General features: G+C 55.0%; 52 protein-coding genes, 1 other RNA gene and 1 pseudogene (1 of these 54 only partly in view). 8 read left to right on the forward strand and 46 right to left on the reverse strand.

From position 1 onward, the window contains the following. The 11 genes from ACO4XG_RS00090 to ruvA form a co-directional block, all read right to left on the reverse strand. Window positions 1-2,018, reverse strand: partial view of an InlB B-repeat-containing protein gene (locus tag ACO4XG_RS00090; RefSeq protein WP_485129624.1) — the beginning only. The gene continues 4,183 nt to the left of window position 1, outside the view; 2,018 of the gene's 6,201 nt are visible here — the first part of the coding sequence; the start codon lies at window positions 2,016-2,018; the stop codon falls past the left edge of the window. 343 nt (window positions 2,019-2,361) lie between these two features. Further along, the gene (gene pckA, locus ACO4XG_RS00095) at window positions 2,362-3,972 is read right to left on the reverse strand and encodes a phosphoenolpyruvate carboxykinase (ATP) (protein ID WP_308507868.1); all 1,611 of its coding nucleotides are present in this window, start codon (window positions 3,970-3,972) and stop codon (window positions 2,362-2,364) included. Between the two features lie 96 nt (window positions 3,973-4,068). Next, window positions 4,069-5,460, reverse strand: a complete 1,392-nt coding sequence (gltA, locus tag ACO4XG_RS00100; RefSeq protein ID WP_308507867.1) for an NADPH-dependent glutamate synthase — start codon at window positions 5,458-5,460, stop codon at window positions 4,069-4,071. Continuing rightward, a complete protein-coding gene (locus ACO4XG_RS00105; RefSeq protein ID WP_308507866.1) occupies window positions 5,460-6,353 on the reverse strand; it encodes a sulfide/dihydroorotate dehydrogenase-like FAD/NAD-binding protein in 894 nt (297 codons plus the stop codon). Before ACO4XG_RS00105 ends, gltA begins: the two co-directional genes overlap by 1 nt. Before the next feature lie 57 nt (window positions 6,354-6,410). Beyond that, window positions 6,411-6,920, reverse strand: coding sequence for a dihydrofolate reductase (locus ACO4XG_RS00110; RefSeq protein WP_308507865.1), 510 nt, complete (start codon window positions 6,918-6,920; stop codon window positions 6,411-6,413). Then, complete coding sequence (locus ACO4XG_RS00115) at window positions 6,917-7,540, reverse strand: hypothetical protein (RefSeq protein WP_308507864.1); 624 nt, start codon at window positions 7,538-7,540, stop codon at window positions 6,917-6,919. The genes ACO4XG_RS00110 and ACO4XG_RS00115 overlap by 4 nt, the downstream gene beginning before the upstream one ends. Window positions 7,541-7,579: 39 nt before the next feature. After that, entirely contained in the window at window positions 7,580-8,023 is a 444-nt protein-coding gene (locus ACO4XG_RS00120) for an NUDIX hydrolase (protein WP_308507863.1), read from the reverse strand. A gap of 95 nt (window positions 8,024-8,118) precedes the next feature. After that, window positions 8,119-10,356, reverse strand: a complete 2,238-nt coding sequence (locus tag ACO4XG_RS00125; protein ID WP_308507862.1) for a U32 family peptidase — start codon at window positions 10,354-10,356, stop codon at window positions 8,119-8,121. 19 nt (window positions 10,357-10,375) lie between these two features. Continuing rightward, complete coding sequence (locus ACO4XG_RS00130; protein ID WP_308507861.1) at window positions 10,376-10,918, reverse strand: cell division protein ZapA; 543 nt, start codon at window positions 10,916-10,918, stop codon at window positions 10,376-10,378. Continuing rightward, window positions 10,911-11,927, reverse strand: coding sequence for a Holliday junction branch migration DNA helicase RuvB (ruvB, locus tag ACO4XG_RS00135; RefSeq protein ID WP_308507860.1), 1,017 nt, complete (start codon window positions 11,925-11,927; stop codon window positions 10,911-10,913). Before ruvB ends, ACO4XG_RS00130 begins: the two co-directional genes overlap by 8 nt. 15 nt (window positions 11,928-11,942) lie before the next feature. Next, on the reverse strand, window positions 11,943-12,530 hold the full coding sequence (gene ruvA, locus ACO4XG_RS00140) for a Holliday junction branch migration protein RuvA (protein ID WP_308507859.1): 588 nt from the start codon (window positions 12,528-12,530) through the stop codon (window positions 11,943-11,945). Between the two features lie 110 nt (window positions 12,531-12,640). Here ruvA and ACO4XG_RS00145 point away from each other — a divergent pair, with 110 nt between their 5' ends. After that, the gene (locus tag ACO4XG_RS00145; RefSeq protein ID WP_308507858.1) at window positions 12,641-13,732 is read left to right on the forward strand and encodes a ribonuclease H-like domain-containing protein; all 1,092 of its coding nucleotides are present in this window, start codon (window positions 12,641-12,643) and stop codon (window positions 13,730-13,732) included. Between the two features lie 81 nt (window positions 13,733-13,813). On the opposite strand, the gene ACO4XG_RS00150 is transcribed toward ACO4XG_RS00145, so the two are convergent. Further along, the gene (locus tag ACO4XG_RS00150; RefSeq protein ID WP_009532037.1) at window positions 13,814-14,017 is read right to left on the reverse strand and encodes a cold-shock protein; all 204 of its coding nucleotides are present in this window, start codon (window positions 14,015-14,017) and stop codon (window positions 13,814-13,816) included. 117 nt (window positions 14,018-14,134) lie between these two features. Here ACO4XG_RS00150 and ACO4XG_RS00155 point away from each other — a divergent pair, with 117 nt between their 5' ends. Beyond that, complete coding sequence (locus ACO4XG_RS00155) at window positions 14,135-14,716, forward strand: DUF5662 family protein (RefSeq protein WP_308507857.1); 582 nt, start codon at window positions 14,135-14,137, stop codon at window positions 14,714-14,716. Here ACO4XG_RS00155 and hslO read toward each other — a convergent pair. From hslO to ACO4XG_RS00200, 9 genes are all read right to left on the reverse strand, one after another. Further along, a complete protein-coding gene (gene hslO, locus ACO4XG_RS00160) occupies window positions 14,710-15,588 on the reverse strand; it encodes an Hsp33 family molecular chaperone HslO (protein WP_308507856.1) in 879 nt (292 codons plus the stop codon). The genes ACO4XG_RS00155 and hslO overlap by 7 nt on opposite strands. Further along, a complete protein-coding gene (locus tag ACO4XG_RS00165) occupies window positions 15,581-16,348 on the reverse strand; it encodes a class I SAM-dependent DNA methyltransferase (RefSeq protein WP_308507855.1) in 768 nt (255 codons plus the stop codon). Before ACO4XG_RS00165 ends, hslO begins: the two co-directional genes overlap by 8 nt. 72 nt (window positions 16,349-16,420) lie before the next feature. Continuing rightward, the gene (locus ACO4XG_RS00170) at window positions 16,421-16,927 is read right to left on the reverse strand and encodes an SEC-C metal-binding domain-containing protein (protein WP_009532033.1); all 507 of its coding nucleotides are present in this window, start codon (window positions 16,925-16,927) and stop codon (window positions 16,421-16,423) included. Window positions 16,928-16,994: 67 nt separating this feature from the next. Continuing rightward, entirely contained in the window at window positions 16,995-18,347 is a 1,353-nt protein-coding gene (locus ACO4XG_RS00175) for an AI-2E family transporter (protein ID WP_308507854.1), read from the reverse strand. Between the two features lie 56 nt (window positions 18,348-18,403). Then, window positions 18,404-18,591: non-coding RNA, 6S RNA (ssrS, locus tag ACO4XG_RS00180), on the reverse strand. Between the two features lie 49 nt (window positions 18,592-18,640). Continuing rightward, on the reverse strand, window positions 18,641-19,411 hold the full coding sequence (locus ACO4XG_RS00185) for a GNAT family N-acetyltransferase (protein WP_308507853.1): 771 nt from the start codon (window positions 19,409-19,411) through the stop codon (window positions 18,641-18,643). A gap of 32 nt (window positions 19,412-19,443) precedes the next feature. After that, complete coding sequence (locus ACO4XG_RS00190) at window positions 19,444-20,097, reverse strand: HAD hydrolase-like protein (RefSeq protein ID WP_308507852.1); 654 nt, start codon at window positions 20,095-20,097, stop codon at window positions 19,444-19,446. Further along, window positions 20,097-21,761: a helicase HerA-like domain-containing protein gene (locus ACO4XG_RS00195; RefSeq protein ID WP_308507851.1), complete on the reverse strand. Its 1,665-nt coding sequence runs from the start codon at window positions 21,759-21,761 to the stop codon at window positions 20,097-20,099. The genes ACO4XG_RS00190 and ACO4XG_RS00195 overlap by 1 nt, the downstream gene beginning before the upstream one ends. A gap of 119 nt (window positions 21,762-21,880) precedes the next feature. Next, entirely contained in the window at window positions 21,881-22,345 is a 465-nt protein-coding gene (locus ACO4XG_RS00200; protein WP_308507850.1) for a DUF6465 family protein, read from the reverse strand. A gap of 193 nt (window positions 22,346-22,538) precedes the next feature. On the opposite strand from ACO4XG_RS00200, the gene ACO4XG_RS00205 reads away from it, so the two are divergent. Beyond that, window positions 22,539-23,123 carry a xanthine phosphoribosyltransferase gene (locus ACO4XG_RS00205; protein WP_308507849.1) on the forward strand — a complete coding sequence of 195 codons (585 nt, stop codon included), beginning with the start codon at window positions 22,539-22,541 and terminating at the stop codon, window positions 23,121-23,123. Here the strand turns inward: ACO4XG_RS00205 and ACO4XG_RS00210 are convergent. The 3 genes from ACO4XG_RS00210 to ACO4XG_RS00220 all read right to left on the reverse strand — a co-directional run bounded on the left by ACO4XG_RS00210 (window position 23,120) and on the right by ACO4XG_RS00220 (window position 25,210). Further along, on the reverse strand, window positions 23,120-23,443 hold the full coding sequence (locus ACO4XG_RS00210) for a DUF4298 domain-containing protein (RefSeq protein WP_308507848.1): 324 nt from the start codon (window positions 23,441-23,443) through the stop codon (window positions 23,120-23,122). The two genes, ACO4XG_RS00205 and ACO4XG_RS00210, sit on opposite strands and share 4 nt — an antisense overlap. Before the next feature lie 27 nt (window positions 23,444-23,470). Beyond that, complete coding sequence (gene rlmD, locus ACO4XG_RS00215) at window positions 23,471-24,844, reverse strand: 23S rRNA (uracil(1939)-C(5))-methyltransferase RlmD (RefSeq protein ID WP_308507847.1); 1,374 nt, start codon at window positions 24,842-24,844, stop codon at window positions 23,471-23,473. An 81-nt stretch (window positions 24,845-24,925) separates the two neighbouring features. Further along, window positions 24,926-25,210 (reverse strand): hypothetical protein, encoded by a 285-nt coding sequence (locus tag ACO4XG_RS00220; RefSeq protein WP_308507846.1) that lies wholly within the window; start codon window positions 25,208-25,210, stop codon window positions 24,926-24,928. A gap of 152 nt (window positions 25,211-25,362) precedes the next feature. On the opposite strand from ACO4XG_RS00220, the gene ACO4XG_RS00225 reads away from it, so the two are divergent. After that, window positions 25,363-26,733, forward strand: coding sequence for a sodium-dependent transporter (locus ACO4XG_RS00225; protein ID WP_308507845.1), 1,371 nt, complete (start codon window positions 25,363-25,365; stop codon window positions 26,731-26,733). Here the strand turns inward: ACO4XG_RS00225 and ACO4XG_RS00230 are convergent. Further along, the gene (locus tag ACO4XG_RS00230) at window positions 26,723-28,960 is read right to left on the reverse strand and encodes a UvrD-helicase domain-containing protein (RefSeq protein ID WP_308507844.1); all 2,238 of its coding nucleotides are present in this window, start codon (window positions 28,958-28,960) and stop codon (window positions 26,723-26,725) included. The genes ACO4XG_RS00225 and ACO4XG_RS00230 overlap by 11 nt on opposite strands. Then, a complete protein-coding gene (locus ACO4XG_RS00235) occupies window positions 28,935-29,264 on the reverse strand; it encodes a YerC/YecD family TrpR-related protein (protein ID WP_009532021.1) in 330 nt (109 codons plus the stop codon). Before ACO4XG_RS00235 ends, ACO4XG_RS00230 begins: the two co-directional genes overlap by 26 nt. A gap of 150 nt (window positions 29,265-29,414) precedes the next feature. On the opposite strand from ACO4XG_RS00235, the gene ACO4XG_RS00240 reads away from it, so the two are divergent. After that, window positions 29,415-30,809, forward strand: a complete 1,395-nt coding sequence (locus ACO4XG_RS00240) for a polysaccharide deacetylase family protein (RefSeq protein ID WP_308507843.1) — start codon at window positions 29,415-29,417, stop codon at window positions 30,807-30,809. A gap of 105 nt (window positions 30,810-30,914) precedes the next feature. Here the strand turns inward: ACO4XG_RS00240 and ACO4XG_RS00245 are convergent, their stop codons facing one another. The 9 genes from ACO4XG_RS00245 to ACO4XG_RS00285 all read right to left on the reverse strand — a co-directional run bounded on the left by ACO4XG_RS00245 (window position 30,915) and on the right by ACO4XG_RS00285 (window position 37,595). After that, window positions 30,915-31,646: an HAD family hydrolase gene (locus ACO4XG_RS00245; RefSeq protein ID WP_308507842.1), complete on the reverse strand. Its 732-nt coding sequence runs from the start codon at window positions 31,644-31,646 to the stop codon at window positions 30,915-30,917. Window positions 31,647-31,661: 15 nt separating this feature from the next. Further along, entirely contained in the window at window positions 31,662-32,624 is a 963-nt protein-coding gene (locus ACO4XG_RS00250; protein ID WP_308507841.1) for a TIGR03943 family putative permease subunit, read from the reverse strand. Window positions 32,625-32,627: 3 nt separating this feature from the next. After that, on the reverse strand, window positions 32,628-33,764 hold the full coding sequence (locus ACO4XG_RS00255; protein ID WP_308507840.1) for a CobW family GTP-binding protein: 1,137 nt from the start codon (window positions 33,762-33,764) through the stop codon (window positions 32,628-32,630). A 70-nt stretch (window positions 33,765-33,834) separates the two neighbouring features. Then, a complete protein-coding gene (locus ACO4XG_RS00260) occupies window positions 33,835-34,353 on the reverse strand; it encodes a Gx transporter family protein (RefSeq protein ID WP_308507839.1) in 519 nt (172 codons plus the stop codon). 19 nt (window positions 34,354-34,372) lie between these two features. After that, window positions 34,373-34,726, reverse strand: a complete 354-nt coding sequence (locus tag ACO4XG_RS00265) for an Asp23/Gls24 family envelope stress response protein (RefSeq protein ID WP_009532015.1) — start codon at window positions 34,724-34,726, stop codon at window positions 34,373-34,375. A gap of 75 nt (window positions 34,727-34,801) precedes the next feature. Then, window positions 34,802-35,281, reverse strand: a complete 480-nt coding sequence (rlmH, locus tag ACO4XG_RS00270) for a 23S rRNA (pseudouridine(1915)-N(3))-methyltransferase RlmH (protein WP_308507838.1) — start codon at window positions 35,279-35,281, stop codon at window positions 34,802-34,804. Continuing rightward, entirely contained in the window at window positions 35,278-35,976 is a 699-nt protein-coding gene (locus ACO4XG_RS00275) for a response regulator transcription factor (RefSeq protein ID WP_308507837.1), read from the reverse strand. Before ACO4XG_RS00275 ends, rlmH begins: the two co-directional genes overlap by 4 nt. A gap of 11 nt (window positions 35,977-35,987) precedes the next feature. Further along, window positions 35,988-36,671, reverse strand: a complete 684-nt coding sequence (locus ACO4XG_RS00280; RefSeq protein ID WP_308507836.1) for a ComEA family DNA-binding protein — start codon at window positions 36,669-36,671, stop codon at window positions 35,988-35,990. An 81-nt stretch (window positions 36,672-36,752) separates the two neighbouring features. Beyond that, window positions 36,753-37,595, reverse strand: a complete 843-nt coding sequence (locus ACO4XG_RS00285; protein ID WP_308507835.1) for a bifunctional 5,10-methylenetetrahydrofolate dehydrogenase/5,10-methenyltetrahydrofolate cyclohydrolase — start codon at window positions 37,593-37,595, stop codon at window positions 36,753-36,755. A 309-nt stretch (window positions 37,596-37,904) separates the two neighbouring features. Between ACO4XG_RS00285 and ACO4XG_RS00290 the strand changes: the two are divergent. Further along, window positions 37,905-39,113, forward strand: a pseudogene (locus tag ACO4XG_RS00290) (argininosuccinate synthase); the annotation flags it as partial. A gap of 399 nt (window positions 39,114-39,512) precedes the next feature. Here ACO4XG_RS00290 and ACO4XG_RS00295 read toward each other — a convergent pair. Beyond that, window positions 39,513-39,926 carry an EamA family transporter gene (locus ACO4XG_RS00295; RefSeq protein ID WP_308507834.1) on the reverse strand — a complete coding sequence of 138 codons (414 nt, stop codon included), beginning with the start codon at window positions 39,924-39,926 and terminating at the stop codon, window positions 39,513-39,515. A gap of 122 nt (window positions 39,927-40,048) precedes the next feature. On the opposite strand from ACO4XG_RS00295, the gene fumC reads away from it, so the two are divergent. Then, window positions 40,049-41,425: a class II fumarate hydratase gene (fumC, locus tag ACO4XG_RS00300; RefSeq protein ID WP_308507833.1), complete on the forward strand. Its 1,377-nt coding sequence runs from the start codon at window positions 40,049-40,051 to the stop codon at window positions 41,423-41,425. Window positions 41,426-41,478: 53 nt separating this feature from the next. On the opposite strand, the gene ACO4XG_RS00305 is transcribed toward fumC, so the two are convergent. The 9 genes from ACO4XG_RS00305 to ACO4XG_RS00345 all read right to left on the reverse strand — a co-directional run bounded on the left by ACO4XG_RS00305 (window position 41,479) and on the right by ACO4XG_RS00345 (window position 49,685). Then, window positions 41,479-41,733: a transposase gene (locus ACO4XG_RS00305; protein WP_308507832.1), complete on the reverse strand. Its 255-nt coding sequence runs from the start codon at window positions 41,731-41,733 to the stop codon at window positions 41,479-41,481. Window positions 41,734-41,789: 56 nt separating this feature from the next. Further along, window positions 41,790-42,023 carry a transposase gene (locus ACO4XG_RS00310; RefSeq protein ID WP_308507831.1) on the reverse strand — a complete coding sequence of 78 codons (234 nt, stop codon included), beginning with the start codon at window positions 42,021-42,023 and terminating at the stop codon, window positions 41,790-41,792. Between the two features lie 121 nt (window positions 42,024-42,144). Then, window positions 42,145-42,492: a 2-dehydro-3-deoxyphosphogluconate aldolase gene (locus tag ACO4XG_RS00315; RefSeq protein ID WP_308507830.1), complete on the reverse strand. Its 348-nt coding sequence runs from the start codon at window positions 42,490-42,492 to the stop codon at window positions 42,145-42,147. Between the two features lie 8 nt (window positions 42,493-42,500). Then, entirely contained in the window at window positions 42,501-43,778 is a 1,278-nt protein-coding gene (locus ACO4XG_RS00320; RefSeq protein ID WP_308507829.1) for an SLC13 family permease, read from the reverse strand. Between the two features lie 219 nt (window positions 43,779-43,997). After that, the gene (gene pdxA, locus ACO4XG_RS00325) at window positions 43,998-45,086 is read right to left on the reverse strand and encodes a 4-hydroxythreonine-4-phosphate dehydrogenase PdxA (RefSeq protein WP_308507828.1); all 1,089 of its coding nucleotides are present in this window, start codon (window positions 45,084-45,086) and stop codon (window positions 43,998-44,000) included. A gap of 9 nt (window positions 45,087-45,095) precedes the next feature. Next, entirely contained in the window at window positions 45,096-46,010 is a 915-nt protein-coding gene (gene dapA / locus ACO4XG_RS00330; protein ID WP_308507827.1) for a 4-hydroxy-tetrahydrodipicolinate synthase, read from the reverse strand. A gap of 32 nt (window positions 46,011-46,042) precedes the next feature. Then, window positions 46,043-47,209: an iron-containing alcohol dehydrogenase gene (locus tag ACO4XG_RS00335; RefSeq protein ID WP_308507826.1), complete on the reverse strand. Its 1,167-nt coding sequence runs from the start codon at window positions 47,207-47,209 to the stop codon at window positions 46,043-46,045. 41 nt (window positions 47,210-47,250) lie between these two features. After that, window positions 47,251-48,414, reverse strand: coding sequence for a sialidase family protein (locus ACO4XG_RS00340; RefSeq protein ID WP_308507825.1), 1,164 nt, complete (start codon window positions 48,412-48,414; stop codon window positions 47,251-47,253). After that, window positions 48,411-49,685 (reverse strand): four-carbon acid sugar kinase family protein, encoded by a 1,275-nt coding sequence (locus tag ACO4XG_RS00345; RefSeq protein ID WP_308507824.1) that lies wholly within the window; start codon window positions 49,683-49,685, stop codon window positions 48,411-48,413. The genes ACO4XG_RS00340 and ACO4XG_RS00345 overlap by 4 nt, the downstream gene beginning before the upstream one ends. A gap of 213 nt (window positions 49,686-49,898) precedes the next feature. Here ACO4XG_RS00345 and ACO4XG_RS00350 point away from each other — a divergent pair, with 213 nt between their 5' ends. Beyond that, window positions 49,899-51,707 carry a sigma-54-dependent transcriptional regulator gene (locus ACO4XG_RS00350; RefSeq protein ID WP_308507823.1) on the forward strand — a complete coding sequence of 603 codons (1,809 nt, stop codon included), beginning with the start codon at window positions 49,899-49,901 and terminating at the stop codon, window positions 51,705-51,707. A gap of 126 nt (window positions 51,708-51,833) precedes the next feature. Here ACO4XG_RS00350 and ACO4XG_RS00355 read toward each other — a convergent pair whose 3' ends face one another. Beyond that, entirely contained in the window at window positions 51,834-52,409 is a 576-nt protein-coding gene (locus ACO4XG_RS00355) for a hypothetical protein (RefSeq protein ID WP_308507822.1), read from the reverse strand. Window positions 52,410-52,667: the final 258 nt, after the last annotated feature.

A 52,667-nucleotide genomic window follows, 5' to 3' on the forward strand; every position in this document is an offset into this window, starting at 1 on the left:
AGGTCAATGCTCACGCCTGCCGGCACATTGGTCGTAAGCGTCGTATTGCCGGTCAGCGTAATCGGCGCATTGTTGTTCTGCTGCGACCATGCGACCGCATCGTCTGCATTGTTAAAGTAGTACGTCTGTCCGTTCAGGGTTGCGGTTGCGGTATATGTCGTATTCAGCGAAACCGGATCATCACCGGTATCGCCGGTCTTATTGTAACCACTAAACTCAATGTAGAAGCCCTTGACATCGAGACCGCCGCCGGTGTAGTCACTCCGGTTATGCAGGTCGTTCCAGAAGCCCGCATTATGTACCTGCATCGCCGCCTCAAAACCGCTGACTGCCTGACCGTGTCCTACCGCGGAGTTCGGCTCACCGGTCGGACGGAAATTCGAATAGGCAGCCGCACCATTCGAATACGCTGTGACCAGTCCGTGACCGTTACCGCCCGGTCTTGCACCGCCGCCCTCTTGTTCATAGTACTCAATATTCGCCTCGGGGCCGTTCTCCCAGCGGAAACGTCTCGCCGCTGTCGGCGTAGTGGTCAGGCAGGCATTGACGTTCTGGTTTGCAAAAACTGTTCCCGTTCGCCCTGCCACCGAGTTATCCGACCATGCCGGCACGGAGCTCGCATCGTTGATTCCTTCATAACGCGCACCGCCGGACCACGCGCCTGTCGAAGGCGTTGTAATCTGGTCGAGAATCTTATCCTCCTGCTGGGAGGTGACGGTGACGAGATAACCCTGCATACCGTCGAGATAGCTCTGCTTTGCCGTATTATAGCTGTCCGCCCAGCTGACCAGTCCTGCCGGCTGCGGCTCGACATACATATAGTAGTGCTCGGCGCTGTCACCCGGCATCGGGTTCGGAATCGTCATCTTGGAAATCTTGATTGTCGCATTGGTCGGGAAATTGTTCTGACCGTTGCCAAGCGTAATCTTTAACTGCTGGTTTGCACCTGCGCTCGGCAGATAGAACTTCATCTGCTGTTCGATGAAATCCTTTGCTTCCGTCACGGTCAGTGCCGTCGGGAAGATAAACTGGTAAAAGCGATGACTCCCTGCCGGGTTGACATCCGTAAAGCTCTGATAGGACTTGCTTGCGGTCACACTGCCGTTGTCCGGCATGTCGTTGATGTGTCCCACATCGACCTGGAAGTTCATCGAAGTGATGCCGTTCCCCGTAGCGTCGAGAACCGTCACATCCTTCAGCTTATAGCTCTGGCGACTTGTATCTCCGTCGTAGTCGAGAAGCTTGAACGACGCGCCGAGCTGGGTATTGCCGGTCTGATAGTTGACGACAGCAAACGGGGAGAAGTGCTCCGCCGCCGCCTGTAAGACCGGCAGGTTCTCGTCGAGACCCTCGCGGAGCGTGTCAACCTTCTCGCCTGCCTCATCAATATGAAGCACGGAAACGCCCGCCTTCTCAGTCTGCTTCTCTTCTTCCGGCGCTGTCTCCGAACTCTCTGCGGAGACAATACTTATATTATGGAAGGAAACCGCCAGCGTACCCTTCGCGGTATCCGGCTGAATCGGTTCTCCCGCTGCGTTTAACACCGTCAGATCGCAGAGGAACTGCGTGGTTGCCGTCTTGCCGCTCGCCGCTGCGTGCTCATTGATTTTCGCGAGCACCTCCTGCTCTTCTGCTTCAGTCAGCTTCCGCGCGCGGAGTGTCGAGCCTTCCGGCAACACACCGGCCGGTGCACTGACTTCAATCTCAACGCCGTCGAGCTGGGTGTGTAACACGCGCGCCGCATTGGACGGTGTCCCCCAGCGCGCTGTGCCCGCGAGGATATCCTCTGCTGCCTTGTTCTGCTCGGTAGCGTCAGAAGGGCTCGCTCCCTTTGTCTGCAACTGCTGCTGCAAAGACTTCGGGAGAGCCAAGTCATTGATCAGCTCTGCGTCTTCCCGATATTCCTCTGCGGATGGCGCTGCATAAGCGGGTACTGCCGTCGAGATGTTCAGCACTGTCATGGCAGCACTCAGCATCATCGCAAGCAAGCGCTTTGACCTGTTCCCTCGTTTGCTCATTCCTTGTCCTCCGTTTGTATAGCTCAATTCTAAACTCTTAAACTTCTCTTAAAATATACAGATGCACACGCGCTTTGCAATGTTTCGTATCTATGTTTTCTCTTTTTTATTTTTTGTTAAAAAACGTGTGCCTTCGGCATCCGCTTGTATCTGAATTCGGACAATGCTAAATTGTCTCGTTTTGTTTACATAATTAATTTATGTCAATAAACCAAGGCCACGATTTAAAATCGCTGCCTTACTCCGATTGGGAAAATCCCAACATTTATCTCACGGATTCTGCCACATATCCGCAAAAAAAAGGAAATCGTGCCGATACACGATTTCCTTTTCGTCTATATAGTTATGCCTCAGTCTTCGGACCTGCCGCAACCAATGCCTTACCGGCTGCATTGCCCTCATACTTCGCAAAGTTCTTGATAAAGCGCTCTGCAAGATCCTTTGCCTTCTTGTTCCACTCCTCGCTGTCCGCATAGGTGTCTCGCGGATCAAGAATGGCCGGATTCACGCCCGGAAGCTCGGTCGGAACTTCGAAGTCAAAAAACGGAATCTTCTTGGTCGGTGCCTTCAGCACATCGCCGTTCAGAATGGCATCGATAATACCTCTCGTGTCCTTAATCGAAATTCTCTTGCCGCTGCCGTTCCAGCCGGTATTCACGAGGTATGCCTTTGCACCGCTCTGCTCCATGCGCTTCACGAGCTCTTCCGCATACTTGGTCGGATGCAGCTCGAGGAAAGCCTGGCCGAAGCAAGCCGAGAAGGTCGGGGTCGGCTCGGTGATGCCGCGCTCGGTTCCCGCGAGCTTTGCCGTAAAGCCGGACAGGAAATAATACTTGGTCTGCCCCGGCGTCAGAATGGAGACCGGCGGCAATACGCCGAACGCATCCGCCGAGAGGAAAATCACATTTTCCGCTGCCGGACCATGGGAAATCGGCTTCACAATCTTCTCGATATGGTCAATCGGATAGGAAACTCGGGTGTTCTCCGTGACACTCTTGTCCGTAAAATCAATCTTTCCGTCGGCATCGACCGTGACATTCTCGAGGAGTGCGTCGCGGCGGATTGCATTGTAAATGTCCGGCTCGGACTCTTTGTCGAGATTGATGACCTTGGCATAGCAACCGCCCTCAAAGTTGTAGACGCCGGAATCATCCCAGCCGTGCTCGTCATCGCCAATCAGAAGACGCTTCGGATCAGTCGAGAGCGTAGTCTTACCGGTACCCGAAAGGCCGAAGAACACCGCCGTGTTCTTGCCGTCCATATCGGTATTTGCCGAGCAGTGCATCGATGCAATGCCGCAGAGCGGCAGGTAATAGTTCATCATCGAGAACATGCCCTTCTTCATCTCGCCGCCGTACCAGGTATTCAGAATGACCTGCTCCTTGGTCGTGATGTTGAAGACAACCGCAGTCTCGGAGTTGAGGCCGAGCTCCTTGTAGTTCTCAACCTTTGCCTTCGACGCATTGTAGACAATGAAGTCCGGCTCAAAGTTCTCGAGTTCTTCCGCCGTCGGGCGAATGAACATATTGGTCACGAAATGTGCCTGCCATGCAACTTCGACGATGAAGCGCACTGCTATGCGGGTATCCGGGTTCGCACCGCAGAATGCGTCGACCACAAACAGACGCTTGCCGGAGAGCTCCTTTTTTGCGAGCTCTTTGACCGCGTGCCAAGCCTCTTCGGTAGCCGGGTGGTTATCATTCTTGTATTCATCGGAGGTCCACCAGACCGTATCCTTGGAGTTCTCGTCCATGACGATAAACTTGTCTTTCGGAGAACGACCTGTGTAAATGCCGGTCATCACGTTGACTGCGCCGAGCTCGGTCACCTGCCCCTTTTCGAAGCCTTCCAGACCCGCCTTGGTCTCCTCTTCAAAGAGCAACTCATACGACGGATTGTGTACGATTTCTGTTGTCCCGGTAATGCCATACTTGCTTAAATCAAGCTTACTCATGTACCTTTCCTCCTCTGTCCTCCGCTCGTGCAAATGCACTGATTTCTCGGGGTTAAGTTCCGGGATTATTATACACTATATCCGAACAGAAAACAATCACGCCCGTTTTGCTTTGAGATATTCATCAATGCCGCGCGCCGCCTGCTTTCCCGCTCCCATCGCAAGAATTACGGTCGCCGCACCGATTACGGCATCGCCGCCTGCAAAGACGCCCTCGCGCGTGGTCTGACCGTTCTTCTCATCGGCAATCAGACAACCTTTGCGATTTGTCTCAAGTCCCTCCGTCGTCGAAGAAAGCAAGGGATTCGGCGAGGTGCCGAGTGCCATGATAACTGTATCCGCCGGGATTTCCTCCTCGGAACCCGGAATCTCGACCGGTCTTCTTCTGCCCGACTGGTCCGGCTCTCCAAGCTCCATGTGAATCACACGGACACCGCGAACCCAGCCGTTTTCATCCTGCAAAATCTCGACCGGATTGGTGAGCAGATCAAAAATAACGCCCTCTTCTTTTGCGTGATGCACTTCTTCCGCGCGCGCCGGAAGCTCTGCCTCCGAACGGCGGTAGACAATGTGCGTCTCCGCGCCGAGGCGAAGCGCCGTCCGCGCCGCATCCATCGCGACATTACCGCCGCCCACGACAACCGCGCGCTTGCCCGCAAAAATCGGCGTGTCATAGTCTTCGCGAAAGGCCTTCATGAGGTTATTGCGCGTCAAAAACTCATTTGCCGAGAAGACGCCACTCGCTGTCTCGCCCGGAATATGCATAAACATCGGCAGGCCTGCGCCCGAACCGATAAACACCGCATCATAGCCCTCTTTGTCAAGAAGGTCGTCTACCGAGACCGACTTTCCGACAATCGTGTTGGTTTCAATCTCCACGCCGAGTTTTTTGACATTTTCGACTTCATGTGCAACCACCGTGTCCTTCGGCAGTCGGAACTCCGGAATACCGTAGACCAGCACACCGCCCGGCTCGTGAAGCGCCTCAAAGATCTTGACCTCATAGCCGAGCTTAGCAAGGTCGCCGGCACAGGTGAGTCCCGCCGGCCCTGCGCCGATCACAGCGACGCGCTGCCCGTTTTTCTCGGAATTGTTTTCCGGCTCCAGTTTATGCTCACGCGCCCAGTCTGCCACATAGCGCTCCAACTTACCGATTGCAACCGGCTCACCCTTGATGCCGCGGATGCAGACGCCTTCGCACTGGGTTTCCTGCGGACAAACGCGCCCACAGACTGCCGGAAGTGCCGAGCTCTCCGCAATAATGCCCGCAGCCTTTGCCTCCTGTCCGGCAATGACCTGCTGTAAAAATGCCGGGATATTAATCGAAACCGGACATCCCGCAACGCAACGCGGATTCTTACAGTTTAAACAGCGAGATGCCTCCGCTCTCGCCTCTTCCTCTGTATAGCCGAGACATACTTCCTTGAAATTTTTGGCGCGCTCATCCGGTGCCTGCTCCGCAATCGGAACTCTCTTCATCATATCCATTACTGTTGCCCTCTGCAATTTCCGCAACCGCCGTGGTGCGTCTTGCCTTCTTTTTCTCTCAGATACTCCCTGCCCTCTTCGCTCGCGTACATTCTGGCGCGCTTCATCGCCTGGTCAAAATCAATCTTGTGCGCGTCAAACTCCGGACCGTCCACACAGGCAAACTTGACTTCGTCACCGACAATCAGACGGCAGGCGCCGCACATGCCCGTGCCATCCACCATAATGGGATTCATGCTGGCGACTGTCGGAATACCAAGCTTCTTGGTGAGCAAGGCGACAAACTTCATCATAATCATGGGACCGATTGCAACGCAAAGATCGTAGTGCTTGCCTTCTTTTTCCACCAGCTCCTCGACTTTTGCAGTCACAAGTCCGTGGAAACCGTAGGACCCGTCATCGGTGGTGATATAGAGGTGATCGCCGCAGACCGCACGCATCTCATCCTCGAGTATGACCAAATCCTTATTCTTTGCGCCCTGCACAACATCCGCTGTGACACCCTGCTCCTTCAGCCATTTGACCTGCGGATAGACAGGCGCTGTGCCGACGCCGCCGGCCACAAAGAGAATATTCATTTTCCGGAGTTCTTCCGGCGTCTTTTTGGTGAGCTCTGAGGGACATCCGAGCGGTCCCACGACATCCTCAAAGAAATCACCCTCGTTCAGCTCCGCCATCCGATAGCTACTCGCGCCGACAACCTGGAAGACAATCAGCACTGTGCCCTTTTCGCGGTCATAGTCGCAGATGGTCAGCGGAATGCGCTCGCCGTAGCGATCGATTTTTACAATCAGGAACTCTCCCGGCAGACACTTCGCGGCGACACGCGGTGCCTCGACATCCATGAGCCAAATTTGCTCTGCAAGTTTCTTTTTCTTCAGGATTTTATACATAAGGATTCTCCATTGCTGTAATACCGTGTTACCGAATCAAGTCTTGTTTTCGCACACTTATTCTATCCGCATGCCGCCACTCTTTCGCTCGTAACGACAGAAAGAAAACGGCAAATCAAAATAGGTCTCCTCTTCACTCTCCCGGGTCAGTTCCCATTCCGAATCCCGATCCAGATTCGGGAAAAAGCGATCGCCGTCATAGAGGTAGTCGATCTTTGTGATTTCCGCGCTGTCCGCATAGGGCAGAAAATCTCGGTAGATGCTCTCACCGCCGCACACAAAGACCTTATCCTTGGGAAGTTCCCGGATTTCCCGTAAGACCTCCCCGATGCTGTTGCAGACGGTCACACCTTTCGGTGCAAACTCCGGGCTCCGGCTCAGCACAATATTGCGCCTGCCGTAAAGCGGCTGCTGTCCCGGTAAATCCAAAAAAGTTTTCCGCCCCATGATGACAGTCTTGCCAAGCGTCTCCTCCAGAAACAGTTTCTGGTCGCGGGGAATTTTGACCAGAAGCCTCCCGCCTTTTCCGATGGCCCAGGCTCTGTCCACCGCCGCAATCAAAATCATGCTTCTTCTCCGAGTATCAGTTCCTTCGCGTAGGGGAGCGAAGTAATCCAGTCGCAAAACGTGTGCCATTCGGCAAGCTTGTGATCGCGTCTTGAAAAATAAATATGCACCAGCGTCTCATAGTTAAAGCTGCAAGTGCGAAGCTGCTGATAGCTTTCGGGGAGCAGTTGTATCATCGAATACCAGGCGTCTTTTTCTTTGGTCTCAACAAAGCGAAGGCGCAACTGTTCTAGAACTTCAATCATCCGATCCAGAGCAGCGAGCGCTTCTTCTGTCATATGGTCGTGAGAGAAATCCTCCCGTGAAAAGGGTTTGCTGTGAATCTTGTGCATGGTCGAAGTGGAGTTTGCCACCGTCGCCACTTTATAGGTGTCATATTCCTTCCACCAATAGAGCGGCGCCGTGATGTCGACCGAGACAAAAATCTGACGCATATACTTCCGATGATCGCTCCCTGCCTTTCTGAGTCGCATGGCCAGGCCGAGATCGTTCTCTCCCAGAATGTAATTTCCGGCTTCGTCGTAGTGGCTGTCACTTCTTGCCCAAGAATTCAGCGGATTTCTAGCGCCGCGCATCGCATTTTCCAGATTCATAACAGAGCTGCGTTCCAATTGAATCATGGCGTTACCCCTCTTTCTTCCTATTATAATAGTTGCATATCAGTCAGTCTCGCTGATGCGATTTCGCTTTCGTTCCTGATAGCGCGCATATGCCTTTTCGAGCATTGCCTTTTCATTTGCAAATTTCAGAAGATGCCATGCCTCGTGATACTTGTAATAGCCGGAATCCATAAAAAACTCTTCCCGCTGCGGTTTGGAATAATAGCTCTCCGCGCTCATCAGATACCAGTGAACGCTCTTGTCGACCTGCTCTGCCTGGGCGTTAAACGTATATTCACTCTTGCCGATGTACTCGACAATATGAGCACTGACTCCTGTCTCCTCTTTTACCTCACGAAGTGCAGTTGTCTCAAAGCTCTCGCCCGCCTCTACGGTGCCCTTCGGGAGTACCCAACCCTCATAGCGGTTTCTGTAATTCTTATAGAGCAGCAGGATCTTTCCGTGAAAGATCACGATGCCGCCACAGCTCGTTGCTTCGACCATTTGCAATCCCTCCTGCGCGACGCATATCCCCAAACAAATGTAAGTGTACTACTGACAGCTTTTCAGCACAAGCTCTTTCTCCCTGACCCGTTGCCTCATTCGACCGCGCGCTTAAAGTGCCCGCGTGTAAAGTTTTCGTAGGCCTCCGGGACGCCCTGTTCCCCCAGAACAAAGCTCCGGTAAATCGAGCGCACTGCCGTCTTTGTCTCTGCAGCGCTCTCATTGCTGAGTAAGAGCCGGACCGCGCCCAGCTTGAGCCCGGTGAGCTCTGCAGCCACACCGCTCAGACTGAGCGGCGCTGCATTGTAAATTGTATTATAGCAGAAGGTACAATGCGTCTTGACAGGCATTTCCATCAGGCGGCGATCTCTGAGTTTCATATACTCGGGTTTATGATCACAGCGCGCGGCTGTCTTTTTGAGACAATTCGCCGACACCATCATGGGCAGCCGCCCCGCGACAACCATCTCCTGTCCCGCCGTGTCGAGAAATTTGAGCTCTCGCGCAGTCTCCTCAATCGGCAACGTGAGGCGCGCGGCACCGAATTCTCTGAGACAGAGCTGCGCTGTCCTGTTCATGCCGTAGACTTGAAAATCAAAATAGAAAGCCGGACAGCGCCTGTTCCGTTCTCCGTAGAGTATCTCAAAAAAGCCCGGTTCTTCCAGATTCCGGATAATCAAAGCGTCCAGCGGCAAATCGACCAACCGTTCCGCCTGCTCCAGAAAAAAGTGCTCTGCTTCTGTCCTAAAAATCTGCGGCAAGAGCAGATACACGCGCTTGCCTGCGTTTCGTATGCAGCGGACCGCCGCCTGCCACTTATCCGCCTGAATACTGTCTGCGCCGAAGGAGATTGCGGCGACCTCTTCCATCTCGGAAACCGTCTGTATCTGCTCCCAGCTGTCACAGCTCACATGGAGTTCCGGCGCTGTCTGTCCTGTATCTGCCGCGCGGACAGTTCTGTCTTCGCCGTCTGTCTTTATCGCGCGGACAGTCTCTCTGTCGCGTACAGAATTCCGCAGAAAGGCCGCATCGATCTTTGCGGAAATTGCTTCGATTCCCTTTCGGCGCAGCTCATTCAGTTGTTTCACCGGAAAGAAAAAGCCCTCTTCGATTGAGACATCCAGCTTTGCAAAACGAAATCCCGTGCCCCCGGTTTTCTGAAGCCGCTCCCGCACTGCCTCCGCCGTACTTCCGGCTGTTCTCGCCCGCTCAGCAATTTCGCCCGCGACTTCGGCACTGAGTTGCCCTACTCCGGGAATTGAAGCGCTGAGTTCCAAATACATCGGCTCGCCATCCCGCTGCACAAACTTTCCATAGAGTGGCAACTCCCGCTCTGTTTTTAGATATTTCTCTTCGATTTCCTCTTCATACGGAATATTCTGCTTCCGCTTCTCTTTCTTCTCCTGCAGGACTATCATTTCGCGCCCGTTATGTTGGCGATAATAACCTTCTGTTTGACCTCCCCGGTCAAACAGGTCCAAGAGATGCGCTCTGTCCGCCGCTTCCACCGCAAATCCCTCTGCCCCCTCACTTGCATAGAGGTCTAGGTACTTCCGCCAGATGGATACGACACCGGCCGTATAGCGCGGGCTCTTCATGCGCCCCTCGATTTTTAGACTGTCTATGCCGCTCTCTGCGAGCATCGGAATCAAATCCAAGCTGCAAAGATCTTTACAGCTGAGGAGCAGCCCCTGTCCCGACGATTTCTGATTTTCGCGCTGCAGACTATAGGGCAGGCGGCAAGTCTGGGCGCAGCGCCCTCGATTGCCCGAGCGCTCACCGAGAAGGCTCGACATGAAACACTGTCCGGAGTAAGCATAACAGAGCGCACCGTGCACAAAACTCTCTACCTCCAATCCGGTTTCCTGTTTGATGCGCACCAGTTCTTCGAGGCTCAATTCACGCGCCGGAATCACACGGCTCACCCCGAGACGCCGATATAGCTCTGCGGCATGCGGCCCCGTTATGGTCGTCTGGGTACTTGCGTGCAGGGAAAGAAGCGGGAAATGCTCGTGTAGCAGAGCCAACGCTCCCAAGTCTTGCACAATTGCAGCATCCAATCCCGCTTCGTAATAAGGTGCGATATAATCCGGCAGAGTCTGAAGTTCTGCCTCTTTTAAGAGGGTGTTGACCGTCATATGGATACGAACACCAAAGCGGTGCGCATAGCGCAGCCCCCCGATGAGATCCGCTTCCTCCGGATTCTCCGCATAAGCTCTCGCGCCAAACTTCGCACCGCCGACATAAATGGCATCTGCGCCTGCATTGACTGCCGCCCGCAGGCTTTCAATCGAGCCTGCGGGTGCCAAAAGTTCTGGTATCTTATTCCTCATCCTGTCCTAATCTATCCGTTTACTTGGAAAGCAGCTCATCCAGCTCTGTTTCCAGCTCCTTGCTGCGTTTCTTCTCTGCCTCCAGTTCCTCTTCGAGGCGGTGTATGTTGGCAGTGAGGCGTTCCTTTTCCGCCTGTAGCGACTCCTTCTCTTTTTCTGCGATGGCAAGTTGCTCTTCGAGTTTCTGCTTCTCTGCCGCAAGCGAAGCATCTGCCGCCTCATCCTTGGCATCTTTCTGCAAGGTTTCCATGCGAAGGCGCTGCTCGACAAGTTCCCGCTTCAACGCATAGACTTCGGAGGCGTGCGCTGCCGCCTCTTCCTTGAGCTCCGCGCTCTCCGCTCTCGCCTGCAGACAGTCATCCGCAAGATTCAACCAGAGAATCTGTGCCCTACGCTCGCTGTTCTGGCGCGCATAGGCGCGGTTCTGCCTGAGCTCCGCAATTTTATTGTCGATATAAGCCGCAACCTGGCGGAGATACGCACTGTCGCCCCCGGCGAGCGGAATTACCTTGCCGTCAATGATGACTTCCGTACTACGCTGTCTACTCTGTTCGTCACGCATCTGCTTGTTCCTCATCTTCCTTTTTTCGATTCAAATGGCTGTATGCGTATTCTGTCGCGACTCTGCCGCGCGGTGTCCGGATCAAAAAGCCCTGCATCAGGAGATAGGGCTCGTAGACTTCCTCCAGCGTGCCGGCATCTTCCCCGAGCGCCGCAGCCAGCGTATCCAGTCCCACCGGACCGCCGTGAAACATATCAATGATGAGATTCAATATGGTTCTGTCCCCTGCGTCGAGGCCGCAGGTATCGACATCCAAAAGATTCAGCGCATCGCGCGCCACCGCTTCCGTAACGGCACCGCTGTACTTGACTTCCGCAAAATCCCGGACGCGCCGCAACAGGCGATTGGCAAGTCGCGGGGTTCCACGGGAGCGCCGTGCAATTTCTGCCGCACCCGCCGTATCAATCTCGACACCGAGTACTTTGGCCGAGCGAAGGACAATTTCCTGCAGTTCGTCCTGCTCATAAAATTCAAGACGCTGTACCACGCCGAATCGATCTCGGAGCGGTGCGGAGAGTAAGCCCGCTCTTGTTGTGGCCCCGACTAAGGTGAAGTGCGGTAGCGCAAGGCGTATGCTCTTTGCATTGCTCTCCTTGCCGAGCACAATATCGATTGCAAAATCTTCCATCGCGGGATAGAGCACTTCCTCAACCTGACGGTTCAGGCGGTGTATCTCATCGACAAATAGCACATCACCCTCCTGCAGATGATTTAAGATTGCTGCCATATCACCCGGCTTCTCGATGGCAGGCCCCGAAGTGATTTTCATGTGCACGCCCATCTCATTCGCAATGATGCCGGAGAGCGTGGTCTTGCCGAGTCCCGGCGGTCCGTAAAAGAGCACGTGATCCAGAGACTCGCGCCGCTGTCTCGCCGCATCGATATAAACCTGCAACATGGACTTTAATTTCTTCTGTCCGATATATTCCTGTAAGCGCTGCGGCCGAAGCGACTGCTCGAATCGTGTCTCCTCGGTTGCAAGTTCTGTTGTTATGATTCTACGCTCCATATTCTCCTCTCAGGCTCAGAACTGCCGGAGCGCCTCCCGTAAGAGTGTCTCGCTGTCCTTCTTTTCTGCCCCCGGAACGGCCCGGACCGCGCGCGTCGCCTCGCCTATGCCATAACCGAGCTGCACCAGCGCATCGATTGCCTCCGCCGCGGCAGCACCGGAAACACTTCCGCCGGGCACTGCGTCCGCCGAAAGCGTCTGCACAACCTCCTGGTTTTTGAGTTCCAGAATAATCCGCTCCGCTGTCCGGACGCCGATGCCCGGTGCCTTTGCGATTGCCTTCGCGTCGCCTGTCAGCACGGCAAGCTTCAGCGCCTCAGGTTCCAGCGCCGACAGCACGGCAAGCGCACCCTTGGGCCCTATGCCGCTCACACCGAGCAGCGCGCGAAAGAGGCGGAGATCCGCCTCTCTGTCAAAACCATAGAGCGAAATCGCATCCTCGCTCATCTTTAAATAGGTATAGAGTAAGAGCTCTGCGCCTTTCGTCGGCAGTCTCTCGATGACTGCGCGGGAGGTCTTTACGGCAATGCCGAAAGCACCCGCCTCTACAATCACTTCGCTCTCACCGACCGCAGCAAGCGTTCCCTTGATATAAGAAATCATAAACCCTCCTGCTCTGTCGAAACTTTCCCTGTTGTCTAGTTTAGCACAGCCTTTTCAATCTAACAAGGAAGGCGTATACTAGAGTACCAAAATGAGAGAGGAGAATTTGTATGTTTTCCTTCGAAACAAAGGTATCACGCGACAACTATGCAGAGGTTCTTTCGACGCTGCCCGCCGGGATAGCTCCCTCCTCCCTGCTTTTCTTTGATATTGAGACCACCGGCCTCTCTCCTGCCTCTGCGCAGATTTATCTGATCGGCGCACTCTCTTTTTCGGACGCGGGTGATGCGGTTTTGCACCAATGGTTCGCCGATTCGCTCAGCGAAGAGCATACCTTGCTGCGCAGTTTCTTTGCCTTTGCCGCTCCCTTTGCGACGCTTGTCCATTTTAACGGTGCGCGCTTTGATCTGCCTTTTCTCACACAGTGCAGTGCGCAGTATCATCTGCCCTGCCCTCTCACCGAAAAACAGAGCCTGGACTTTTATGCGACTGTCTCCCCCTATCGCGCGCTCTTTGCCGGCGAGCGTCTCACTCAGCGTGCACTCGAAGCTCGCCTTGGCCTTACCCGGGAAGATCCCTTCACCGGCGCCGAGTTGATTGAAACATATTCCCGCTGGCAGCGAACACATGACGAAGCCTTACTGCAGACTCTGCTTGCACATAATGCGGCCGATGTCGTCGCGCTGCCTTCTCTGCTATCCCTCCTTGCAATCCCCGCTTTTTTTTGCGGTACATTTCAAGACTTGACCCTCACGCGCGAGAAAACGGTCGCCGAACTTTCCGCGCGCAGTGAAGCGGCACTTCCCTTTTCGCTCTCACTGGAGAAAGAGGCCCTTTCTCTGAACGCCGAAGGGAACGCTCTGTCCGTCACACTGCCGCTTCTCACCGACACACTCTTTCACTATTGGAAGGATTATCAGAATTATTATATCCTGAAAGAAGACGGCAGCCTGCTCCACAAAAGTCTGGCCGCTTTTGTGGACGCCGCCGCAAAGGAAAAGGCCACCCGCGATACCGCCAGACAACCGAAGTACGATGCCTTTCTGGCGCTACCCGCGCGCATGAAACCGAGGCAGTCCTGTTTTCAGCGGACCGCCCGCAGCACACCGCTCTACCTGCCCTTCTCCGATTTTGCCGCTTCTCCGGCACTCTGCGACGAATATCTGAACGCTTTGCTCTCTTCCCTGTCTCTCCGAAAATAAAAAAGACCGAAGCCGCAAAATGCGAACTTCGGTTCTTTTTGTTTGATCTCATGAATAGTCGTTTCCCTCGGGGGAACCGGTTTACTCAATCACCAAGACGTTGGTAGCCTGCGGTCCCTTAGCGCCGTCGACAATGTCGTACTCAACCTTTGCGCCTTCCTCCAGGGTCTTGAACCCATCCATCTTCAGACCGGAATAGTGCACGAAAACATCGTTTCCGCCCTCATCCGAAATGAATCCGTAACCCTTCTGGTTGTTAAACCACTTGACTGTGCCCTTGCTCATAACCGGTGTTCCTCCGAAAAAATAATCTGTGGCTTGCAGACTTCTGCAACCCTCGCTACAATAGCATACGTTACGGCTACTGTCAAATTATTTCGACAATTCATAGGAGTTTTTACGATGAGACCTCTTTTTTACGCCAAAAACGCGATACAGCACTTTTGCACCATCACAAAACACAAATTGACTGTCATGGATCTCTGCTTCAAAGTCGGTCTGATACGCCAAGGACTGGCACATGATCTCTCCAAATATTCCCCGACCGAATTCATGACCGGTGTTCGTTACTTTCAGGGTGTCCGCTCGCCAAACGCCGCCGAGCGCCAGGAACTCGGCTATTCCCGCGCCTGGCTACACCACAAGGGACGCAATCGTCACCACTACGAATACTGGGTGGATATCGACAAAAAGCGCGGCTGGGTCAGCCTGAAAATGCCGCTTTGCTTTGTGCTCGAAATGCTCTGCGACCGCATTGCCGCCTCCAAAGTGTACAGCGGAAAGGACTATACCGATGCCGTGCCGCTCGGCTACTATCTCTCCAAACAGGAGGGCCGCCTTTTACATCCGGAGACCCGGGCACTCCTCGAAAAACTCCTCTATATGCTCCGCGACAAGGGGGAACACTATACGCTCGGCTATATGCGCTGGCTGCGCCGTCACCCCGCACTCTACGAGCGCAGAGGACAATCCGCGCTTCAGTGAGCTTCCCGCTCCAATGCCGCAAGTTCCTCAGGCGAAAACAGATACGACTTCCCGCAGAACTGACAATGAAGTTCCGCGGGCTTTTTTTCTTCCGCCATGCTCTTTAGTTCCTTACTGCCGAGACTGATCAGCGCCCTCTCGACCCTCGCTCTCGAGCAGTCGCAGTGGAAGTGACACGGAAGCTTATCCGTGAGTTTAAGTTCTCTGCCCTCAAAAATCCAGGCGAGAATATCTTCCGGTGTCTTTCCCTCTTTTAAGAAGCTCGTCACCGATCCTACCGTTTTGAGGCGGTCTTCCAGTACCGTAATCACTTCCTCGGGACAACCCGGCATGAGCTGCACAATAAAGCCGCCGGCACAGCGAACCGTGTTGTCCTGATTCATCAGCACGCCGAGCCCCACGCCAGACGGCACCTGCTCACTCGATGCATAGTAATAGGCAATGTCCTCTGCGATTTCGCCGGAGACCAACTCGACCTGCCCCACATAGGGTTCCTTTAAGCCGAGATCCGAGATGACGGTCATGGTACCCTTGCCGACCGCACCTGCGACATCCAGTTTCCCGAGCTGATTGGCCGGCAGAATCACCGCTGGCTCATAGGGATATCCCTTGACATCTCCCGCATTGTTCGCCGTGACCAGCATTCCCCGCATCGGACCGTCGCCGTCGATTTTGATGGTCAGAAGATCCTGCTTGTCCTTCATCATTGCACCCATCATGAGGCCCGCCGTCATGAGACGCCCAAGCGCAGCCGTGACAATGGGGCTTGTGCTGTGAATATGTCTTGCCTCTTCTACCAGATCCCCGGTCGTCGCCGCAAAGGCGCGCACCATGCCGCCTTCCGCAAACGCTCTCACGATATAATCACTCATGATTTACTTCCTTTCCCTGTTCTCGCAGCAGAATTAACATCCGCTCGCTCTCATCCGTCAACGGTCCCTCGGTCTCCGCATCCATTGCGGCGATAAAGACCATGCCCGCCCGCTCTGCCGTTTCTCTGACTTCTGCCGGGGTATAGGCACGCTGCACATGGGTTTCCTCTGCGCGGCGGTAACAATCCCCTTCCTTCCGGAGATAAAAGGTCATGTCGTAGACATTTTCCGCGGTCTCTCGGTCATAGTGGTTTTCCCAGATGAAACTGCCCTCTTCCCGATTTTCCGCAAATGTATTGTCCGCAAGCAGCTGCTCATATTTATAAACGGTATTCATATCAAAGAGGAAGATGCCGCCCGGATCCAGGTAGTTGTTGACCAGACGAAACACCTCAGAGAGTTCTTCCGTGCCGCAGAGATAATTCATGGCATCGCAGCGGCTTATGATGGCGCGGCAGGTGCCGTAGAGCTCAAATTCACGCATATCCTGACAGAGATAAAGCGTGTTGCTGCCGTTCGCTATTTTTTTCCGCAGCGCCTCTTCCAGCATTTCTTCGGCATTGTCAATGCCTATCATATCAAAGCCCCGCGCCGCGAGCCGTTCCGTGCAGTTTCCCGTGCCGCAACCGAGTTCCGCGACAATCCCTTCGGTAATGCCGAAGGACGCAAGGAGTCGCACAGTCTGCTCGCACCAGGCGTCATAGGGAACGCCGTCCATAAAAAGATCGTAGAGTTTTGCAAAACTCTGGTAAGCCGCCATTCCGTGCGCCTCCTGTTCCTTCCGAATATGAAAAATGCCCCGCTCTCCTCTGTACGAAGAACGGAGCCAAACTTATGCGTTTCTGCCGCAGCAGTACTTGTACTTCTTGCCGGAACCACAGGGGCAGGGATCGTTTCTGCCTACCTTGACTTCCTTGCGAATCGTACCGCTCTGCTTCTGCTCGCGGTACAGCTCTTTTCTTCTCTCCGCGCTCAGAATGTGATCCCAGGCTTCCAGACCGTAAAGCCACTCAGCCTTTGCCTCCACCATGTTGTAATAGAGCTTCTCCGGATCGATTTCCAACACAATCTCGGTATTCTCATCCATGGTCTCGGTCGGAATGTCTTGCTTCAGGCTCTCGCTGATGCCGTCGAGGAAGCCCGTCATGGTCTGAATATCCGTGCCGTACTTCTCGGCGAGTTCCTTCACCGTGCCGCGCTCCACCTTACTCACATCGGCGAGCAGCTTCTCGTAGATGCCCTTCTCGACCAGAAAATAATCCTTCCAGAGCTTTTCCTGCTCCTCTTTGCTGAGCTGGTCACCGTATGCTTTGGTTCTCCAAACTTCTAATAATGTCATAAGTTCACCCTCACTCCCGTGATTTTAGTCGCATTATAGCCTACTTCGGTCCGAATTGCAAATCAGCTCACTTCTTTTTGTCCCGCTTCCCGTAGTGCAGGCTGCCGTCTTCCGTATCAATGTAATCCAGTGTGTCGTAGCAACCTTCCTCGACCGGAAGATTCTTTTTCTTTAAGACATTCACAAGCGCCCGCTCCGTAAATCTGGTGAGAACCGCGAAGGTCGGAATGCCGACCACCATGCCGACAATGCCCCAGATTCCGCCAAAAAACAGAATGGCGAAGAGAACCCAGAAACTAGACATGCCTGTCGTGGACCCAAGGATGCGCGGTCCCAGAATATTGCCGTCGAACTGCTGCAGCACGAGGATAAAAATCAGAAATTGCAATGTCGTAATCGGTGAAACCATGAGCAGAATGAAAGCACTCGGAATTGCGCCGACAAAGGGCCCGAAAAACGGAATTACATTTGTGACGCCGACAAAAGCGCTGATTAAAAGCGCATAGGGCATTTTCATGAAACTCATGCAGATATAGCAGATGATGCCGATGATCACGGAGTCAATAATCTTGCCGACAATAAAGCTCGAGAACACCCACTTTACATAACGAAGTTCTGTAATCGTCTCGTTTGCGACGCGCCGCGGCAGAAGCGCAAAAAGAAAACGCTTACTCTGCGCCGCGAGCGCTTCCTTCATATTAAGGCCGTAGGCCATCACAATGAGACCGATGAAGAAGTTTTTCAGAAACACAAAGAGCCGCATCACACCGCTGGTCATCTGCGTCAGGTACTTATTTAGATTCGGCATAAAGTCCGCGGAAATCCACTGCATGAGGCTTTCGGAAATCTGGCGATAGCCCTCCAGAACCATCTGTTCCATGTCGGGATTTCTGCCGTGAAACAGCACCTGAATCCAGCCGCTGACCGAATTGGTACCCTTCGGGAGGTTGCTCGTGAGATCCGAGACGCCGCTGATGAGCTGTGGAATCAGCATCGCAATCAGTGCAGTCAGCACCGCGAGAATGATAATGATACAGGCAAAGGTGGCTACCATCTTTCCAATGCGCTCGGCATTTTTTCCTTTTCGGAGCTGCTCCGCCTCGGTGAAGAGTTTGGTGCTGCTACTCCCGCGGAATTTGACCAGAACGCGCTTGCCCATCTTGACCTCCGTGGGACCCTGTAGACCTCCGGGGCGCAGGCACTTCGTGACAAAGACAGAGAGCGCCTGGTAGGTGGGCGCCATCAGAAATGCCATCACCGCGCCGTAGATGAACGGCATCAGAATTTCAACGATTTTCCCCAGAAAAAGTGCCAGCGGCCCCAGGTGCTCAAGCACAAACGAGAAAAAAAGAGCCGCAGCGACCACCGCAAATGCGGTGAGCCCCCAGGCGATATACTTTTGATTCCGATCGTTAATCATAACCCTTCCCTGTTCACAAAAAAAGCAGCTCGCGCTGCCTCTTTTCAATCCAAAAAACAGCCCCAAAATGCCGGTCTTACTTATTGACGCCTGGCAATGCCAGGTGGGTGACCGAACAAGGCCATTTGTCTTCCGCTATTTTCTCAACGAGTTGCGGCCTGACATCCGGCTTTGTATCTTATGTCTCCCTGTCAGAAGTTTGCAGGTTCAAAATTGGTAAGATTGTCGCACATCTCAGGAGCTGTTTGCTATAGCTGTATTATACGACGCTTTTGCCTGTGCGTAAAGTTCTTTTATTCTACCGCAATCTGATAGACCTTGTACTCACGCTCCGCATGGTAACCGAGGCGCTCGCCGAGACTTGCGGAAAACAGGCTGTCCGTATCCCAGTCAGGAAGTCTTTCGCTCTCCCGAAAAGACAGCAAAAGAGAGGCACCGACTGCCGAGGCGAGTCCTCTGCGGCGGAAAGCCTTCTCGGTTGCCGCCTTGACATCCATAATCTCTTCACTGTGAACATAGGCCAGGCAGGCACTGACCGGCACATTGTCCTTCAATACGACATAGCCACGCCCGTAGGTTTCAAACGCCTCCTGTGAGGCAAAGCTGCTCATCAGGTTCTCGCTGAAAGAGAACTCTCTGAGACGCTCTGAGAGTCGTATCGTGAGGGGGCGCAGCTGGTAGGTTTCGTCGAGTTCCGTTCGCTGTTGCAGTGTCTCTGCCTTCATCCCCTCCGGCGCGCGAAGCAGATAGCGGGACACCGTCCGGAAGGCGCCGGCAAAGCGCTTCTCCACCCAATTATCCCACAACTCGTCCTCGGCAAGAATACTGGTCTCGCCGCACTCCCGCGCAAGCAGGTGATAGAGATCGATCGAAGCCTCGCCGCGCGGCGGCATTCCGACCAGATAAGAAAAGCCACCCGTCAGAACCAGACAAAACGAAGGACTGTCGAGCGTCGGAACAAACACCCGCCCTCTGCCCTCTGCAGCTGCACGCACCAGTGAAATGCGGCTGTCCTTGCAAAGATCTGCAATACTCTCCCGTTTCATAGCGCCAAGCTCTATCATCTGTAGCCTCCCTTTCTGTTCGCTTTTTATTCTCACAGGTCCCTCAGGAGAAGGTCTGTCAGAGCATCGATGGAAGAAACAATATGGGTTGCTCCCGCTTTTTCCAATTCATCCGGGCTGCCGTAACCGTATGTCACGCCGACGCCCGCGATACCGAGCGCGTTTGCGGCACAAATATCATAGGCGCGGTCGCCGACCATAACCGCCGCGGCTGTCGATATCGCATGTGTCCGTACCAGTCGCGCCAGAATCTTTTCTTTGTTGCCGCCGTCCTTGGTATCATCGCCCCCCGCAATTCCCTCGAAATATGCCGTGAGCGAAAAAGCCGCAAGGACACGCCGCGCCTGCAGTTCCGGTTTTGAGGTCGCAAGATAAAGTGCTATTCCCAGCTCCCGCAATGTCCGGAGCAGATTCAGTGCGCCGGGATAGAGTTCATTTTCAAAGATCCCCTTGGTCTCATAGTAGGCTCGAAACGCGCGCACAGCCTCTCTGCACTCGTCCTCTGTGAGACCGTAGACCTCAGAAAACCCCTCTGCAAGCGGCGGTCCGATTAACTTTCGCAGCTTCTCTACTCCGCCGCTCTCCCTTCCGACCGCCGAAAGTCCGGCAATCGCGGCCTTCATAATGCCTTTTCCGGACTCCGTCAACGTACCGTCAAGATCAAAGATAACTGCCTTCGGTTCCATCAGAACTTTAAGAGCGTCTTCAGAATGCCGCGCCCGAGGCTTGCACCTACATTGCCGCCAAGCTGCTTGCCGAAGCTGCCGCCCGCGCTCTTTCCGAGTTGCTTACCGACTTCTCTTCCTATGGTTCCCGTAACCGAGCCGCCGATAGAGGCGAAAATGCGTTTCTGCTGCGCCGCTTTTTTCTTCTCCTCCCGCGCAGCGGCAGCGGCTTCCTTCTCCGCCTGTTTTGCCGCCGCGGCCGCTTCTTTGGCCGCCTGCTTCTCGGCTGCCGCCGCTTCCTTTGCCGCCTGCTTCTCGGCCGCGGCAGCTTCCTTGGCTGCCTGCTTCTCGGCTTCCGCTTCTTCCTTCGCCTTGGCCGCCGCTGCCGCCTGCTCATCAACCCGCTGCAACAGGAGCTCATATGCCGACTCCCGGTCGACCTCTTCCGCGTACTTATCGCGGAGACCGCTCGCCAGAATTGCCGCCTGTCTGGTAATGGCATCCAGCGCGCCGAACTTGGACTGCGGCGGCAGAATGGATGCAATCTGCACCTCTTCCGGTGCACCGCCCTCGTCGAGGAAGGAAACCAGGGCCTCCGCTGTCTTTAATTCCTGTAGCGCCGTCGCCGTGTCAAAGTCCGGATTCTTTCGGAACGACTCAGCTGCTGCCTTGACCCCCTTCTGCTCTGCCGGTGTATAAGCGCGGAGCGCATGCTGAACTTTGTTGCCGAGCTGCGCCAAAACGCCGCCCGGAATATCCGACGGATTCTGCGTGATAAAATAAACGCCGACGCCCTTCGAGCGAATCAGCTTTACGACCTGCTCGATTTTATCCAGCAGAGTCTTCGGTGCATTGTCAAACAAAAGGTGCGCCTCATCAAAGAAAAATACCATCTTCGGCTTCTCGAGATCGCCGGCCTCGGGGAGCTCGGTGAACAATTCGTTCAACATCCAGAGCATGAAGGTCGAATAAATGGTCGGATCCTGAATCAGGGAAGTCGAGTCCAGAATGTTGACATAGCCCCTGCCGTCGGTATCAACTCGCATCCAGTCCGAAATCTGCAGCGCCGGCTCGCCGAAAAACTGCGCACCGCCCTTTCCCTCGAGGGCAACGAGAGCGCGGAGTATGGCACCGGTGCTGCTCTTTCCGATGTTGCCGTACTGCTCCCGGTAGGCATCGGCATTCTCCTCCACATAGCGCACCATGGACTTCAAATCCTTCATGTCGAGGAGCAAAAGTCCCTCTTCGTCCGCGATGCGGAAAATAATCTCGAGCAAGTCACTCTGAATCTTATTGAGGTCCAGAAGACGCGCAAACAGGAGGGGCCCGAACTCCGAGACCGTCGTGCGAAGCGGAAGTCCCTGCTTCCCGAAGATATCCCAAAATTCCGTCGGATAAGCACGGTAGCGGAATCCGGCTTCCTGTAGGCCGAAGCGCGCAATACGCGCCTGCATATCCGCGCTGTCCTCTCCGGGCCGGCACATGCCCGCGAGATCTCCCTTCACATCTGCGAGGAACACCGGCACGCCGGCATCGCTGAAGGATTCCGCCATCACCTTGAGTGTGACTGTCTTACCGGTTCCTGTGGCACCCGCAATCAGGCCGTGGCGATTTGCCTGCTTTAAACGCAGGGTGCAATGCTTGTCACCGCTGCTTCCCACCCATACTGCCTGTTGATCGTACATAAAATACCTCTCTGAATCCAAACCCTTTTCAGCCGATTAATTGTCTAATTCCTATAGTACACAAAAAAATACCCCCGTGCAAGAAGTGAATCCTGCCGGGGGAGGTGCCGTTTCTTCTATTATAATGCGAGCTTATAAGACGGGGATGCGTCGCCGTTTACTACATAGTACGCCGCATTCTCCTCCGGCTTCACATAGAGCTCAAGGCTCTCGATTTCCGCGGCCGGATTCTCCGCGAGATAAGCCTCCTTGGCGCGCGCCGTGAGCTCTTCGACTGCGAGCTGTCTGCCCTCAAACTCCACAAACACCTTCACGTCTGTCTCTTTGCCGCTCAGTGTCGCACCGACCTTCTTCGCGCGAGACTTGACTGTCTTGCTTGCCTTCTCAACGCTTTCCTTGACCTTACTGCCCTGCTTCTTTGCCTCCTTGCCAAGTTCCTTTGCATCCTCCGCAAGGGACTTTGCCTCGCCGCTGACCGCGGACTTGACGCGCTCCGCAAATGCCTTCACAGGTTCCTTCAGATCTTCCACGGATTTCTTGATTTCTTCCACTTTCTCTTCACGCTGTCCCTTTTTGCTTGCCATTTTCATTCCCTCCGTATTCTGTGTCAAAGCAAACCGGTTACAAATCTATACATCTCATAGATCTTAGTCTGGATTATAAGATTCAAATCTCGCTTTGTCAAACGAATTGCGCTTTCTCTTTGCCTATCCGGCAGAGCTGTGCTAAACTGATTCCAATTTATTGAACCCTGAAAGCGAGGATGGCTTCATGCAGATGAAATTATTACAGGAGCGCATTGTAAAAGACGGTCAGATTGAGGCGGGCAATATTTTAAAGGTAGATTCTTTTTTGAATCATCAGATTGATGTTTCCCTGCTGGAGGAGATTGGCAAGGAATTTCACCGCCAGTTTGCCGGACAGACGGTCAACAAAATTCTGACCATCGAGGCCTCCGGCATTGCCATCGCCTGTATTGCGGCCCGCTATTTTCAGGTTCCCGTCGTCTTCGCGAAAAAGACGCGCTCTCTGAATATTGCGGGAGATGTGTACACGGCAAAGGTGGAATCCTTCACACACAAGAACACCAACGATATCATCGTCTCCAAAAAATTCCTGTCCTCCGGAGACCGTGTCCTGATTGTCGATGATTTTCTTGCGAACGGCAAAGCCATCCTGGGGCTCGCAAAGCTTGTCGAACAGGCGGGTGCTACCCTCGTCGGCGCCGGTGTCGTGATTGAAAAAGGCTTTCAGGACGGCGGTAAGCGTATCCGTGAGGCAGGCATCGACCTCCATTCTCTCGCGATTGTCGAAGAGATGGACACAGAACGCGGCATTCGCTTTCGCGAAGAGACACTTTAACGCTCGCGAATCAATTTTGTCGCGAGCTCAAGCATCTCGAGCGTCAGCTCGTAGCGCTCTCCCATCATGTCATAGACAGCATCTTCCGTCAGCACTTCGGCGCTCGGAAGCGCTGTCAGCTCGCCCCGATCGAAGCGCTTGTTGTCCGCTGTGAAATTGCGGCTATAGTAATATTTGACCAGTTTCCGATAGGCGCGCTGTGAATCCGCAAAGATTCGCAGCGCGTTTTGCATTGCGGCGAGCTCCTCGCGCTGGGACTGTAGAATCTCTTCCATCTCTCTGACGCGCTCTAAGGCGAGTTCCTGACTGCTCTTCTCCATTCCGCTTCCCTCCATATCAATGCCAACTCACTTCTTTTCAAGTAGCAACACTGCCTCCACCCCCGGCGTCCGCGGAAACATATCGACCCCCGCCGCCCGGGTCGTGTGATAGCCGCCCTCCCGCAGAATCTCGAGATCGGTGAGCAGACTCGAGGGCTTACAAGAGACATAGATGATGCGCGATACCCCATAGCGGATTAACTTGCGCAACGCCTTCGGATTCACACCCTCGCGCGGCGGATCCAGAATGATGATGTCCGGCTTCTCTTCGATTTCATCAAGCACTTTTAATACATCACCCGCGATAAAGTGGCAATTCCGCACGCCGTTTCGCGCCGCATTTTCCCTTGCGGCAATCACAGCCTCCTCAACCAGTTCTACGCCGACCGTACGCTCTGCGTGTTTTGCGACGAGCTGGGCAATGGTGCCCGTGCCGGAATAGAGGTCAAATACCACCTTACCGCCGGTCTCGCCGACATACTGTCCCACTTTTGCGTAGAGCAATTCCGCGCCGTCCGCGTTGTTCTGGAAAAAAGAAAAGGGCGTAATCACGAAGCGGAGTCCCGAGAGTTCCTCCTCAAACTGCGCCACACCGAACAGCGCTTCCGTCCGCTCGCCCTTAATCGCATCGGCGACCGAATCGGTCACGGTGTGTAGCACGCCCTTCAGTGTTGCCGCAAAGGGAAGACTGACCATCCGTTGCCGCCAGGCAGTGAGCAATTCCGCTTCCTCCTCTTTCGGCAGCTGGGAACTTGTGACCAGGTCAAGCAGCAATTCCTTTCGATGTGTGCCGCGCCGCACGAGCAGATAGCGGAGATACCCCTCGTGACGCATCTTATGATAATAGGAAATATTGCGCTCCCGGAAGAACCGCAAAGTCTCCCGAAGCGCAAGATTAAAGTCCTCGTGCACCAGCTCACAGCGATCTGTCTCCACAATGTCGTAATGGCTGCCCCGCTTATGCATACCGAGACAGAGCGGGCCGTCCCGGTAGGCATCTCCGAACGAATACTCCATCTTCATGCGGTAGCCTTCTGCGAGTGGGCTCGGCGTGAGTCCCTCCCAGAGAAAGTCCTCTCGCACAGCCTCTCCGAGAAGGCGCTCTAACAGCTCACTCTTTAGCGCCAGTTCCTCTTCGTAGGGCAATGTCTGGTAGAGACAGCCTCCGCAGCTGCCGACCGCCGGACAGCGGCTCTCCCGCGTCTCACAGGCGCCCGGCTGCAGGGTCTCTAACACCCTGCCCTCCGCACTTCCCTTTCGCGCCTTGGTCACGCGATATGCGACCTCTCGTCCCGGTACGGCGTGCTTCACCAGCACCTTCCCGTCCTCCCGCACAATGTAGCCGCGATCCGGAAATCGGTACTCCGAAATGATGCCGCGTGCTTCCTCTCCCTTTTTCATGCCCTCTGTCCTCTCTCTTTCAAAAAGAGGGCGCGTCTTTTCGGCGCGCCCTCTCTAAACCACATTTTCCGCTTATATTGCTTACTCCTTATCTTCTGCCTTGGCGTCCTTCTCGTCCTCTTCGTCCTCGTCACCGAAGGCAATCAACTCGTCGTCGTTAAAATCGTCGTCGAAATCGTCGTCAAACTCATCTTCCGCCGGCGTAACAAAGCGATAAACGGCATAGGCGATGCCTGCGACCGCCGCGACAATGCCGAGGATTGCGAGCGCAATGACAATCACATCGCGCGTCTTGCTCTTCGCCTCTTTCTTCTTCATGGAACTCACAAGCTCATCCAGTTTCATCAATGTGCTGAAATTGTCCATACTCTCCTCCCAGGTTCTCTATGTCATTTGACACAATGCATGATTAACAGCTTCACTATAGCATAAAGCCTTTTGGTTGACAAGCAGAGCGGGCCTCTCTAAAATAAGCTTATTGTGCACTTTTACAGATTTCAACATCGGAGGTTTTTTGAATGTCGTCAAAAGTTGAGAGAAGCAGTTTCTCCTCCCGCCTCGGCTTCGTGCTGTCTGCGGCAGGCTCCGCCGTCGGACTGGGGAATATCTGGCGCTTCCCGTATCTCGCCGCAAAATACGGCGGCGGCATCTTTTTGCTGGTTTACCTGCTCCTGGTTCTGAGCTTCGGCTATACCATGATTGTCGCCGAGAGCGCCCTCGGGCGGCGCACCAAAAAGAGCCCGGTCGGCGCTTTTACACACTACGGCAAAGACTGGATGTTCCGCTTCGGCGGCTGGATCAACGCCGTCATCCCGATTCTGATTGTCCCGTATTATTCGGTCATCGGCGGCTGGGTCTCCAAGTATCTCTATGCCTACTGCCGCGGAGAGGTCACGGCGCTTGCGAGCGACGATTACTTCGGCAGCTTCATCACGAACGGCGGAAAAACCGAATTCTGGTTTCTCCTCTTCAGCGCAGCCACGATGTTCATCATCTATATGGGGGTGCAAAACGGCATTGAACGCGTCTCGACGATTATGATGCCGATCCTGATTGTGCTCGCCGTCGCCATTGCCATCTACGCGGTCACGCGTCCCGGCGCCCTGCAGGGTGTCTCCTATTTTCTGGTGCCGAATTTCCGGAACTTCTCCTGGATGACCGTCGTCGCCGCGATGGGACAGATGTTCTACTCGCTCTCGATTGCGATGGGCATTCTGATGACCTTTGGCTCCTATATGAAGGACGATATCTCGATTGAAGAGGCGACGCGCCATGTGGAGCTCTTTGACACCGCGATTGCAATTCTCGCAGGCCTCATGATTATCCCGGCTGTCTTCGCCTTTTCGGGCGGCAATCCGAATGTCTTAAAGGCAGGTCCCTCGCTCATGTTCATCACAATGCCGAAAATTTTCGCGAGTATGGGCCTTGGCCAGCCGGCTGGCATCATGTTCTTCCTGCTGGTGCTCTTTGCGGCTCTGACCTCGGCAATCGCGCTCGCGGAGAGCGCTGTCTCCACCTTTGAAGATGAGCTGCACTGGAGCCGGAAGCGTTCCAGCCTGGTCGTCTTCGCCCTGATGCTCGTGCTCGGCAGTCTCAGCGCCCTCGGCTACGGTCCGCTCGCCATGGTGCACATCATCGGCATGCAGTTGCTCGACTTCTTTGACTTCCTGACCAATTCCGTGATGATGCCGATTGCCGCGATGACCACCTGCCTTCTGATTGTCCGCGTAGTCGGCGTCAACACCGTCGCGGAGGAAGTGACAAAAGACGGCGCCCCGTTTAAGCGCCGCCTGATCTTCAACTTTATGATTAAGTATCTTTGCCCGTTCTTTGTCGCAATCATCCTGTTCAGCTCGATCGCAAGTCTGTTCGGCTGGATTAAGATGTGATTTTTTCGAGCTTTGCAAAGCACGCGAGCATCTTCCTCACACCGAGCTCATCGAAGTCGACCGTCACTTCATAATCCTTTTTGCCATCCTTGATTTCCGTAACGCTCCCCTCTCCGAAGCGTGCATGCCGGACACGGTCGCCGACTTCATAGGGGAGCGTTTTCATGCGCTCCACCTGAAATACCTTGCCAAAAGCCGCGGGTTTCGTCTCTGTAAACAGCGCATCCGTGCGACGCGGCTCCTTTTCGGCGCGCAGATTGTCGCGACTATTCGCGCTTCTCTCCTCCGCAAGCACTTCTCGCGGAATTTCCGCGAGGAAGGAGGACTCCGGATGAAAGCGGAGTTCGCCGTTCACAACACGCGACTTTGCCGAGCTCAGCGTGAGGCGTTTCTTCGCACGGGTAATGCCGACATAGCAGAGACGCCGCTCCTCTTCCATTTCCTCGTCATCGCCGATACTCCGGTTGCCGGGAAACAGTCCTTCCTCCATGCCGCTGATATAGACTTCGTCGAACTCGAGTCCCTTCGCCGCGTGCAAGGTCATCAGCGTCACGCGCTCACCCTCTTCCGTGCGGTCAATGTCGGCGACCAGTGCGACTTCCTCGAGGAAACGATCGAGCAGCGGCATATCCGGCGGGAGCTCCCCATCCGCGCGGTCAGACAAGTCGCTTGTATCGCGCGCAAAGTCCACAGCTTTGGAAATCAGCTCGTCGATATTCTCAAGACGCGACTGCGCCTCCACTTCGCCTTCCTCTTTGAGCGCCTCCAGATAACCGGACTTATCCAGCACGAGGCGAATCAAATCGGCAATCGAGCAGCTTTCAGCCGCCATCCGAAACTCTCCGATCAGATTTACAAAGCGCTGTATTTTCTCACCTGCACGCCCCGCCACCCCGGCGGCCGGCGCCTCGCGAAGCGCCTCGAAAAAGCCAAGATCCCGCTCCGCCGCAAACGCGGAGACCGCTGTGACCGTCGCCGCGCCGATGCCGCGTTTTGGCACATTCAGGATGCGCTGCACCGCGAGATCATCAGCCGCATTGGCAACGGTCTTTAAATAGGCGAGAATGTCTTTGATCTCGCGCCGCTGATAGAAGTTTACGCCGCCGACCAGACGATACGGAATACCTGCCGCCACAAAGCGCTCCTCCAGCACGCGGGACTGCGCATTGGTGCGGTATAGCACGGCAAAGCGCCCGTAATCGCCCCCGACAGCCCGCGTCTTGATTTCGGCTGCGATTTCCTCCGCCTCTTCCGCGGCGCTCGCATAGCGCCTGAGCTGCACTTTCTCACCGCTCTCCGCCGCAGTCCAGAGACGCTTTTCTTTTCGCCCCGCATTGTTCTGAATCACGCCGTTGGCTGCCTCCAAAATGTTTCCGCTCGAGCGGTAATTCTGCTCGAGTTTCACGACCTTGGCCCCCGGAAAAGCCTTCTCAAAATTCAATATGTTGTGAATATTCGCGCCGCGGAATTTATAAATCGACTGGTCATCATCTCCGACCACGCAGAGATTCCGATACTTTTTTGCGAGCAGCTCAATCAGGCGGAACTGCACGCTGTTCGTGTCCTGGTACTCATCCACCATAATATAGCGAAAGCGCTCCTGATAGTAGGCGAGAACATCGGTGTCCGCCTCGAAGAGCTGCACCGTCTTGAACAGAAGGTCGTCAAAATCCAGCGCGTTGTTCTTCCGCAGCAAATCCTGGTAGGCGCGATAGCAACGCGCAATGCGGGCTGTCTGAAAGTCCGTCGCCTCGCTCTCAAAGCGCACGCTGTCCACCATCTCGTTTTTGGCCGTGCTGATTGCGGAAAGCACTGCTCTCTCGCGCAGCGACTTCGGATCAATCTGCAGTTGCTTTAACACTTCCCGCATCGCGGCCTTCTGGTCATCGGCGTCGTAAATCGTAAAGTGATTGTCGTAGCCGATGCGGTCAATGAAGCGCCGTAAAATACGCACGCAACTCGAATGGAAGGTTGCGACCCAGATTGCCTCCGCACCGCTCTCGACCAGTGCGTCTACGCGGCTTCGCATCTCGGCAGCCGCTTTGTTCGTAAATGTGATGGCGAGGATGTTCCACGGCGATACCTGTTTCTCCCGAATCAGGTAAGCAATGCGATGGGTCAGCACGCGCGTCTTGCCGGAACCCGCTCCCGCGAGAATCAGCTCCGGCCCCTCCGTCCACTCCATCGCCTCGCGCTGGCGTTCATTCATCTGACTTGTCACTGTCACACTTCTCCTTTCCGGGCATGAGTCCCAGACGCTGCAGACTCAGATCGCAAAAACCGGTTCCCGCATTCAGCGCGCGGTTCACGCGGCTGATGGTCGCCGTGGAAGCACCCGTCTCTTCCGCAATTTCAAGATAGGTTCTGCCGCGGCGCAGCATGAAAGCCACCTCATAGCGCTGCGACAGCGAGAGCAGTTCATTCACTGTGCAGATATCCTCAAAAAACTGATAACACTCTTCGCGATTTTGCAAAGTCAAAATAGCATCAAACAGGCGGTCCGCCGCCGACGAATGCAGCTTGTGATTCATGTTCCGTCCTCTCGTCCTGCGTTTTTTTCGAGTGTAGCACGACAGCGCATTGAAGTAAACCGGACGAAGCAGGCATTGCAAGCACGTGCACTTTGTACTATAGTAAAAATGTTAATCGTTGAAAGAAAAAATGAGGAGGAAGTCTTAGCTATGCCCAATTATTCTTACGGCGGCGGCGGACGTCGGTTCCATTCGAGACGCCGCAGAAACAGAGCGCTGCCGCTTCCGCTCTTGCTCGGTGTGCTTGTACTCGCACTCCTGGCAGTTGCGCTTGCATTCTTTCTGCGTCGCCCGAAAGGGGATAAACCCGCCGCGGCACATGCGGACACCAAGAAGACCACCGAGGAAAGCACGACAGCAGAGGTGAAATCCGAGGACATCCTCGCGGATGCCGAAAAGAAGGCTGCCCAGTACGATTACGACGCTGCGATTGCCGCGATTCAGGCAGACGAAAAGACGGCGCAGTCCGAGGCCGGACAGGCTGCGATTGCGAAGTACAATGAAGTCAAGGGAACTCTGGTGCGCCAGGACCCGCAGAAAATCACACATGTCTTCTTCCACACGCTCATCATGGACAACAAAAAGGCCTTTGACGGCGATGACCGTCAGAACGGCTATAACGATGTCATGACGACGAAGTCCGAGTTCGAGAAGATGATGCAGGCGATGTACGACAAGGGCTATGTCTTAGTCCGGATTCACGATGTCGCACACGAGGAGGACGATCCGGCGACCGGCGGCAAGAAGATGGTCTGGGGCGATATTATGCTTCCGCCCGGCAAGACCGCCTTTGTCCTCTCTCAGGATGATGTCAACTATTACGAGTACATGAACGGAGATGGCTTTGCGAAGGATATCATAGTCGGGCCAAATGGAAAGCCCATGAACGAGATGGTCATGGACGACGGTTCCGTTTCGGTAGGCGCCTACGACCTGATTCCGATTCTCGACGAGTTTATTGAGAAGCACCCGGACTTCTCCTACCGCGGCGCAAAGGGCATCATTGCCGTGACCGGTTACAACGGCGTCTTCGGCTACCGCACCGATCCCTCCTACGAGGGCAAGAATCCGAACATTGAGGCGGATCGACAGAAAGTGCGCGAAGTTGCCCAGTGCCTCCGGGATGACGGCTGGGAGCTTGCCTCCCACAGCTGGGGACACCGGAACTACGGAAAGATTCCGTTTGCCGAGCTCGAGACCGATAACCAGAAGTGGCAGGACTATGTGGGTAAGCTGATCGGCGGCACCGACATTCTCATCTTCCCCTTCGGCGCGGATGTCGGCGACTGGCATCCCTACAAGGATGACAACGAGCGCTTCCAGTATCTCTATAAGAGCGGCTTCCGCTACTTCTGCAATGTGGACTCGAATCAGTACTTTGTGCAGAAGGGCACGGATTACCTGCGCCAGGGCAGACGAAATCTGGACGGCTATCGACTCTGGCAGGATATGACCGTCAAGAATCACACCAGTGATTTGTTTAACGCCTCGGATATCTTTGATAAGGACAGACCGACACCGGTTCCGGACTACAAGGGAGGCTGATCGTGACTGATTGATTCGAAGGAATCATAAAAGAGCCCGGGGTTCACTTGATGTATCAAGTGAACCCCGGGCTCTTGATTTTTTACTTTACCTGCTGATACGGTCTCAGTTTCCGACGATCAAGTCAAAAATCTCTTCCGCGCGGTCCGCAATCCGCTTGGCGCCGAGCGCTTCCAGTGCCCCGCGGCTCCGGAATCCCCAGTCCACGGAAATGCAGTCCATGCCGCTGTTCTTCGCGGTCAGCATATCCACCTCGGTGTCCCCGATATAGACAGCCTCTTCCGGTCTGACCTGCAGAGACTCGAGAACGGCAAACACCATATCCGGCGCCGGTTTCCGGCGAATGTCCGGGCGCTCTCCCTTCGCCTCTTCAAACAGTCCCTCAAAGTGCACGCGATTTAAGATTTGCACCGCATCGTCCAGCTTATTGGAGACCACGGCAATGCGGACACCTGCTGCCTTCAGTTTTTTCAAAAGGGCGAGTATCCCCGGATAGGGTCCCGTCGCATCGTCACAGTGCGCGCCGTAATAGGTCGCAAAGGCCGAAATTACGGCATTTGCCGCTTCGTCCGTGATGCCGAATGCCGCTGCGCTCTTTGTCACGCCAAGCGCACCGACTTCCGCGAGAGAATACCCTTTCTCGACCGCGAGCGCACGCTGCGCTGCGACTTCCGCGCCGCTCCCGAAGAAGTGGCGTACATCATCCTTCGTAAAATCCGCGCGATGTCCGGTCAGACGGCAGGCTTCATTCAACGAAACCGTCAAATCTGTGATGGTATCCAGAATTGTGCCGTCCATGTCAAAGACAGCCGCGCGGTAGTGTTTTGTCTCACTCATCTATCTTCCTCCGCGTCAGCCGAAGGTCGCGACTTCGGCAATCGGGCCTGTCCGCGTGAGTTCCTCCGCGTACAGAACAGGGCCCTCGGCGCCGTACTCGCGCGCATTCTCCTTCCGGATCTTGGCATGAACCTTTACCCAATCTCCTGTCTTGAAATTCTGTGCGCCCGCATAGTGGCAGAGCAGACCGCAGAACCTAATATCCGCCTCACAGCAGGTCATCACCTTTCTGCCCGGAATCACCACATCGGCCGGTGCCCCCTTCGGACGCATCAGTTCCGCGGTGAAGCTGACCTCCTTGCCGTCATACTTCTCCGGCCGGTCCATCGCATCGACATAGAAAATCGCAAACATATCCGGGCTAAGCTCCAGATGATCTGCCTTTAAGTCATAGGGCAGCTCAATGCTGAAATCGCCGCGAATCTCGCCGTCTTTTCCCTCAAACACAATCTCGGCATCCGGCGCCATGGCTTTCAGGGAGAGATGGTAATTTCCGAGCTTCTCCTCCGAAATATCGTCCGCGCGGTTGCAGATGATGAGCTCCGTATCGTTCAGCATCGGGCCGAGAAACGCCCGCATATTTTTCAAATAAAGGTCCAGCGTGCTCGTGTCGAAAATACTGATCTGCTGGTTCAAAAACCACTCGTCCGGCAGTTCCAGACTGTCCTGCCGCCAGAGGCCGTTCCACTCAATCAGGACGCGCTCCGGGTGAAACTCTTCGCCGAGCGCGCGGAGCGCCTCTTTGGTGCACTCCTCCTGACTCTCAAAGTAAATTGCCGCCGTATTGTACTTCTTTAACAGGGCCTCCGGGTATTCCTCTTCGCCCTCCTCGCAGACCAGGAGCAAAGTCTTGCCCTCTGTCTGAAAGTAGGATTGCTCCATCGTAAAGCGGAGAAACTGTGTCTTGCCCGCCTCGAGGAAGCCGTTGATTACGAATACCGGTGTCTTCTCTTCTTCTCTCTCAAATTGCTCTGCCATTGCTTATGCCTTGAACTCCCTTGTGATTGCCTCTTCCTTGAGCTCACTTCCGATTACGCAGACCTTGCCGCTTGCCTCCGCTGCCCCGCGGCGAATCTCGGTCTCGCCCGGCACCAGATCAAAGTGGAACCATGCGCCGCCGTCCGCACTCGGCACCATACCCTTTGCGCGCACCACCTTGCCGAACTCCTCGCTCTCCGCAATTCTGAGAAGCAGTGCGTGCAACTTATCCTCAGTAAAGGCCGGGACATTCTCAAGGCCGACACTGTCGAATACCTCATCGGCATCGTGGCCGTGGTGATGGTGGTGATGATCATGGCCGCAGCAGCAGTGTCCGTCCTCATCGTGGTGATGATGATGCTCGTGCTCCTCCTCATCGTGGTGATGGCAGTGCTCGTGCTCTTCCTCGTCGTGGTGATGGCAGTGCTCGTGCTCTTCCTCGTCGTGGTGATGGCAGTGTTCGTGCTCTTCCTCGTCGTGGTGATGATGATGCTCGTGCTCTTCCTCGAGCTCCTCAAAAAGCTCTGCCTTCAGATCGACCGGATGCTCAAGAATTTCAAGCAGCTTCTCACCGGACAAATCCGCGAGCGGCGTCGTGATAATCGTCGCATCCTTGTTGATCTCGCGAATCAGCTGAATGGCCTCGTCAATCTTCTTCTGGTCTGCGACATCTGTCCGGGAGAGCACAATGGTCTTTGCGTACTGTACCTGGTTATTAAAGAACTCGCCGAAGTTCTTGATGTAGAGTTTTGCCTTCTTCACATCGACCAACGTGACCGCGGAATTGCCCGCGACCGGAAGCTCTTCCTCGACATCCGCGACAGCGCGCATCACGTCCGAGAGCTTGCCGACACCGGAGGGCTCAATGATCACGCGGTCCGGCGTATACTTTGTGAGGATTTCCTTTAGCGAGCTCGCAAAATCGCCGACGAGCGAGCAGCAAATGCAGCCGGAGTTCATCTCCCGCACCTCAATGCCGGAATCTTTTAAGAAGCCGCCGTCGATGCCGATCTCGCCGAACTCGTTTTCAATCAGCACCACCTTCTCGCCGGCGAGTGCCTCCGCGAGCAGTTTCTTGATAAAGGTTGTCTTTCCCGCACCGAGAAAGCCCGAAATAATATCTACCTTGGTCTTTGCCATCTCTGTTTCCTCCGTTTTTGTTCTACTCCTCATAGAATGAATAAAGCATAGCACAAGTGCTATGCTTTGACTAGCCTCTCGCCCCGCACAAGCTGGCAGGCAAATGTTTTAAAACTTCCGCTGTGAGCAGCCCGATCAGCGCTCCCATGATGACACCCGCGAGCAACAGAAGCGGAAAATACCAGAACAGTCCTCTGTTCTGGACGACCAGACTTGCAACAATCAACTGCCCCAAATTGTGAAAGACAGCGCCGAGCACACTGACGCCGAGCTCGCTGAATCCGCCGCTCCGCTTCGCCAGGGCAGCCGCCGTCAGACTGAGCGCCGCACCCGAGAGACTGTAGAGTATCGCAGCCATATTGCCAAACAGAAAACCAGTCAGCACAATGCGTAGCACAGAGAGCAGCACCGCGCGCCGGATGCCGAACAGATAGAGGCAGACCAGACTCGCGAGATTTGCAAGTCCCAGCTTGACGCCGGGGATGCCGATTGAGAGAGGAAGTAACACTTCTACATAACTCAGCAGCAATGCAAGCGCGAGCAAAATTCCGAAAGCCGCGTTGGCCGCCGCCTGTCCCCCTCTTCTCATGCTTCCGCTCCGCTCTGATTCAGGCAATGTTCACGCCGACCACCGAAACATTCACCTCGATGACCTTGAGTCCCGTCATGTTCTCGATTGCCGCGACGACCTTGTCCTGCACTTCCCTTGTCACCTTCGGGATATTGTAGCCGTACTTGATGTTGATGGCGAGTTCCGCGGAGACATGCTCTTCCGTGACTTCCACCTTCACGCCGCGCGACGCATTCTTAAAATTCAGGCGGGAAGCGAGCTCCTTCGTGAGTTTTCCGCCCAGGGAATCCACGCCTTCCACTTCCGTCGCCGCCAGTCCCGCAATCACAGCGACGACCTCGTCCGCAATGCAAACTTCTCCGATGTTCTTCTCCGTGTTGTTCTCTTCCATCTGCCGTCGTCCTCCTGTCAAACGAAATTCTGCTTTGCTCTGTTTAGTATAGCAAATTTATCGTGTCGGTACATACTATTTGTGATACGGCGCACCTGTCCGGATGCGATAGCTCCGATAGAGCTGTTCGAGGAACAGCACGCGCATCAACTGGTGCGGAAAGGTAAAATCCGAAAAGCTGAGATGCAAGGCAGCGCGCGCACTCACCTCCGGAGAGAGCCCGAGAGAACCGCCGATTACAAAACAGAGCTCTCCGCGGCTTCGCTCTTCCAGCTTTTCCATTTCCGCCGCGAAGCCTTCCGAATCAAACTTTTTCCCCTGAATTTCCAAGGTCACGACAAGGGAACGGGCATCCATCTTTTCGAGCAGACGTTCGCCCTCTTTTTGCCGAACGCGACGCGCAGCCGCGCTGTCTATGGCATCCGGTGTCTTTTCATCTTTCACCTCAATCAGGCGAAACTTGCAGTAGGCGGATAGCCGCTTTTCATATTCCGCGACAGCCTCGCGCCAGTACCTCTCCTTCAGACTACCGACCGTAAGTAAGGTCACATTCATTCTGTCGCCCGGAAGTAGTAGCCGACGCCCCACTTCGTGTGCACATAGCGCGGCGCCGAGGGCGAGGGCTCAATCTTTTCGCGGAGCCGCCGCACATGGACATCGACCGTTCGCACATCGCCCGTATCTGTGTTTCTGTTCTCCCAGATTGCCGCCAGCAGCTTTTCCCGGCTGAATACCTTGTCCGGATTCTTCATGAGCAGCACTAAAATGTCAAACTCCCTCGCGGTCAGATTGACCTCCTGCTTGCCGAGCATGACCCGCCGCGACTCGGTGTCGACCGAAAGCTCGCCCGCCGTGAGTTGCGAGCTGTTCTCGACTTCCCGCTGGTTCTTTTGGTTACGGCGGAGAATGGCTTTGATGCGCGCCTTGACTTCGAGAATGTTGAAGGGCTTGGTGAGGTAGTCGTCGACGCCCTTATCGAACGCGAGAATCTTATTCATGTCCTCCAGCTTTGCCGTCAGCATGATAATCGGCACATCCGAGAACTCGCGCACGGCCTGACAGACTTCCATGCCGTCCATGCCCGGAAGCATGAGATCGAGAATCACCAGATCATAGGACTTCTCCCGGATTTTTTTCAGCGCAGACTCTCCGTCATAGGCTGCATCCACCTCCATCCCATCTGCCTGCAGACTAAAGCTGATTCCCTTCACAATCAGTTTCTCATCGTCTACAACCAAAATCTTAGTCATTCTCCCTCTCCTCACTCTGAGACCGTGATACTGTCCTTTAACTTTTCAAACGCCTTTTCTTTGATGCCCGGAATTTTCTTAATTTCCTCCGTGCTCTTGAATTTCCCGTGTTCCTTCCGGTACGCGAGAATCTGTTCCGCCTTCCGCTCGCCGACACCCGGGAGACGCATGAGCGCTTCTTTGTCCGCGCGGTTTAAATCCACTTTGCCGCTCACAGCGCTCTCCTCCGCAAGCACTTCCGCCGTACCGCGGGCTGCCTCTTCTACAGTCGGCACGCGGACCATGCTGCCGTCCTCGACCACCGCCGCGAGATTCACGGCATCCTGCGCCGCATTCTCCGAAAAACCGCCGGCAAGCGCCAACACTTCGTGTAAGCGCGCGCCCTTCGGAACTTCGTAGACAGCCGGATGCACGACGGCGCCGCAGAGGTAAATGCTGACCTTCTGCGCCGCGCTTTCCGCCGTCTGTGCGGTCTCTGCCGTACCACTCTCCGCTGCCGCTATGTCCTTCTTGCCGCGCGCCGCTTTTGCTTCCGGTTCGCTTTCCGCTATGCTGCCCGCGTAGGTCTCACAGCGAAGGCTACCGCCTAGCGCCGAAGGCCTTCGCCGCAGCCCGAAGAATAAAATCAGAGCAACAACCGGCAAGAGCAAGGGAATCAAACAGAGCAGCTTTTTCTTTTTCCATTTTCGAAACACGACAGCCTCCTCTCGGAGCTGCCGAGCCTGCACTCTTATTGTACCGACTTATTGGAAGAAACTCAAGCGCCCGTGTTTGGTTTACAACAACCGTCGCGCCGCTGCCTGCACCAGGTGTTTTGCGAGTACCGAAGTCGTGACCGCACCGATGCCGCGCGGCACAGGCGTGAGCGCCGCCGCGAGGTCAGAGAGCCCCTCGGGGTTCACATCGCCGCACAAATTGCCGTTCTCATCCGCGTTGATGCCGACATCGAGAATCACACAGCCCTCCGATACATAGTCGCGGTCAATGAGCTTTGCTCTGCCCGCCGCCACCGCGAGAATCTCCGCCTTTTTGCACTCTTCCTTCAGATCCTTGGTCTGGGTGTGGCAGATGGTCACCGTCGCATTGTCCCGGAGAAGGAGCATCGCGAGCGTCCGCCCCACGACGAGACTGCGTCCCACGACCACCGCACGCTTCCCGTGCACCGGCACTTCATAGGTGCGGAGCGTCTCCATCACAGCCTCCGCCGTACAGGGCGCAAAGCCGGCCTCTTCTCCCGCAAAGACGCGGGCAATGTTGACCGGCGAAATACCGTCTAAATCTTTCTCGGGATCAATCATCTGCTCGGCCCGCCGTACATCCAGCTGCTCCGGCAGCGGCTTTAACAACAGCACGCCGTCGATGGCCGAATCCGCATTGATTTCCCGGAAGCGCTGAAAGAAAACTTCCGGCGTCACATCCTCCGGAAACACAAAGGTCTTGACGTCCAGACCGAAATTCTGCATGCGCTTTTTTGCGCCTTTTTCATAGGAGAGCTGCGGCACATTCTCGCCGACCCGCACAATCGCAAGGGTCGGCACATAACCGCCCAGCGCCTCCAGGGTTTTTTCCGTCTCCGCCCGGATGGCATCCACCACCTGCTGTCCTGTGAGTTCCCTCATACTGCTTTCATCCTCTCTGATTCCTTCTGCTCACGCAACAATAGTTTAGTATACCTTAAAGCGCGGAAAATCGAAACAAAAACCTTTAATTTACATAATATAATTATGTCTATTTTCGTTCTCTTCCGTGCGACTGTCGGCGCCGTTCTTCCGCTCGTCATCGCCCGAATTTGATTCTCTCCGAAAACGGATTTTTCAGACCGCCGCTCGGCATTTATTGCTTGCGTCTTTCGGGAAATCGTTGTACGGTTATAAATCATATACCTATGCGATTTGCACACCGCAATACCTGTCTGAAAGGGGATTTTCATGGCGAAATTAAAGGAAAAAGTTGTTCTCGCTTATTCCGGCGGCTTGGACACCACAGCGATTATCCCGTGGCTCAGGGAGCACTTTGACTATGAGGTCATCTGCTGCTGTGTCGACTGCGGTCAGGACAGCGAGCTGCGCGACCTCGAGGAGCGCGCAAAACTTGCCGGCGCTTCCAAGCTCTATCTCTTCGATGAAAACGACAGTTTCGCAGACGACTACATTTTGCCTTGTCTGCAGGCCGGACTCGACACGGAGCAGGCCGCCCTCCTCGGCAATGCACTGTCCCGTCCGCTGATTGCACAGAAACTCGTGGAACTGGCAAGAAAGGAACACGCCGTCGCGATTTGCCACGGCGCAACGGGCAAGGGCAACGATCAGGTTCGCTTTGAGCTGAGTGTAAAAGCCCTCGCACCCGAACTCAAGGTCATCGCCCCCTGGCGCATGACGGAACTCTGGCCCTTCCGCTCCCGCGAGGACGAGCTCGCCTACTGTCGCCAGAAAGGCATTGACCTCCCCTTTGACGCGAGCCATGCCTATTCGCACGACAGAAACCTCTGGCACAGCTCCCATGAGGGTTTGGAACTCGAAGACCCCGCGCAGGAACCCATGTTTGAGGAACTTCTCCGGCTCGGCGTCTCACCGAAGCAGGCGCCCGACACCGAGACCTTGCTTCGCATCGGCTTTGAGGAAGGCGTGCCGGTGAGCCTTGACGGCAAGCGCATGAAGTTCTCCGATCTGCTCCGCAAGCTGAACGAACTCGGCGGCAAGAACGGCATCGGCATCTTTGACATCGTCGAAGACCGCGTCGTCGGCATGAAGGCGCGCGGTATTTACGAGATTCCCGGCATCGCAATCCTGCTCGAGGCAAAGCGAAGCTTAGAAGCCCTGGTGCTCGACGGCGATACCCTTGCCACCAGACGCCCGCTCGGCGAAAAATATGCCTCGCTCCTCTATGCCGGCAAATGGTTCACGCCGCTCCGCGAAGCCCTGCAGACCTTCTTTGCAAGCACACAGAGCACCGTGAGCGGTGAGGTCAGACTGCGCCTCTACAAGGGCAATCTGATTCGCGCCGGCGCAAGCTCCGTCTTCTCTCTCTATGCGGAAGATGTCGCCTCCTTTACGACCGGGTCTCTGTACCACCACCGCGACGCCGACGGTTTCATTGCCCTCTTCGGACTGCCGCTCGAACTCCGCGCGAGAATGTTGCAGCGCGCAGGCGTCGCCGAGGAAGAGTCCGCCCTCATTGAGCTTCCGGCGCTGCCGCTGCCGGTCAAGACAACCGTCAGCAAAGTCAAAAAGGCCGACAAAAAGCAGGCAGTCGGCAAAGTCGCCGAGAAGAAAAAGAGCGGCGAAAAAACCACGGAAAAGAAAAAGACCGTGAAGAAAGAGGCCGACAAAAAGACCGCAGAGAAAAAGACAGGCGCCAAAAAAGTGACGCGAAAAGTCGCGAAAAAAGCGCCCGAAAAGAAGTGAGTGTTTCCGAGCAAGAAAACAGCAGCAGTCCGCTTCGGCGGCCCGCTGCTGTTTCTTTATTTCACGCTGATTTTAACATAACTTCTTTATGTAAACTTTAATCCTCTGTCTGCCGCTTTGCGCGCACGGTTGTCAGAGTGCCATGAGCACCGCACCGAGCGCAATCAGCACACAACCGAGCGCACTTTTCGCCGTGAGTTCTTCTCGCAAAAAGAGAACCGCAAAGAAAATCGTGAACACAATCGAAAGCTTGTCAATCGGCGCGACCTGATTGACGCGCCCGAGTTGCAGCGCGTGGTAGTAACAGAGCCAAGAAGCTCCGGTCGCAAGCCCCGACAAAATGAGAAACAGCCAGCTCTTCTGACTGATTTCGGAAAGCCCCTGCCCCGCATGTGTGAGAAATACCATGCCCCAGGCCATGACGAGCACCACCGCCGTGCGTATTGCCGTCGCAAGGGTTCCGTTGACCCCGTCAATGCCGATTTTTGCGAGTACCGCCGTGAGCGCCGCAAACAAAGCCGAGAGCAGTGCAAAAAAAAGCCACATGCTTTTACCTCCTCCCTTTCTTTCCGCTGTTCTTTCTGTCATTTTAACGCGTAAGCCTCGCCAGCACCTCTTTTTTTTGTTACAATACGACAAAGAAGCGCGACTATGAAGGAGGTACATCAATGGATTACCGCATCGAACATGATTCTATGGGGGAAGTCAAGGTTCCCGCAGACAAGCTCTGGGGTGCACAGACACAGCGAAGCTTCCAGAACTTTGAGATCGGGGATGAGAAGATTCCCGCCGAAGTCATCACCGCCTTTTCCTATCTGAAGGAAGCTGCCGCTCTGGCAAACTGCCGCCTCGGCGTTTTGGACGAGAAGAAGGCAAAGCTCATTTCCGGTGTCTGCGAAGAAATTCGCGCGGGTAAGCTCTGCGGCAACTTCCCGCTCGCAGTCTGGCAGACCGGCAGCGGCACCCAGTCCAACATGAACGTGAACGAGGTCATTGCAAACCGCGGCAACGAAATTGCGGGCGAGAAGCTGTTGCACCCGAACGACGACTGCAACAAGTCCCAGAGCTCAAACGACACCTTCCCGACCGCGATGCACATTGCGGCGGTCCTCACCCTGGAAGATAAGCTTCTGCCCTCGCTCGATGCGCTGATTGCCTGCTTCCGGGAACTTGAGATTCGCTATAAGGGCATCGTGAAGTCCGGTAGAACCCACCTCCAGGATGCAGTTCCGATCTCCTTCTCCCAGGAAATCAGCGGCTGGCGAAGCTCTCTCGAGACCGACCGCGAGCTGATTCGCGCGAGCATTCCGCCGCTCTCCTCTCTGGCGCTCGGCGGCACCGCTGTCGGCACCGGCTTAAACGCGCCGAAGGGCTTTGACACCGAGTCCGCGAAGGCTGTCTCCGAGCTCACCGGCAAGCCCTTCCGCACGGCGGAGAATAAGTACCACGCGCTGACCTCCAAGTCGGAACTGGTCCACTCCCACGGTGCACTCAAGGGACTCGCGGCCGATCTCATGAAGATTGCAAACGACATCCGCTGGCTCTCTTCCGGCCCCCGCTGCGGCCTCGGCGAAATCCACATTCCGGAGAATGAGCCCGGCTCCTCGATTATGCCCGGCAAAGTGAACCCGACCCAGTGCGAATCCGTCACAATGGTCGCGGTTCAGGTCATGGCAAACGACAGCGCGGTCAGCTTTGCGGCAAGCCAGGGCAATTTTGAGCTGAACGTGTTCATGCCGGTCATGATCTACAACTACCTGCAGTCCGCTCGTCTCCTCGCGGATTCCATGCGCTCCTTCCGCATTCACTGCTGTGAGGGCATAGAGCCGAACCGCGAAAAGATGCGCGAGAACCTGCACCGCTCCCTGATGCTCGTAACCTCGCTGAACCCGTACATCGGCTACGAGAACGCAGCAAAGACCGCAAAGCTTGCGTTCAAGGAGAACATTTCCCTGAAAGAAGCCTGCGTAAAACTCGGCTTCCTCACGGAAGAGCGCTTTGACGAAGTCTTCCAGCCGGAGAAGATGGCGAAGGAAGAGGAATAAACGAAGGAAACAAACAGCAGCTCTGTGCGAATTTGATTGCACAGAGCTGCTGTTTATTCTTTTTCACTGCGCTTATTGCGCGGAGACAGGACTCGTTCGAGGGCGCAATCCAAGCCAAAAAACTTTAGATCACAGTCACGCGCGAGGAGTTCATTTCGAATCGTGCCCAGGGCTTCGTAGAAGGCCAGTGCCCGACCGTCTTTAAAATCATTGTACGGTTGCTCTCTCGCCTCTTCCGCCGCCTCCAAGGCGTAGCGCATCACGCGTTCGATGATAAATTGCAGTTCGTCATCTGTAAGCTTCCGCATAGCCGCTCCTCTCTTTCTCTTCTTCAAAGATTCAAGAGACACCGCTCTCAACGCGGTCACAACAGCTCATCCAAATTCATGCCGAGACCAAAAACGTCCGCGTCCAAGTCGTATATTTCCAACTGATTTTTCACAGTATCCAAAACCTCATAGTAAGCCAGCACGCGCCCGCCCTTGGAAGTATCCTGCGGATTTTGCCTCAAATCCGTGACCGCACACAGCGCTTGCTCCAGAATACTTTGAATGGCCGCTTTCAATGCCTCGTCCGCAAGTTCTTGCGTTTCTCTCATCTTCGCTCAGCTCTCTTCTTTCTGTCATTTTTCCGCCAAACAATTATATCACAAACAGCCCCCTGCGAACACTTGTCTGCGTTCACAGAGGGCTGCTCGGGGTGGAGGCTATGGAATGGTTTTACTTCTGCATGATATGAATCGCGAAGCCGCCGTATTCGCCGTCGAGATATACATTTCTGATGCTGCCGTCCTCGAAATACGCGGCAGTCTCCATGCGGAAGGAAAAGCCTTTTTCCCTCAGCTCTTCCACCGCGCTCTTAAGGTTCTCGGTGCGCATTGCGACATGTCCTTTGCTGCCGAGGAAGGGCTGCTTCATGCATTCAAAGTAGGGGCCCGCAAATTCCGACTTCTGACCGTGGCGGGGTTCCAGATTGAAGAGGAGCGATAAGAGCTTTGCGAGCTGCTCCGCTTCTTCGGGGCTTGCGGTATTGATGCCGATATGTTCCAGCGCAAATTGATTTTTCATAGACGACCTCACTTCATCGGAAAGAGGATTACGGCGCCTGCGGTCAGCACAAGTAGGCGAATAAAGTACTGCGGGACCGTAAACTTCCAGAACTCGCCGATCTTATAATTGCCTGCACCCATAATCATGGCCGGCATGCCGTCAATCGGGAGGAAGTGTCCGCACCAGCCGGAAATCACGATGGCTGCCGCTGCCGCGGTCGGATCGAGTCCCAGGTTTACACAGGTTGCGATTGCCATGGGCGCAAAGACATAGACCGTACCGATGGTGGAACCGGTCAGTGTCGCGAGCACACTGGTCAGGATGCAGAACGCGAAAATCAGGACAAAGGGGTTCACATTGCTGCCGAGCATATTTGCGACGGTCTGACCGACCAGGTTCGTTAAGCCGGTATTGCCGAGTGCATCCGCAATGCCGATGACACCGGCGGACATCAGGATAATCGGCGCGCTGATTGCGCTTCTCACCTCATCAAAGCTCAGAACTCCCGCAATCAGGAGTACCGCGACCGCGAGCGCCGTAATGGCGTAGCCTGCATCACCGATTTTGCTCTGCAGTACCATACCGACCACTGCAATCACAAAGCTCACATAGGTAATCATTTCTTTCCGGCTGTCGAGCGTGACTTTTTTCTCAAGCTTGCTCTCATCCGCCTTCTGGCTGGTAATCGGGTGATCCGGCATAATGCGATACGCAAGGACACACCATGCAAAGAAACCGAGCGAGAGACAGAGGTTCACAAGCGAGAACTTCACGAGGTTCACATTCGAATTGATGCCAACACTCTGCAGCACCGCAATCACAATGCCGTACTGGAGCGCCGTGTTGAACGGGAGCAAAGGATGGTTTGCCGCAAAACCGGCGGGCATCAACACACGGGACGGCGGCAGTGCTCTCGAATCCGGCAAGTTGGAGAGGAGACCGATTACCAAGACGTAATAAGCAGTGGAGCCGGTTCCGAAGAGGCTGCAGCCCAGCATGACAACCAGAATCAAGAGGATGTAGGCCTTGAAGCCGCCGTGTGCCGCGAGGTTGAACATTGTCTCTTTAAATCGGACCAAGAGGCTGGTCTTCTGCAACGCAGCGATGATTGCCATGAAGGAAGCAAGCATCACAATGGTCGAGTTCGAGAAGCCGCCGAAAGCTGTCTTGATGTCCGTGACACCGAGCACCACCATGAGGAGCAGGGCAATGAGCGGCGGCGCGCCGAACGGCAACTTGTCGACCATGATCAAGACGATCATGAGAACGGTAATTGCCAGCGCAAGTATCATAGGTGTTGTCATACCGAAATCCTCCTTCAAACTTTTCGTTCATTTGTCTCAAGTATACCGATATACCGCTGACTCTCCCACTGCACTGTTTCTCATCTTCGTTCTCTTTTGAATCATTTCTTATTTTCTTTTTCACAATTAAAAATATAGTTCTAATTTGAAACATATACCTGAAAGAAAAAGAGAAAGCTGTCCTTGTTTGGAACAGCTCTCTTCTGTCGCACAACGCACTCAGTTATTTCTCTGTTTTGCTCTGCCAAGCGCCATGCGCGTCGCATACTTCATCGCATTGATCAGGCTCTTCTCGTTGCCGTTGCCCTTGCCGGCATGGTAAAAATCGGTGCCGTGATCCACACTCGCGCGGACAATGGGTAAGCCAAGCGTCACATTGACGCCCTCCACAGCCTTCCAGTCCTTTTTTTCACGGTCGTAGACAAAGCCGACCGTCTTTAACGGAATATGGCCCTGGTCGTGGTACATACAGACCACAATGTCATACCAGCCCCCGAGTGCCTGCGAGAACACGCTGTCCGGCGGGCAGGGTCCTGTGACACCGGTAATGCCCTCGGCCTTTGCCGCCTCGATTGCGGGGGTAATCTCCTCGATTTCCTCCCGTCCGAAAAGACCGTTCTCGCCGCAGTGCGGATTGAGCCCGGCAACCGCAATGCGCGGATGCTCGATGCCCATGTCTTTGCAGGCCCGGTTTGCAATCTCAATGACCTCGAGCACGCGCGCTTTTTTTACACGCTCGCAGGCTTCGCGGAGCGAGACATGCGTCGAGACATGCACCACACGGAAATCGTGGTGGGCAAGCATCATCGTGTATTTCTTGGTTCCGGTGTAGGTCGCATAAATCTCCGTGTGACCGTCAAAATGCGTGTAACCGTCCGAGCGCGCGCCCTTATCCTGTGCAAGCGCCATATTCATAGCCTCTTTGTTCAGCGCATTCGTGCAGGTTGCATCCACCTCACCGGCCATCGCAAGCGCAATGACCTTTTTTACACACTGAAACGCGGCATTGCCGCCCTCGGCGCTTACCTTGGCAAGCTCAAATCGCTTCACATCCGCAATGAGCGGCAGATGCAGCACGTCCACGGTTCCCGGCTGAAAAAGTGCATCCGCAACCTTTTCACAGCGGTGAATCTTAATTTCCGGATGCCCCACAAAGCCCTTCGCCTGCTCCATGATATCGGCGTCGCCGATGATAAGCGGGCGGCAGAACTCGTATTGTGCGGGGTCTGCGAGCGCCTTAATACTGATTTCCGGTCCGGTCCCGGCCGGATCACCCATTGTAATACCGACAATCGGTCTGTTTTCCATACTGACTCCTCAGGCGAGCCCGCGCGCCTTGTTTCGATCCAGAAGTTCCCGAAGCGCCTCAATGCCCTCTTCCGGTACATAGGAGAACGGCGCGCGGCATTTCCCGACCGGATAGCCGAGAAGCTCGACTGCCGTCTTGATAATCGTATTCGGGTTACCGTAGCGGAAGATGCTCTGCAGCTCGGAAATTGCTTCCTGCGCCTCCTCCGCCCCCCTAGCATCACCTGCAAGCCACTTGTCGTAGATACTCGCAAGTGTCTTCGGCCAGATATTTGCGCGCCCCGCAATGCCGCCTGCGCCGCCTTCCTTGAGGCAGCTGAGAATCGCGCCGTCATTGCCCGCGAGAATCGCAACTTCCTTGGAAAGTTCCTTGGTGAGGCGTATATATGCCTTCAGGTTCTCGAGATCGCCGCTCGAATCTTTGGCGCCGACAATCACATCGATATCGCGGCAAAGAGCCTGTACCGTTTCCGGCAGAAGTTTATTGCCGGTCCGCGCCGGAATGTTGTAGAGAATAATCGGGATATGCACCTCTTTTGCGACCGCCGCATAGTGGTCGTAGAGTTCCTTCTGGGATGCGAGCGCAAAGCTCGGGGTCACAATCGAAAGCGCGTCCGCACCGAGTTCTTCGGCGCGCTTGCTGAGGCGTATCGTATCCGCGGTCGTGATGCAGCCCGTGCCCGCATAGACCGGCACTCTGCCGTGCACTTCGTCGATGACGGCCGCAAAAATCTCTTCGCGCTCCGCAAGCGAGAGCGCATAGGCCTCGCCGTTTGTGCCCGCCGGAAAAATACCGTGCACGCCACCCGCCAAGAGGCGGTTCACCTGGTTTCTCAGTTCCGCATAGTTGACGCTCTGCTCTGCATCGTTATTCATCGGGGTAATAACCGGGGGGATAATTCCTCTGATCTCACTGGTCTTCATGCTGTCTCCTCCTTCTCTCTGCTCTCGGCTTCTCACATAATCTCTAAGTAAAGTGCTCTCGCATCCGCCTCGGTGACAAGGCGTCTGTTGTTGGTGAGCAGACGCTGAACCTGCATGCCTGCCTGCACGAGACCCTCTAAATCTCCTTCCGGAACACCGAAACTTTTAAGGCTCTTCGGAATATCGAGGTGTTCTACGATTTCTTCGATGCGGCGTATCATCCACGCACACTTCTCCTCTACTGTCTCACAGTGCTTTTCCCCGTGGCAGCAGCGGTCATAGGCAAGGGCAAGGCGCTTCTTCACCTCAGGATCCACACTGTTAAAGCGCATGACCGGTGCCAGCAGGATTGCATTCGACACGCCGTGCGCAATGTGGTACTTGCCGCCGAGCGGGTAGCTCAGCGCGTGCACCGCCGTGGTGCCGGAGGCCGTAATTGCGAGACCGCCGTAGTAGGCCGCAATCTGCATCCGATTCTTCTCTTTCATCGCCTCCGGGTCATCGCAGGCCTTCTCGATGTTATTGAGAATCAAATCCAGACCCTCGAGCGCATAGATATCGCTGAATGGGTTCGCCTTATTGCCGGTGAAGCACTCAATGCAGTGTGCAAGCGCATCGACGCCGGTCGCAGCCGCAATGGGGCGCGGCAGATTCTTAATCATTCTGGCGTCGAGAATCACATAGTCCGCAATCATATTTTCATTGACAATGCCGACTTTAAGTTCCCGCTCCGGAACCGCGACGATTGCATTCGGCGTGACCTCCGCGCCGGTTCCGGCCGTCGTCGGAATCAGGATGATCGGAACACACTTCTTGGCAATGCCTGGCGTGTCGAGCAATTCCTTCACGCCGTAGTCATCAGTCACAAGTACGCTCGCAAGCTTTGCGGCGTCCATCACGGAACCGCCGCCGCAGGCCACGATAAAGTCCGCGCCCGAGTGCTTGAATTCATCAATCAGCTTCTGCACTGCCTCATAGCTCGGCTCTGCCGGGAGCTCGTCCAACACATAGTACTCGACACCGGCAGCCTTGACTGCCGCCTCCGGCAGTGCGAACAAGCCGGCCTTTTCTATGCCCTTATCCGTGAAAATCGCAACCTTTTTGGCAGCGTTCGTCTTCAGAATATCCGTGATCTGCTCCATCGCATTTTCGCCGCCGTAGACAGCATGCGGTAATTTCAAACTGTACTGCTTTAACATGATGTTTCCTCCTTTGATTGGATGACTGTCACGCCCAAAACTCAGCGGCTCTGTGCCGCCGTCGGGTTATAAAGTCCCATGGTCTCGCGCTTTTCACCTGCGACATCTTCTTCGCGGAAGCGAAGATACTTGATGCCCTCGCGGGTTCTCGCGGCATAGGCTAAGTGCAGCATACCGTCACTACTCTGCATGAGGTAGGGATACTCGTACTGGCGGTTATTCGTGCGGTTTTCGTCACCGATAAAACCCTCGCCCCGCTCCATCCAGCGAATCAGCGGGAAGGTCTTGCCGCCGTCCTCGGAGAGCGCCACCGCAACCGGGCAGCGCAGTCCCGGCCAGGCCGCTTTGCCGGACTGACTCTCCGGCGCGGAGGTCGGATTATAGGCGATTGCAATGCGACCGCTCTTCAGTTTCACCGCGCTGATACCGGAATTGTTGTTCGGCAGCGGCGTGGGAACCGGCTCCGACCAGCTCTCTCCCCAGTCAAAGGATTCGCTCCGGTGAATGCGCTTTGCCTCGCGGTGCCGCATAAAAGCGACCAGATGTCCCAGCTCGAGTTCAATTACATTGGCGTGAACATGGCCGTTGCTCTTCGGCATCATCACGAGCTTCCAACTTTTTCCTTGGTCATCCGAGATGCGAAATCCCGTCGGATCGCCTGCGAGTCCGTCCGGCGAATCCGTGCAGAGCCAGTTGGAGAAAATCCAGCGTCCGTTCGAGAGAATCTGAATCGGCTGGCGGCAAAAGGTTCCGGGCTCCGGAAATACGGTCTCATACTCGCCCCAGCTTCTTCCGCCGTCAAAGCTCTTCTGGCAACGCACTTCCGCCGTAAACTGCATATTGTCCTTGCCGCTCTCTCTGTCGTCCTGCGCGGTGTACATGGCCCAGACAGCGCCGTCCGGTCCCAGAAAGAGCGAGGGATTCTGCTCGCTCTTTTTCGGGTCGCGGGAGAGGTCGGTGACAGCCGACCACTTGGTCTCACCGTTTCTGAGCGCCGAACAAACAATGTGGATGTCCGCACTGCCCTCATAGGTGCCCGCAAACCAGCAGGCGAGAAGATCGCCGTTCGGCAACTCTACCATCGCCGGTGCGTGTGCCGTCGGAAAACCGCCGGTCGGCAACAGGGCTTCCAGTACGCCCATCTCTTCATCTTCATAGACCGTGCCGTCAAACGAAAGTCCCGGTAATTTCGGAAATTTGCTCATTTCTTCTCTCCTTCTGTCTTCTTCTCCAAAAAGCGCGCAAGGCGCGGCAACAAATCTTCTTCCCCGAATCCGCCCGACTTGGTAATCACGGCATGCTCTTTTCCGCGATAGGAAAAGCGGCAGAGCACAATCCCGCTCTCCAACTCGCCGACCGGTTCCACCTTCCGAACACCAAGTGCATTCATACACTGTAGGAGTGTATCGCCGCCGGTCAGCAACAAAGTGCCGAGTGCGGGCTCTTCGATGAGCCCTGCGAGCACTGTGCCAAGCGCATTTGCAATACGACAGCGCAGCTCATCGAGAGAAAGTCCCAGGTTCTCCGCATAGTTTTTTGTCTCCGTATTTTCACCCGCATCATTGCTGTCAATGATGAGATACGGATGCTCTCTCAGCTGTTCCCGCAGTGCTTGAAGTGCTACACCTCCCGCCGCCGTCGCAAAAAAGTCCGGCAATACTTTCTCCTGCGGCGTGAGATGCACATGCCGAAAGCCCGCATCCGCCGCAACGGAGAGCTGACGGCGTGTAATCGGATTCACACTCCCGCAGAGAACCAGTAGCCTCGGGGAGAGCGCCGGTAAACTGCTCTCACCGCGCGCGCCGAGTCCCAGTAAGTCCGGCAAGTAGGCCGCAAACCCGGCGCAACCGGCAAGCACCCGCGGTACGGTTTTTCGAAACAGTGCTCTGCCGCTTGCAAACAACTCTTCTTCGCTTGCCGCATCAAAAATCAGAATACCGCCGCCCCTCGACGGCACGGTACCATCCGCCGCAAGCGGCGGAAAACTCTCTGCCGGGAGCTTGCTCTGCAGTCCGAGCAGAGCCGTAACTTCCGCCGTCCGCACCGGTTCAAACGGATCCTTGCCGAAAGGGCTCTCATCGACTGGTATTCCGTTGATATAATGGCGACCTCCGACCGTTGTCCGGCCGAGTTCCGGAAATGCCGGGAGAAAGGGAAGCACAGACTCGCCGCTCCCCGAGAGCGCGGCTTCCAGTTCCGCACCGACATTGCCGCGGAGCGCGGAATCTGTCTTTTTATAGACGCAGGAGACACCGGCATGTATCGCACTCTCCGTCAGAGCACGCACAATCTTGCCCGCCTCTGTCGGACTGAGATGTCTGGTTTCCGTGTCGATTACGAGCACCTCTGCGTCTTCTTCTGTAAAATGATGCGCCTTAGCGGTCAGAACCTGGGTCGGAATGCCGCGCGCAGCAAAGCGCACCCCGGTGTCCAGCGCACCGGTAAAATCATCCGCAAGAATCAGCAAGCGAAGCATGTCTCCTCCTCTTTCTCCGGTTATTGCCAAGGTATGGTTTCATTATGCTAAATTGCCGCAGAGAATGCACGCAAAAATGCAGAAAAAGTGTTTCAATTTGACACAGTGTCCCTTTTGAATCCGGTCGAGTCAATTTTGGGTTCCTATTTGAAACGCAATCCTCTTTTTCTTTTCGGCAAAGCTGGTATACTGAAACTAGGAGGAGGTGTCTTCATGACAGCAAACAACAAACAGCCACATATCCGCATCCTTGCGATTGCGCCTTATGAAGGAATGAATACGGCACTGCAACACGCCACAGAGGCCTATCCGCAGGCCGACTTCGACATTTTCACCGCCGACCTCGATGCGGCACTCGCAATCTTAGAGGCCACTGACATCAGTATCTATGACTGTATCATCTCCCGCGGCGGCACGGCGAAGCTGCTCCGAAACAAGACCTCGCTTCCGGTCGTGGAGATTCCGATTTCCATCTATGACATACTCCGCACCATCAAACTCGCGGAAAATTACACCAAGCGCTATGCGATTGTCGGTTTCCAGAGCATCACCGAGCCCGCACACACGCTCTCCGCACTCCTCGGACTGGAGCTCGATATCTTCACGATTGCCAGCGCCGATGAAGTGCCTGCCGCCCTCAAAAAGCTACAGCAGGACGGCTACCACATGGTGGTCTGCGATATGATAGCGCACACCACCGCAAGACAGCTCGGTCTGGATGCTTTCCTGATTACCTCGGGAACCGAGAGCATTCACACAGCGATTGATCAGGCGCTCACCTTGAGTGCCTGGTTTGTGCGCCTTCGCAGAGAGAATACGCTCTTAAAGAGCGTAACCGAAGGGCAGGGCGCCCTTGTCGCCGTGCTCTCCGATGACGGCACTCTTTTCTACAGCAGCCTCGCGGAATTTCCCGATGCGCTCCTGCAAAAACTGCGCACGGTACAGCGTGAAGTGCCGCGGAACGGCACGCTCCGTTTTTATCACAGCGACCGGGGAGAGTTCTTCCATATCACCGCAAAACAGGTGTTTCTGGACCGCGCGGAGCGCACTCTCTTCTACTGTATGCCCTCCCGCATTCCGCTGCACCGGCGTAACACCGGCATACGAACCTTCGGCAAGGGGGAGTGTGAATTTTTGTTCTCCAACAGTTTTTACAGCTTAAGCGGTGCCATGGGATCGCTCGGCACGGAAATCAAGGCTTTGGCACGCCTGCAACAGCCTCTGCTGATCCTCGGTGAGAGCGGCACGGGCAAAGAACAGATTGCGCGCTTTCTCTATCTGCACAGTCTGCTCGTCAACAATCCGCTCGTCGTCGTGGACTGCGCCGAAGCTTCGGATAAGAGCTGGGATTTCCTCCTCGATCACTACAACTCGCCGCTCTGCGACAGCGGCAACACAGTCTATTTCCAGAACCTCGAGCAGATTCCGGAAGCGCAGGGGCGCGCATTGCTCTCCGCCATCAAGGACACCGGCCTTGCGCGCCGGGTGCGCCTGCTTTTTTCGGCCGCCGTCGCGGACGATGCGCCGGTCAGCGAGATGACGCGGCTCTTCAGCGAGCGGCTCGGCTGCATGAGCCTGAGACTCCCCTCGCTCCGAAATCGCGCCGATGAAATTCCCTCGCTTGCAAGTCTCTACCTGAACAACCTGAATCTAGAGCTCGGCAAACAGATTTCCGCCTTCGAACCGCGCGCGCTGGAGCTGCTCCGCAGCTATTCCTGGCCGAATAACTACACACAGTTCAAGAACCTGCTCCGCTCTCTCGCCGCGCTCTCCGACAGTGCCTATATCCGGAGCAGCACTGTCCTGGACCTTTTGCAGCGCGAGCGCCTGCTTCGCACGGCGGAACCGGTGGACAAGCAAGCCATGCAACCGTCCGCGCCGAAAACACTCGACCAGCGCATCCTGGAAATTATCCAGGAAACCGTGGCCTCCCACGGCGGCAACCGCGCCGCGGCAGCCAGAGAACTCGGCATCAGCCGGACAACACTATGGCGGTATCTGAATCAGGGGGAACAGGAATAAAATCGCGCAAAAAAACAAGGTCTGCCGAGAAGGGCAGACCTTGTTTTTTGCTTATCGAATCACAGAAAGGCTTCTGACATCTTCAGAACCCTGCGTCAAAATTGGGGCTTCGAAAATCCATTCAACTCAGTCATTTGCATGATACGACTTAAAATACTGCTGAAACTCTGGGGATGCCCATTCCCGCTTTGCGTTCTCAAGATCTTGCTCCTGTAATGCCTTAATTGTGTCGTCTGCATCCAGATCGCCTCTGCTCTCCTGAATTACACTAGTTCTACGTTCGTCTTCCTTTAACGCCCCTTCCGGGTGTCCGGAGCCTTCTGTCCAGGCACTTATTGCTTGTCCTTTATAAACCTCCCCATTCCGAAGCATACGACCATATCTGCCGTCATGCTGGTCTGAGAGCATAAATCGATTTCCGCCAACCTCAACCTCGCCGGTCTGCATACTGCCGGAAGCATCCAGATAATACCAGTCTCCGTTCACATTGACCCAGCCGGTCTGCATGTAGCCGTTCTCGTCCATGCGGTACCAGTTCCCGTTGTCGGAAACCCAGGCAGACTTTGCATAGCCCCCGTCCGCATACCGATACCACCAGCCGCGGTTGTCCCGTTGCCAGCCTGCATTTGCCGCAAGAACCGGCATTGCCATCATCACTGTGCCGCAAACTGCTGCCGCCGCTGTCATAAGTCTCTTCTTCATACTGTTTCTCCCTTCAAGTCAAAGTGTTATGATTTGTGTCCGGCTGCCGAGAACTTCTATTTTCTCATAAAGCAGGCCGTCGGAAACAAATGTAACATAACTCAAAAAAAAAAAAAGACTTACGACTACAATTATTTGCAAAAATAAAAACGCGAAAAAAAAACAAGGTCTGCCGGGAAGGCAAACCTTGTTCTTTCCTGTGTATCGTTTCTTGGCTGCAATTCTCAGAGCTCCTCAAAATTTACGAGCTGTACGCCG

The organism is Stomatobaculum sp. (assembly GCF_057248925.1).

Coding starts and splice junctions, on each gene's coding strand:
- rlmD (WP_308507847.1), bottom strand. CDS start 24,844: ATGAAAAAGGGAGAGGAAGCACGCGGCATCATTTCGGAGTACCGATTT.
- ACO4XG_RS00335 (WP_308507826.1), bottom strand. CDS start 47,209: ATGTTAAAGCAGTACAGTTTGAAATTACCGCATGCTGTCTACGGCGGC.
- ACO4XG_RS00320 (WP_308507829.1), bottom strand. CDS start 43,778: ATGACAACACCTATGATACTTGCGCTGGCAATTACCGTTCTCATGATC.
- ACO4XG_RS00250 (WP_308507841.1), bottom strand. CDS start 32,624: ATGGCAGAGCAATTTGAGAGAGAAGAAGAGAAGACACCGGTATTCGTA.
- ACO4XG_RS00165 (WP_308507855.1), bottom strand. CDS start 16,348: ATGGCGGCTTACCAGAGTTTTGCAAAACTCTACGATCTTTTTATGGAC.
- ACO4XG_RS00175 (WP_308507854.1), bottom strand. CDS start 18,347: ATGATTAACGATCGGAATCAAAAGTATATCGCCTGGGGGCTCACCGCA.
- ACO4XG_RS00255 (WP_308507840.1), bottom strand. CDS start 33,764: ATGGCAAAGACCAAGGTAGATATTATTTCGGGCTTTCTCGGTGCGGGA.
- ACO4XG_RS00265 (WP_009532015.1), bottom strand. CDS start 34,726: ATGGAAGAGAACAACACGGAGAAGAACATCGGAGAAGTTTGCATTGCG.
- ACO4XG_RS00190 (WP_308507852.1), bottom strand. CDS start 20,097: ATGGAACCGAAGGCAGTTATCTTTGATCTTGACGGTACGTTGACGGAG.
- ACO4XG_RS00240 (WP_308507843.1), top strand. CDS start 29,415: ATGCCCAATTATTCTTACGGCGGCGGCGGACGTCGGTTCCATTCGAGA.
- ruvA (WP_308507859.1), bottom strand. CDS start 12,530: ATGATTTCTTATATCAAGGGAACGCTTGCTGCGGTCGGTGAGAGCGAA.
- ACO4XG_RS00285 (WP_308507835.1), bottom strand. CDS start 37,595: ATGAGGGAACTCACAGGACAGCAGGTGGTGGATGCCATCCGGGCGGAG.
- ACO4XG_RS00185 (WP_308507853.1), bottom strand. CDS start 19,411: ATGATAGAGCTTGGCGCTATGAAACGGGAGAGTATTGCAGATCTTTGC.
- gltA (WP_308507867.1), bottom strand. CDS start 5,460: ATGGATATGATGAAGAGAGTTCCGATTGCGGAGCAGGCACCGGATGAG.
- ACO4XG_RS00260 (WP_308507839.1), bottom strand. CDS start 34,353: ATGAGAAGAGGGGGACAGGCGGCGGCCAACGCGGCTTTCGGAATTTTG.
- ACO4XG_RS00145 (WP_308507858.1), top strand. CDS start 12,641: ATGTTTTCCTTCGAAACAAAGGTATCACGCGACAACTATGCAGAGGTT.
- ACO4XG_RS00355 (WP_308507822.1), bottom strand. CDS start 52,409: ATGAAGAAGAGACTTATGACAGCGGCGGCAGCAGTTTGCGGCACAGTG.
- ACO4XG_RS00345 (WP_308507824.1), bottom strand. CDS start 49,685: ATGCTTCGCTTGCTGATTCTTGCGGATGATTTTACCGGTGCGCTGGAC.
- ACO4XG_RS00115 (WP_308507864.1), bottom strand. CDS start 7,540: ATGATTCAATTGGAACGCAGCTCTGTTATGAATCTGGAAAATGCGATG.
- ACO4XG_RS00210 (WP_308507848.1), bottom strand. CDS start 23,443: ATGGAGAAGAGCAGTCAGGAACTCGCCTTAGAGCGCGTCAGAGAGATG.
- ACO4XG_RS00110 (WP_308507865.1), bottom strand. CDS start 6,920: ATGATTTTGATTGCGGCGGTGGACAGAGCCTGGGCCATCGGAAAAGGC.
- ACO4XG_RS00275 (WP_308507837.1), bottom strand. CDS start 35,976: ATGACTAAGATTTTGGTTGTAGACGATGAGAAACTGATTGTGAAGGGA.
- ACO4XG_RS00220 (WP_308507846.1), bottom strand. CDS start 25,210: ATGGACAATTTCAGCACATTGATGAAACTGGATGAGCTTGTGAGTTCC.
- ACO4XG_RS00225 (WP_308507845.1), top strand. CDS start 25,363: ATGTCGTCAAAAGTTGAGAGAAGCAGTTTCTCCTCCCGCCTCGGCTTC.
- ACO4XG_RS00120 (WP_308507863.1), bottom strand. CDS start 8,023: ATGGTCGAAGCAACGAGCTGTGGCGGCATCGTGATCTTTCACGGAAAG.
- ACO4XG_RS00340 (WP_308507825.1), bottom strand. CDS start 48,414: ATGAGCAAATTTCCGAAATTACCGGGACTTTCGTTTGACGGCACGGTC.
- ACO4XG_RS00235 (WP_009532021.1), bottom strand. CDS start 29,264: ATGAATCACAAGCTGCATTCGTCGGCGGCGGACCGCCTGTTTGATGCT.
- ACO4XG_RS00155 (WP_308507857.1), top strand. CDS start 14,135: ATGAGACCTCTTTTTTACGCCAAAAACGCGATACAGCACTTTTGCACC.
- ACO4XG_RS00295 (WP_308507834.1), bottom strand. CDS start 39,926: ATGTGGCTTTTTTTTGCACTGCTCTCGGCTTTGTTTGCGGCGCTCACG.
- rlmH (WP_308507838.1), bottom strand. CDS start 35,281: ATGAATGTGACCTTACTTACGGTCGGTAGTCTGAAGGAGAGGTACTGG.
- hslO (WP_308507856.1), bottom strand. CDS start 15,588: ATGAGTGATTATATCGTGAGAGCGTTTGCGGAAGGCGGCATGGTGCGC.
- ACO4XG_RS00245 (WP_308507842.1), bottom strand. CDS start 31,646: ATGAGTGAGACAAAACACTACCGCGCGGCTGTCTTTGACATGGACGGC.
- pckA (WP_308507868.1), bottom strand. CDS start 3,972: ATGAGTAAGCTTGATTTAAGCAAGTATGGCATTACCGGGACAACAGAA.
- ACO4XG_RS00200 (WP_308507850.1), bottom strand. CDS start 22,345: ATGGCAAGCAAAAAGGGACAGCGTGAAGAGAAAGTGGAAGAAATCAAG.
- ACO4XG_RS00305 (WP_308507832.1), bottom strand. CDS start 41,733: ATGCGGAAGCTTACAGATGACGAACTGCAATTTATCATCGAACGCGTG.
- dapA (WP_308507827.1), bottom strand. CDS start 46,010: ATGAAGACCAGTGAGATCAGAGGAATTATCCCCCCGGTTATTACCCCG.
- ACO4XG_RS00195 (WP_308507851.1), bottom strand. CDS start 21,761: ATGTACGATCAACAGGCAGTATGGGTGGGAAGCAGCGGTGACAAGCAT.
- ACO4XG_RS00125 (WP_308507862.1), bottom strand. CDS start 10,356: ATGAGGAATAAGATACCAGAACTTTTGGCACCCGCAGGCTCGATTGAA.
- ACO4XG_RS00315 (WP_308507830.1), bottom strand. CDS start 42,492: ATGAAAAATCAATTTGCGCTGGAACATATCGGCATCAATACCGCAAGC.
- ACO4XG_RS00205 (WP_308507849.1), top strand. CDS start 22,539: ATGAAATTATTACAGGAGCGCATTGTAAAAGACGGTCAGATTGAGGCG.
- ACO4XG_RS00310 (WP_308507831.1), bottom strand. CDS start 42,023: ATGAGAGAAACGCAAGAACTTGCGGACGAGGCATTGAAAGCGGCCATT.
- ACO4XG_RS00150 (WP_009532037.1), bottom strand. CDS start 14,017: ATGAGCAAGGGCACAGTCAAGTGGTTTAACAACCAGAAGGGTTACGGA.
- fumC (WP_308507833.1), top strand. CDS start 40,049: ATGGATTACCGCATCGAACATGATTCTATGGGGGAAGTCAAGGTTCCC.
- pdxA (WP_308507828.1), bottom strand. CDS start 45,086: ATGGAAAACAGACCGATTGTCGGTATTACAATGGGTGATCCGGCCGGG.
- ACO4XG_RS00130 (WP_308507861.1), bottom strand. CDS start 10,918: ATGCGTGACGAACAGAGTAGACAGCGTAGTACGGAAGTCATCATTGAC.
- ruvB (WP_308507860.1), bottom strand. CDS start 11,927: ATGGAGCGTAGAATCATAACAACAGAACTTGCAACCGAGGAGACACGA.
- ACO4XG_RS00105 (WP_308507866.1), bottom strand. CDS start 6,353: ATGTATAAAATCCTGAAGAAAAAGAAACTTGCAGAGCAAATTTGGCTC.
- ACO4XG_RS00170 (WP_009532033.1), bottom strand. CDS start 16,927: ATGACATTATTAGAAGTTTGGAGAACCAAAGCATACGGTGACCAGCTC.
- ACO4XG_RS00350 (WP_308507823.1), top strand. CDS start 49,899: ATGACAGCAAACAACAAACAGCCACATATCCGCATCCTTGCGATTGCG.